Source organism: Streptomyces silvisoli, from assembly GCF_029269905.1.
Classification (GTDB): Bacteria; Actinomycetota; Actinomycetes; order Streptomycetales; family Streptomycetaceae; genus Streptantibioticus_A; species Streptantibioticus_A silvisoli_A.
In genome coordinates, this window is the sequence record NZ_JARJBC010000001.1 from 340,352 (window position 1) to 398,022 (window position 57,671).

General features: G+C 70.0%; 47 protein-coding genes and 1 pseudogene (2 of these 48 running past the window's edge). 21 read left to right on the forward strand and 27 right to left on the reverse strand.

All coding sequences use genetic code 11. The features are described from left to right. The 4 genes from P3G67_RS01555 to P3G67_RS01570 form a co-directional block, all read right to left on the reverse strand. A protein-coding gene (locus P3G67_RS01555) for a roadblock/LC7 domain-containing protein (RefSeq protein WP_269856765.1) crosses the window boundary here: on the reverse strand, nucleotides 1–211 show its 5' portion. 197 nt of this gene lie to the left of the window's left edge; 211 of the gene's 408 nt are visible here — the first part of the coding sequence; the start codon lies at nucleotides 209–211; its stop codon lies off the left edge, out of view. A gap of 2 nt (nucleotides 212–213) precedes the next feature. Next, a complete protein-coding gene (locus P3G67_RS01560) occupies nucleotides 214–1,749 on the reverse strand; it encodes an ATP-binding protein (RefSeq protein ID WP_276091805.1) in 1,536 nt (511 codons plus the stop codon). Between the two features lie 246 nt (nucleotides 1,750–1,995). Next, nucleotides 1,996–3,513 (reverse strand): glycerol kinase GlpK, encoded by a 1,518-nt coding sequence (glpK, locus tag P3G67_RS01565; RefSeq protein ID WP_276091806.1) that lies wholly within the window; start codon nucleotides 3,511–3,513, stop codon nucleotides 1,996–1,998. 28 nt (nucleotides 3,514–3,541) lie between these two features. Then, a complete protein-coding gene (locus P3G67_RS01570) occupies nucleotides 3,542–4,390 on the reverse strand; it encodes an MIP/aquaporin family protein (protein ID WP_276091807.1) in 849 nt (282 codons plus the stop codon). Between the two features lie 168 nt (nucleotides 4,391–4,558). Here P3G67_RS01570 and P3G67_RS01575 point away from each other — a divergent pair, with 168 nt between their 5' ends. The 5 genes from P3G67_RS01575 to P3G67_RS01595 all read left to right on the forward strand — a co-directional run bounded on the left by P3G67_RS01575 (nucleotide 4,559) and on the right by P3G67_RS01595 (nucleotide 12,751). Next, nucleotides 4,559–4,972 (forward strand): organic hydroperoxide resistance protein, encoded by a 414-nt coding sequence (locus P3G67_RS01575; RefSeq protein WP_269856761.1) that lies wholly within the window; start codon nucleotides 4,559–4,561, stop codon nucleotides 4,970–4,972. 147 nt (nucleotides 4,973–5,119) lie between these two features. Continuing rightward, a complete protein-coding gene (locus P3G67_RS01580; protein WP_276091808.1) occupies nucleotides 5,120–7,594 on the forward strand; it encodes a SpoIIE family protein phosphatase in 2,475 nt (824 codons plus the stop codon). Nucleotides 7,595–7,899: 305 nt separating this feature from the next. After that, nucleotides 7,900–9,054 (forward strand): GNAT family N-acetyltransferase, encoded by a 1,155-nt coding sequence (locus P3G67_RS01585; protein ID WP_276091809.1) that lies wholly within the window; start codon nucleotides 7,900–7,902, stop codon nucleotides 9,052–9,054. Further along, nucleotides 9,051–10,223, forward strand: coding sequence for a LuxE/PaaK family acyltransferase (locus P3G67_RS01590; RefSeq protein WP_276091810.1), 1,173 nt, complete (start codon nucleotides 9,051–9,053; stop codon nucleotides 10,221–10,223). Before P3G67_RS01585 ends, P3G67_RS01590 begins: the two co-directional genes overlap by 4 nt. After that, nucleotides 10,220–12,751 carry an acyl-CoA reductase gene (locus P3G67_RS01595; RefSeq protein ID WP_276091811.1) on the forward strand — a complete coding sequence of 844 codons (2,532 nt, stop codon included), beginning with the start codon at nucleotides 10,220–10,222 and terminating at the stop codon, nucleotides 12,749–12,751. The genes P3G67_RS01590 and P3G67_RS01595 overlap by 4 nt, the downstream gene beginning before the upstream one ends. 67 nt (nucleotides 12,752–12,818) lie before the next feature. On the opposite strand, the gene P3G67_RS01600 is transcribed toward P3G67_RS01595, so the two are convergent. Further along, a complete protein-coding gene (locus P3G67_RS01600; protein WP_276091812.1) occupies nucleotides 12,819–14,087 on the reverse strand; it encodes a phenylacetate--CoA ligase family protein in 1,269 nt (422 codons plus the stop codon). Between the two features lie 176 nt (nucleotides 14,088–14,263). Between P3G67_RS01600 and P3G67_RS01605 the strand changes: the two genes are divergently transcribed. The 5 genes from P3G67_RS01605 to P3G67_RS01625 all read left to right on the forward strand — a co-directional run bounded on the left by P3G67_RS01605 (nucleotide 14,264) and on the right by P3G67_RS01625 (nucleotide 21,697). Continuing rightward, nucleotides 14,264–15,700 (forward strand): serine hydrolase domain-containing protein, encoded by a 1,437-nt coding sequence (locus P3G67_RS01605; protein WP_276091813.1) that lies wholly within the window; start codon nucleotides 14,264–14,266, stop codon nucleotides 15,698–15,700. Between the two features lie 102 nt (nucleotides 15,701–15,802). Next, a complete protein-coding gene (locus P3G67_RS01610) occupies nucleotides 15,803–17,731 on the forward strand; it encodes an alkaline phosphatase family protein (protein ID WP_276091814.1) in 1,929 nt (642 codons plus the stop codon). Between the two features lie 217 nt (nucleotides 17,732–17,948). After that, the gene (locus P3G67_RS01615) at nucleotides 17,949–19,025 is read left to right on the forward strand and encodes a MerR family transcriptional regulator (RefSeq protein WP_276091815.1); all 1,077 of its coding nucleotides are present in this window, start codon (nucleotides 17,949–17,951) and stop codon (nucleotides 19,023–19,025) included. A gap of 84 nt (nucleotides 19,026–19,109) precedes the next feature. Beyond that, the gene (locus tag P3G67_RS01620) at nucleotides 19,110–20,714 is read left to right on the forward strand and encodes an adenosine deaminase family protein (RefSeq protein ID WP_276091816.1); all 1,605 of its coding nucleotides are present in this window, start codon (nucleotides 19,110–19,112) and stop codon (nucleotides 20,712–20,714) included. Between the two features lie 242 nt (nucleotides 20,715–20,956). Next, entirely contained in the window at nucleotides 20,957–21,697 is a 741-nt protein-coding gene (locus P3G67_RS01625; RefSeq protein ID WP_276091817.1) for a type 1 glutamine amidotransferase domain-containing protein, read from the forward strand. A 305-nt stretch (nucleotides 21,698–22,002) separates the two neighbouring features. On the opposite strand, the gene P3G67_RS01630 is transcribed toward P3G67_RS01625, so the two are convergent. The 3 genes from P3G67_RS01630 to P3G67_RS01640 all read right to left on the reverse strand — a co-directional run bounded on the left by P3G67_RS01630 (nucleotide 22,003) and on the right by P3G67_RS01640 (nucleotide 25,192). After that, nucleotides 22,003–22,509: a DinB family protein gene (locus P3G67_RS01630; protein ID WP_276091818.1), complete on the reverse strand. Its 507-nt coding sequence runs from the start codon at nucleotides 22,507–22,509 to the stop codon at nucleotides 22,003–22,005. Then, complete coding sequence (locus P3G67_RS01635; protein WP_276091819.1) at nucleotides 22,506–23,069, reverse strand: DUF5565 family protein; 564 nt, start codon at nucleotides 23,067–23,069, stop codon at nucleotides 22,506–22,508. Before P3G67_RS01635 ends, P3G67_RS01630 begins: the two co-directional genes overlap by 4 nt. 611 nt (nucleotides 23,070–23,680) lie before the next feature. Continuing rightward, nucleotides 23,681–25,192 carry a DHA2 family efflux MFS transporter permease subunit gene (locus P3G67_RS01640; protein ID WP_276091820.1) on the reverse strand — a complete coding sequence of 504 codons (1,512 nt, stop codon included), beginning with the start codon at nucleotides 25,190–25,192 and terminating at the stop codon, nucleotides 23,681–23,683. Nucleotides 25,193–25,617: 425 nt separating this feature from the next. On the opposite strand from P3G67_RS01640, the gene P3G67_RS01645 reads away from it, so the two are divergent. After that, complete coding sequence (locus tag P3G67_RS01645) at nucleotides 25,618–25,974, forward strand: hypothetical protein (protein ID WP_276091821.1); 357 nt, start codon at nucleotides 25,618–25,620, stop codon at nucleotides 25,972–25,974. A gap of 67 nt (nucleotides 25,975–26,041) precedes the next feature. On the opposite strand, the gene P3G67_RS01650 is transcribed toward P3G67_RS01645, so the two are convergent. The 4 genes from P3G67_RS01650 to P3G67_RS01665 form a co-directional block, all read right to left on the reverse strand. Further along, a complete protein-coding gene (locus P3G67_RS01650; protein ID WP_276091822.1) occupies nucleotides 26,042–27,367 on the reverse strand; it encodes a M1 family metallopeptidase in 1,326 nt (441 codons plus the stop codon). A gap of 124 nt (nucleotides 27,368–27,491) precedes the next feature. Beyond that, nucleotides 27,492–28,751 carry an aspartate kinase gene (locus P3G67_RS01655; RefSeq protein ID WP_276091823.1) on the reverse strand — a complete coding sequence of 420 codons (1,260 nt, stop codon included), beginning with the start codon at nucleotides 28,749–28,751 and terminating at the stop codon, nucleotides 27,492–27,494. Nucleotides 28,752–28,755: 4 nt separating this feature from the next. Continuing rightward, nucleotides 28,756–30,147, reverse strand: coding sequence for a diaminobutyrate--2-oxoglutarate transaminase family protein (locus P3G67_RS01660; protein WP_276091824.1), 1,392 nt, complete (start codon nucleotides 30,145–30,147; stop codon nucleotides 28,756–28,758). A gap of 114 nt (nucleotides 30,148–30,261) precedes the next feature. Beyond that, nucleotides 30,262–34,272: a Pls/PosA family non-ribosomal peptide synthetase gene (locus tag P3G67_RS01665; RefSeq protein ID WP_276091825.1), complete on the reverse strand. Its 4,011-nt coding sequence runs from the start codon at nucleotides 34,270–34,272 to the stop codon at nucleotides 30,262–30,264. Between the two features lie 788 nt (nucleotides 34,273–35,060). Here P3G67_RS01665 and P3G67_RS01670 point away from each other — a divergent pair. Then, the gene (locus P3G67_RS01670) at nucleotides 35,061–35,987 is read left to right on the forward strand and encodes an NAD(P)H-binding protein (RefSeq protein ID WP_276091826.1); all 927 of its coding nucleotides are present in this window, start codon (nucleotides 35,061–35,063) and stop codon (nucleotides 35,985–35,987) included. Nucleotides 35,988–36,131: 144 nt separating this feature from the next. Here P3G67_RS01670 and P3G67_RS01675 read toward each other — a convergent pair whose 3' ends face one another. After that, nucleotides 36,132–36,572 (reverse strand): hypothetical protein, encoded by a 441-nt coding sequence (locus tag P3G67_RS01675; RefSeq protein WP_276091827.1) that lies wholly within the window; start codon nucleotides 36,570–36,572, stop codon nucleotides 36,132–36,134. 329 nt (nucleotides 36,573–36,901) lie between these two features. Continuing rightward, complete coding sequence (locus P3G67_RS01680) at nucleotides 36,902–37,588, reverse strand: SDR family NAD(P)-dependent oxidoreductase (RefSeq protein WP_276091828.1); 687 nt, start codon at nucleotides 37,586–37,588, stop codon at nucleotides 36,902–36,904. 562 nt (nucleotides 37,589–38,150) lie between these two features. On the opposite strand from P3G67_RS01680, the gene P3G67_RS01685 reads away from it, so the two are divergent. Beyond that, nucleotides 38,151–38,393: a DUF5302 domain-containing protein gene (locus P3G67_RS01685; protein ID WP_269856734.1), complete on the forward strand. Its 243-nt coding sequence runs from the start codon at nucleotides 38,151–38,153 to the stop codon at nucleotides 38,391–38,393. Between the two features lie 161 nt (nucleotides 38,394–38,554). Here the strand turns inward: P3G67_RS01685 and P3G67_RS01690 are convergent, their stop codons facing one another. From P3G67_RS01690 to gnd, 8 genes are all read right to left on the reverse strand, one after another. Next, entirely contained in the window at nucleotides 38,555–38,776 is a 222-nt protein-coding gene (locus P3G67_RS01690) for a hypothetical protein (protein ID WP_276091829.1), read from the reverse strand. A gap of 11 nt (nucleotides 38,777–38,787) precedes the next feature. Next, nucleotides 38,788–39,255: a hypothetical protein gene (locus P3G67_RS01695; protein ID WP_276091830.1), complete on the reverse strand. Its 468-nt coding sequence runs from the start codon at nucleotides 39,253–39,255 to the stop codon at nucleotides 38,788–38,790. Between the two features lie 251 nt (nucleotides 39,256–39,506). Continuing rightward, the gene (locus P3G67_RS01700) at nucleotides 39,507–40,706 is read right to left on the reverse strand and encodes an MFS transporter (protein WP_391858157.1); all 1,200 of its coding nucleotides are present in this window, start codon (nucleotides 40,704–40,706) and stop codon (nucleotides 39,507–39,509) included. A 26-nt stretch (nucleotides 40,707–40,732) separates the two neighbouring features. Further along, nucleotides 40,733–41,665 (reverse strand): LLM class F420-dependent oxidoreductase, encoded by a 933-nt coding sequence (locus P3G67_RS01705; protein WP_276091831.1) that lies wholly within the window; start codon nucleotides 41,663–41,665, stop codon nucleotides 40,733–40,735. A gap of 198 nt (nucleotides 41,666–41,863) precedes the next feature. Beyond that, nucleotides 41,864–42,136: an NAD(P)-binding domain-containing protein gene (locus P3G67_RS01710; protein ID WP_276091832.1), complete on the reverse strand. Its 273-nt coding sequence runs from the start codon at nucleotides 42,134–42,136 to the stop codon at nucleotides 41,864–41,866. Nucleotides 42,137–42,243: 107 nt separating this feature from the next. Beyond that, entirely contained in the window at nucleotides 42,244–42,462 is a 219-nt protein-coding gene (locus P3G67_RS01715) for a hypothetical protein (protein ID WP_276091833.1), read from the reverse strand. A 659-nt stretch (nucleotides 42,463–43,121) separates the two neighbouring features. Further along, complete coding sequence (gene zwf, locus P3G67_RS01720; RefSeq protein WP_391858158.1) at nucleotides 43,122–44,561, reverse strand: glucose-6-phosphate dehydrogenase; 1,440 nt, start codon at nucleotides 44,559–44,561, stop codon at nucleotides 43,122–43,124. Between the two features lie 2 nt (nucleotides 44,562–44,563). Continuing rightward, entirely contained in the window at nucleotides 44,564–45,592 is a 1,029-nt protein-coding gene (gnd, locus tag P3G67_RS01725) for a phosphogluconate dehydrogenase (NAD(+)-dependent, decarboxylating) (protein ID WP_391858159.1), read from the reverse strand. Between the two features lie 376 nt (nucleotides 45,593–45,968). Between gnd and P3G67_RS01730 the strand changes: the two genes are divergently transcribed. Next, on the forward strand, nucleotides 45,969–47,168 hold the full coding sequence (locus P3G67_RS01730; RefSeq protein WP_276091835.1) for a cytochrome P450: 1,200 nt from the start codon (nucleotides 45,969–45,971) through the stop codon (nucleotides 47,166–47,168). A 78-nt stretch (nucleotides 47,169–47,246) separates the two neighbouring features. Here P3G67_RS01730 and P3G67_RS01735 read toward each other — a convergent pair whose 3' ends face one another. Together P3G67_RS01735 and P3G67_RS01740 are read right to left on the reverse strand one after the other, a co-directional pair. Continuing rightward, a complete protein-coding gene (locus tag P3G67_RS01735) occupies nucleotides 47,247–47,789 on the reverse strand; it encodes a universal stress protein (protein WP_276091836.1) in 543 nt (180 codons plus the stop codon). Nucleotides 47,790–48,237: 448 nt separating this feature from the next. Beyond that, a complete protein-coding gene (locus P3G67_RS01740; protein WP_276091837.1) occupies nucleotides 48,238–49,020 on the reverse strand; it encodes an SDR family oxidoreductase in 783 nt (260 codons plus the stop codon). Between the two features lie 158 nt (nucleotides 49,021–49,178). Between P3G67_RS01740 and P3G67_RS01745 the strand changes: the two genes are divergently transcribed. The 3 genes from P3G67_RS01745 to P3G67_RS01755 all read left to right on the forward strand — a co-directional run bounded on the left by P3G67_RS01745 (nucleotide 49,179) and on the right by P3G67_RS01755 (nucleotide 50,818). Beyond that, complete coding sequence (locus P3G67_RS01745; protein ID WP_276091838.1) at nucleotides 49,179–49,736, forward strand: hypothetical protein; 558 nt, start codon at nucleotides 49,179–49,181, stop codon at nucleotides 49,734–49,736. 15 nt (nucleotides 49,737–49,751) lie between these two features. Beyond that, complete coding sequence (locus P3G67_RS01750; RefSeq protein WP_276091839.1) at nucleotides 49,752–50,189, forward strand: hypothetical protein; 438 nt, start codon at nucleotides 49,752–49,754, stop codon at nucleotides 50,187–50,189. Nucleotides 50,190–50,266: 77 nt separating this feature from the next. Beyond that, on the forward strand, nucleotides 50,267–50,818 hold the full coding sequence (locus tag P3G67_RS01755; protein WP_313879549.1) for an HD domain-containing protein: 552 nt from the start codon (nucleotides 50,267–50,269) through the stop codon (nucleotides 50,816–50,818). Nucleotides 50,819–50,896: 78 nt separating this feature from the next. On the opposite strand, the gene P3G67_RS01760 is transcribed toward P3G67_RS01755, so the two are convergent. Next, nucleotides 50,897–52,204, reverse strand: a complete 1,308-nt coding sequence (locus P3G67_RS01760; protein ID WP_276091840.1) for a pyroglutamyl peptidase — start codon at nucleotides 52,202–52,204, stop codon at nucleotides 50,897–50,899. 99 nt (nucleotides 52,205–52,303) lie between these two features. Here P3G67_RS01760 and polX point away from each other — a divergent pair, with 99 nt between their 5' ends. The 3 genes from polX (at nucleotide 52,304) to P3G67_RS01775 (ending at nucleotide 55,598) form a co-directional block, all read left to right on the forward strand. Next, nucleotides 52,304–54,043, forward strand: a complete 1,740-nt coding sequence (polX, locus tag P3G67_RS01765) for a DNA polymerase/3'-5' exonuclease PolX (RefSeq protein ID WP_276091841.1) — start codon at nucleotides 52,304–52,306, stop codon at nucleotides 54,041–54,043. Between the two features lie 67 nt (nucleotides 54,044–54,110). Beyond that, complete coding sequence (locus P3G67_RS01770; protein WP_276091842.1) at nucleotides 54,111–55,199, forward strand: hypothetical protein; 1,089 nt, start codon at nucleotides 54,111–54,113, stop codon at nucleotides 55,197–55,199. 126 nt (nucleotides 55,200–55,325) lie between these two features. Continuing rightward, nucleotides 55,326–55,598 carry a hypothetical protein gene (locus P3G67_RS01775; protein ID WP_276091843.1) on the forward strand — a complete coding sequence of 91 codons (273 nt, stop codon included), beginning with the start codon at nucleotides 55,326–55,328 and terminating at the stop codon, nucleotides 55,596–55,598. Here P3G67_RS01775 and P3G67_RS01780 read toward each other — a convergent pair. Beyond that, nucleotides 55,593–56,359 (reverse strand): annotated as a pseudogene (locus P3G67_RS01780) (methyltransferase); the annotation flags it as partial. The gene P3G67_RS01775 and the pseudogene P3G67_RS01780 sit on opposite strands and share 6 nt — an antisense overlap. On the opposite strand from P3G67_RS01780, the gene P3G67_RS35945 reads away from it, so the two are divergent. Beyond that, nucleotides 56,355–56,600 carry a hypothetical protein gene (locus P3G67_RS35945; RefSeq protein WP_391858160.1) on the forward strand — a complete coding sequence of 82 codons (246 nt, stop codon included), beginning with the start codon at nucleotides 56,355–56,357 and terminating at the stop codon, nucleotides 56,598–56,600. The pseudogene P3G67_RS01780 and the gene P3G67_RS35945 sit on opposite strands and share 5 nt — an antisense overlap. A gap of 1 nt (nucleotide 56,601) precedes the next feature. Here P3G67_RS35945 and P3G67_RS01790 read toward each other — a convergent pair whose 3' ends face one another. Next, on the reverse strand, nucleotides 56,602–57,671 hold the 3' portion of the coding sequence (locus tag P3G67_RS01790; RefSeq protein WP_276091844.1) for an MGDG synthase family glycosyltransferase. Its footprint extends 172 nt past the window's final position; 1,070 of the gene's 1,242 nt are visible here — the last part of the coding sequence; its start codon lies off the right edge, out of view; it ends in the stop codon at nucleotides 56,602–56,604.

Sequence of the window (57,671 nt, forward strand, 5' to 3'; positions counted from 1 at the left end):
CGTTGCTGTGCGGGAACTCGGCGGCCACCGCAGCCGCCAGGCTCTGCAGCCCGGCGCAGGCGGCGGCGAGCCGGTCCGCGGCGTCGGTGTCCGAGCCGTACTGCGCCATCCGCAGGCCGTCCGAGGAGAGCACCACGACCTGACGGGTGCACGGAACGCTCGATGCCAGGTCCTTGAGCATCCAGTCCATGTTGGCGCGCAACTGCATCATGGCTACTCACCCTTATCCAATGACTCGTCACTGTTGTCGTGGACTGGAGCGCTGGCTGGCGGATCGCCTGACACCGCGCTCTGGAAGGCGGCCAACCACATGCCGGGGGGCTCCTTGCCCTGGTCCGAGGTGTCGGCGGCGGAGTTCGTGGCGGCGGGGGCCGACACGGAACGCGTTCGGGGCGGCGGGACGGGGGCGCGGCGGCGGCGCTGCGGCAGCCCGTTGGCGGTGCGCTCGGTCACCACCGGCACGTCGTCGTCCATGGTGCTGGGGGGCATGGCGCGGCGTGGGCTGAGGCCGGTGATCGGCCGCGGGATCGAGATCTTGGGCGCCGAGGCGTCCTGCCGGGTGACGGAGACCGCGCCGATGCCGTGTGCCCTGCCGTGCGCGGCGGCCGTGGTCAGGTGTTCCTGGGGGACGATCAGTACCGCCCGTACCCCGCCGTACGCCGAGGGGCGCAGCGAGACCTGGAAGCCGTAGGCCTGGGACAGCCGTCCCACCACCGCCAGACCGAGTCGGGGTGTCTCGCCAAGGTCGTTGAGGTCGATGCCGGCCTGTGCCTGCGCGAGCATCCGTTCGGCGCGGGCCCGGGCCTCCTCGCTGAGGCTCACCCCGCCGTCCTCGATCTCCACCGCGATGCCCGCCTGCACCTCGACCGCGGTCAGATGCACCTTGGTCTCCGGCGGCGAGTAGCGGGTCGCGTTGTCCAGCAGTTCGGACAGCGCGTGGATCAGCGGTTCGACCGTGGGGCCGACGATGGCGATCTCCGAGACCGAGTGGAGTTCCACCCGCTGGTAGTCCAGGATCCGCGACATCGCACCGCGCAGACAGCTGAACAGCGGTACCGCCTTGCTCCACTGCCTGCCCGGCCGGGCACCGCCGAGTACCGCGATGCTGTCGGCGAGGCGGCCGATCAGCGCTGTGCCGTGGTCCAGTCGCAGCAGGTCGCCGAAGACTTCCGGGTCGTTGCCGTGCCGGTCCTCCATCTCCCTCAGGCCGCGGGCCTGTTGGTGGACGATGGCCTGCACGCGTCGGGCGATGTTGACGAAGGCGCGCTGCGCGGAGTCACGCATGTCCTCCTCGGCGGAGACCGCCTCAAGGACGGTACGCACCACCTTCAGGTTGACGGCGTTGGACTCCGGGTCGCCGCGTCCCTGCTGGTTGGCGGCGACCGCCCTGATCACGTCCTCCGGGAACTCGCCCCGCTGGATGCGGCCCACCGCCTCGGGGAGCAGTACGTCCGCCAACCACAGTGTGTCGGCCCGCTGTTGGGCGAGCCGGGCGTTGAGGGTCGCTTCCTGCTCGGCGAGCCGGTCCCGTAGCACCGCGACCATGCGGCCCCGGCGCGCCGCCTCCGCGGCGACCAGGGCGACCGCCACCGTCGCTACGACACCGCACCAGGCGACGAGCCCGCGCGCCGACGCGGATGCGACCGCGGCGGCGACGGTCGCGCACAAAGCGGTCCCGGCGGCAGGCAGTAACCACGGTACAACCGAGGCAGGCCGGGGGACTCCGGATGACGATCCAGCAGGAACCATCAGCATCCTCAAACCGTCAGCAGACTTGGAAAACGAACAAGCGGATACGGCATCAGCGGCAACCCAGCACACAGGGCTGACTTGGCGTAACTGCTGCAACACGCTGAGCCGCAGAGCAGCATAGTCATGCTCCGCCTGTGCCTGACGCATAATCATTCTCTTTGCGGCAACTGCCAGTTGGCGCTTGAGTTTTCTGTATGCTGCTGCCTCTCGGGGCGGCACCGGGGCCACGCCACCGGTGTGCGCTCAGGAGACCTGGACCCAGTCGAGGGTGCGCTGTACGGCCTTCTGCCAGCCTTCGTACCCCTTGGTGCGTCGCTGCTCGCTCCACTGCGGGCGCCAGCGCTTGGACTCGTGCCAGTGTGCGCGCAGTTCGTCGGTGTCACGCCAGAAGCCGGTGGCCAGGCCGGCGGCGTAGGCGGCGCCGAGCGCGGTGGTCTCGGCGACCACCGGGCGGCTGACCGGTACGCCGAGGATGTCGGCCTGGGTCTGCATGCACAGGTCGTTGGCGGTGACGCCGCCGTCCACCTTGAGCACGTCCAGGTGGACCCCGGAGTCCTGGAACATCGCCTCGACCACATCGCGGCTCTGGTAGCAGATGGCTTCCAGGGTGGCCCGGGCCAGATGCCCGTTGGTGTGGTAGCGGGCCAGTCCGACGATCGCGCCGCGTGCGTCGGAACGCCAGTACGGTGCGAACAGCCCGGAGAACGCGGGTACGAAGTAGATGCCGCCGCTGTCCTCGACGGTACGGGCGAGCGTCTCGCTCTCGGCGGCGTCCCGGATGACGCGCATCTGGTCGCGCAACCACTGCACCGCCGATCCGGTCACCGCGATCGAGCCTTCCAGCGCGTAGACCGCCGGGGAGTCGCCGAACCGGTAGCAGACGGTGGTGATCAGGCCGTGCTCCGAACGCACCGGCTCGGTACCGGTGTTGAGCAGCAGGAAGTTCCCGGTGCCATAGGTGTTCTTCGCCTCGCCGGGCGCGAAGCACACCTGCCCCACGGTGGCGGCCTGTTGGTCGCCCAGCACCCCGGTGATCGGCACCGCGGTGCGCAGCGGCCTGGTGGTGCGCGCCTGGCCGTACGCCTCGGGATCGGACGAGGGGTTGATCTTCGGCAGCATGGCGCGAGGTATGCCGAACAGGCTGAGCAACTCCTCGTCCCAGTCAAGGGTTTCCAGGTCCATCAGCATGGTGCGGCTGGCGTTGGTGACGTCGGTCGCGTGGATGCCGCCGTTGGGTCCGCCGGTGAGGTTCCACAGCACCCAGCAGTCGGTGGTGCCGAACAGCGCGTGGCCTTGCTCGGCGGCCTCGCGCACCCCCGGTACGTTCTCCAGGATCCACTGCACCTTGCCGCCGGAGAAGTAGGTGGCGGGCGGTAGTCCGGCCCGGCGGCGGATCAGGTCGCCGCGGCCGTCCCGCTCCAGCGCCGAGGCGATGGTGTCGGTGCGGGTGTCCTGCCAGACGATGGCGTTGCAGTACGGCTGGCCGGTGCGCGGGTCCCACACCACGGTGGTCTCGCGCTGGTTGGTGATGCCGATGGCGGCCAGGTCGGTGGGGGAGATACCGGCGGTGCGGGTGGCGGTCTGGATGGCGACGTTGGTGCGCTCCCAGATCTCCACCGGGTCGTGCTCGACCCAGCCAGGGCGCGGCAGGATCTGGGTGTGCTCCAACTGGTGCTTGGCCACCTCGTTGCCGTCGTGGTCGAAGATCATGAAACGGCTGCTGGTGGTCCCCTGGTCGATCGCGCCGACGAAGTCCGCCATGGCTCGCCGCCTCTCGTGCGGTGGATGGTCAGCGGCCCGGAGGCGTTGGGATCTCGCCCGGCTCCTGGGGCTGGGGGACCGGCAGGTAGCGGCTGATGGAGGCCTTGTAGAAGGCCGCGCCGACCAGTCCGCCGACCAGCGGCGCGACGATCGGCACCCAGAAGTAGAAGTTCCCCCACTGGTCGCGCCAGGCGCCCCGGTAGCCGGTGAGGAAGCTGGCGAGACGGGGTCCGAAGTCACGCGCCGGGTTGATGGCGTAGCCCGCGTCGCCGCCGAACGCCATGCCGATCGCCACCACGATCAGGCCGATGACGAACGGTGCCAGGTTCGCGCCGGGGGGCGTGTTGAGCAGGTCGGTGACCGCGAGGATCAGCATCACCAGCAGGGCGGTGCCGATGACCTGGTCGCGGAACGCGCCCCACTCGTGGACGCCCGCGATGAGTGAGCCGTTTCCGGGCAGGGTGGAGAAGACGATCTGGGTCGCGGTGGTGTGTTTGGGGTCGGCCCTCGCCAGCACCTCGGTGTAGTTCCAGCGCACCAGGAGCGCCGCCACGAAGGCCCCGGCCGTCTGGGCGACCGTGTACGGCAGCACCTTGGACCAGGGGAAGCCCTTGAACGCCGCCAGCGCGAGGGTGACCGCCGGGTTGAGATGGGCGCCGCTGATGCGTGCCGCCATGTAGACGCCGAACGTCACACCCAGGCCCCACGCCCAGGAGATGCTGTCGTGGTTGCCGAGACCGCCCTTGGGGCTGGTCAGGGCGCCGCCCGCCACCACCTGCGCCACCACGCCGCAACCGAAGAGGATCAGCACCATCGTTCCGGCGAACTCCGCGGAGAGTTCGCCGACCAGCCGCGGTTTGGGTGTTGGTCCACTCATGGGTGCCCGCCTCCTTACGGCTGCGGCTTCGTCACGCGGGGAACCGTGCACCATCTTCCGGCACCGGGCGGGTGTCGGCCACTCGGACTTGACGGGGGCCGGCCCATGCGCTTTAGTTGTGTACAACTTAGTTGTACGCAATGTATCGACCGTAAGGACGGCTTTCCCATGGACGCGCTGTACACCGCCGCCGCCACCGCCAACGGCCGTGAGGGCCGCGCCGTCAGCTCCGACGGCAGGCTCGACCTCCCGCTGGCCTTCCCGCCCGCGCTGGGCGGCAACGGCAACGGCACCAACCCCGAGCAACTGTTCGCCGCCGGATACGCGGCCTGCTTCGCCAGCGCCCTGGGGGCGGTCGGCCGCGAGGCGAAGATCGACACCAGCGACGCCTCGGTCACCGCCGAGGTGGGCATCGGCAAGGACACCGACGGCGGTTTCGGGCTGGCGGTCACGCTCCGCGTCGAACTGCCCGAGTCGCTCCAGGGCCCGGCGGGCCGCGAGCTGGTGGAGAAGGCGCACGCCTTCTGCCCGTACTCCAAGGCCACCCGGGGCAACATCCCGGTCGAGCTGGTCGTGGAGTGACAACTCACCTCGCCCGGTGACGGGTTGGGCTCGCGCTCCTCGCCGGACGGGGGAGTGGGGCGCGCCCGCCCGCGGCCGCACCCCGTGCGGCGTCCGCGGCCCGGCCCGTGCCATGCAGTTGATCGCCGAAAGGGCGATAATTGACGGGTGCGGCCAGGGGCGATCACCACTCCCGAGGCGTCCGGCAGCGACACTCGGCGCTGCCCGTTCGACGTCACCGATGCCGCCGTCTTGGTGGTGGATCCGCAGGGCCTGATCCAGGGGTGGAGCCGGGGCGCACAGGAACTGCTCGGCTACGCGGAGCAGGACGTCATCGGCCACCCGGCCAAGGAACTGCTGGCCGTCCCGGGCGAAGGGCTGAAGCTGCGGCACCGCACCGGCAGCGGCTGGCAGGCGGCGCTGACGGTACGGCACCGCGACGGCAGCAGCCTGGAGGTCGGTGCGCAGGCCTGCCCGCTGGGCGCCGACCGGAAGGGCGCGAGCTGGCTGGTGGTCGCCGCCGACCTGGCCACCATGCGGACCTGGGAGCGCGAGCAGGCGGTGCTGCGCGGGCTGTTCACCCAGTCCCCGTTCGGCCTGGCCGTGGTCGACCCGCAACTGCGGTTCCTGATGATCAACCCCGCGCTGGAGCGGATGGACGGCGTCCCCGCGCGGCTGCGGCTGGGCCGTCGGCTGCGCGACGCGATGCCCGGGGCCGCGGGGCCGCTGGCGGAGGCGCGGGCCCGGGAGGTACTGGAGACCGGCGAGCCGCTGGTCGCCGTCGAACAGGTGGACTCCGCGGTCGATCCGCACCGGCAGCACGTGCGATCCGGCTCCTCCTTCCGGCTGCAGGACTCGGCCGGGCACACCGTGGGCGTCGGGCATGCGGTGCTCGACGTCACCAGCCACCACCGCGCCCGACAGCGGCTGGCCCTGGTGAACGAGGCCAGCGTCCTGATCGGCAGCACCCTGGATCTGGACCGCACCGTCCAGGAGCTGGCCGAGGTGCTGGTTCCGCCGGTCGCCGACTTCGTCGCCGTCGACCTGCTGGCCTCCGTGGTCGGCGAGCAGGATCCGGAACCGCTGCTCATGTCGGACACCGCCGACCTGCGCCGCAGCGCTCACCGGTCGATCCGGCCGGGCCCGCCGAACGTCCTGGTGGCGCTCGGTGAACCCGCCAACTACCCACCGGTGTCGCCGCAGGCCCGCTGCGTGGCCACCGGCCGGCCGGTGCTTGACGCCGTGGTGGACCTGACCACGCCCTGGCTACGCCATGACCCGCCGCGCGCCGCGAAGCTGCACGAGGTGGGCGTCCACTCCCACATGGTGGTCCCGCTGCGCGCCCGCGGTATCACCGTGGGCGTGGCCACCCTGATGCGCTGGAGGAACGCCGAGTCCTTCGACGCCGACGACCTGCTGCTGGTGGAGGAGCTCGCCGCCCGCGCCGCCGTGTGCGTCGACAACGCCCGGCGCTTCACCCGCGAACACCGCGCCGCACTGACCCTGCAGCGCAGTCTGCTCCCACAGGACCTGCCCGCGGACACCGCGGTGGAGGCCGCCTACCGCTACCTGCCCGCCGACACCCAGGCCGGGGTCGGCGGCGACTGGTTCGACGTGCTGTCACTGTCCGGCAGCCGGGTGGGACTGGTCGTCGGCGACGTGGTGGGCCACGGCATGCATGCGGCGGCCACCATGGGTCGGCTGCGCACCGCCGTACACACGCTGGCCGATCTCGACCTGCCGCCCGACGAACTCCTCTCCCATCTCGACGACCTGGTGCTGCGGCTGGCCGCCGACGAGGAAACGGCGGACCGGCCCGGCACCGGAGTGCTCGGCGCCACCTGCCTGTACGGCGTGTACGACCCCATCGCCCGCTCCGCCACCTTCGCCCGCGCGGGCCATCCGCCCCCGGCCATCGCCCACCTCGACAGGGCGGTCGAGTTCCCCGACATACCGGCCGGACCGCCGCTCGGTCTTGGTGGCCTGCCCTTCGAGGCCGCGGAGGTCCCCATTCCCGACGGCTGTGTGCTCGCCTTCTACACCGACGGTCTGGTGACCGCCTCCCCGGACCGTGATGTGGAGACCGGTCTGGAGCGGCTGTGCTTCGCCCTGGCCCATCCGGACCGCCCGCTGGAGGAGATATGCGACGACATGGTGCGCACCCTGCTGCCGGACCGCCCGCACGACGACGTCGCCTTCCTGGTCGCCCGCCCGCACGCGCTGAGCGCCGACAGCTTCGCCACCTGGGACCTCACCAGCGAACCCACCGCCGTGGCGCACGCCCGGACCATCACCGGGCAGCAACTGGAGAGGTGGGGCCTGGACGAGCTGGCGTTCACCACCGAACTGATCGTCAGCGAGCTGGTCACCAACGCGATCCGCTACGCCTCGGAGCCGATCGCCCTGCGGCTGATCCGTGACGTACACCTGATCTGTGAGGTGTCCGACGGCAGCAACACCTCTCCTCACCTGCGCCGTGCCCGCTCCAACGACGAGGGTGGCCGCGGCCTGTTCCTGGTGGCGCAGTTCGCCCAACGCTGGGGCACCCGCTACACACCAGAAGGCAAGACCATCTGGGCCGAACAGCCGTTGCCGATCGGCTTCCGGACCAACCCGGCGGGCCAGACCCCAAGTTGCCCCTAGAACAAGTCAAAGTCCCCCTTGTCGCGGTCAGTTCCAGGATGTGACCATTCTGTGAGCTTGGTCGCACACCGCCTTCATAATGCCTGGTCAGTGGTGCCCCATGCGATCTTCCTCGGGCATCACCCGCTAGTGTGTGATGCGTCGGCAGATCCTGCCAACAGCTGACTTCTCCCTACGCTTCCGCCACTTTCGGGACGTTGTGGCGCGGGTGCCCCGACCGGGCACCCCGTGACCGTCCGCGGAACCGCTTCACCCGTGCACACCCGCGCTGATCCGCCGGTGTGCCATGTCTGTGTGGAGGTACCTTGGCCCTCGATTTCCGCGTCGCGACTCTGGAAGACATCGACGGGTTGCTCCGGCTCTACCAGCAGGTCTACGGACGCGACTACGCGCTGCCGCTCGGCACCGACCCGGAGGTGATGGCCCGGGAGATCTGCGAACCGCTGACCACCTGGCTCGTCGCCGACGAGCCGGGCACCGGCCGGTTGGTGGGGTCGATCGTGGGCAACCACGACCCGTCGGACGGCCTGGGAAAGCTCCAGGGCCTGGTGGTCCACCCGGACGCCCGCGGATCGGGCGCCGCCCGGCAGGCGGTCCAGCAGCTCAGCGACACCCTGCTCAGCGGTGACCAGCCCGCCGACTCCGTGTACGCCACCGCGCGCACCAACTCCACGGCGCCACAACGCATCTGCCTGCGCAGCGGCTTCCACGCCCTGGGTATCTTCCCCAACCTCCGCAAGGCCGCCCGCCACGAGACCATGGTGCTGCTGGCCCGGCACCGCGAAGGCGTACTGGAACGACGCCTCCCGGTGCCCCGGGTGCCCGCCCAACTCGCCGGTCTGGTCCATGCGTTGCGCTCCGCCGGGTTCGCGCTCGACACCGAGATCACCGACGAGGTCCCGCCCCGCGTCCCAGGCGGCCGTACGGCGGACCACGACGTCGAACTCGTGGACGCGCCCGAGTTCGTGCTGCGCCGCTTCGCCGAGGTCGTGCCCGACCCGGCGCGGCGCTTCTACCCCTTCCACGCGCCCAACATCATGCTGACCGCCACCGACGGGGCGTACGAGCTGTACGCCCAACTCAGCCGTTCCGACGGCTACTGCGCACTCATCGGCACCGCGCCCGGATTCGCGGCCGTCGGCGACGACCTCCAACCGCTCATCGAGCGGCTGGGCGGCTACGGCGCCTCCTACATCGAAACCCTGGTGCCGCTGGACCGCTACGAGGAGCTGTGCCGGTTGCTCGCCCACGGCTTCCTGCCCGCAGCCGCCTATCCGGCGATGCGCCGGGAGTCGCACGGAGAGAGTGAATGGTTCCGCGACCACGTCGTGATGGCCCGCACCCTCCAGCCGCTGGACTTCCACGACCTGGCCATCGACATGGCGTTCCAGCCCTTCACCGAGCAGTACATCGAGCTGTGGAAGCAGCAATACCTCAACACCTGCGGGGTTTTCCAGTGAACCAGTACCTGGGGCCGGTCTCGGTACCCGATCCCGACGCCCTCGCCGCCGTACAGCGGCTGTGCGACATCGCCGAGCCGTACGTCGTCGGCCCGGACAACGACCGGCTGTTCGCCCAGGCGATGAACGAGTCCAACGCCTGGCACGCCGCCCGCTCCCCGTTCTTCGCCCGGATGCTGGCCGACAGCGCCGCCGCGGACCGTCCGCTGGAGGACGTGGCCGACCTGCACCGACTGCCGTTCGTGCACGCCAACTTCTTCAAGGCGCACGAAGTGGTGTCCATACCCACCGGCGACGTGAAACTGCACGTCACCTCCTCCGGCACCACCGGCCAGAAGTCGCAGATGTTCTTCGACAACTGGACACTGCGCAACGGCCAGCGCATCGTCGCCCGGGTCTTCGACCACTACGGCTGGATCGGGGAGAGCGAACCGGTCAACTATCTGCTCTCCAACTACCAGCCGCGTCCCGGGCTCAACCTGGGCAGCTCGTTCACCGACGAGTACCTGTGCCACTTCGCGCCCGTACGGTCCGTCGAGTACGCCCTCAAGCACACCGGCAACGGCCATGAGTTCGACCCGTTCGGCTGTGTCCGCGCCCTCATCCGCTACGCCGAGGAGGGCGCGCCGGTACGCATCCTGGGGTTCCCGTCCTTCCTCTCCTTCACCCTCGACCGGATGCGCGAGCTGGGCATCCCGCCGCTGGAGCTGTCCCCGCGGTCGCTGGTCGTCTTCGGTGGCGGCTGGAAGGGCCACGCCGACAAGCAGGTGGCCAAGCCCGAGCTCTACCAGCGCATCCACGACCAGCTGGGCATCCCCGACGAACGCATCCGCGACGGATTCGGCGCCGCCGAGCACTCCGTGCTGTACATGGAGTGCCCGCGGCACCGCCTCCATGTGCCCACCTGGTCAAGGATGTTGGTCCGCTCGGTGCGCACACTGGAGCCGCTGCCCTACGGGGAGCCCGGATACGCCCAGTTCGTCTCCCCGTACATCACCTCGGTCCCGGCGCAGTCCGTTCTGATGGGCGACCTGGTCACGCAGCACGGCCCCGAGGAGTGCGGCTGCGGGCTGCCCACGCCCTGGTTCACCGTGCACGGCCGGGCCGGGCTGAGCCGCAACCGCAGCTGTGCCATCGCCGCCGCCGAACTGATCAAGGGGAAGTCATGACCGCCGATTGGGTACCCAACGGACACTACTGGCAGGGCGAGTGGGTCGACGACGCCGAGGCGCAGCGCCGACTGGACGCGCTGGACGACTACGTTCCCGGCGCACTGGCCCAGCCCTTCAGCCCGCTGGTCGTGGTGGCGGCCTGCGACCGCCTGGCCGCCGCGCTGACCGACCCGGACGACCCCCACACCCAGCGGCTTGCCGCGCTGCTGCGCGAGGCCGAGGTGCCCGAGGACGAGTCGGCGCGCACCCTGCGCGACATCGCCGCGGCCCTCGGCCGGGAGGCCCTGGAGACCAAGCTGACCCGTGAGCTGGGCGGCATCGACCCCGGTCGGCTGGCCCGCTTCGACCTGCGCCGTGAGGTGTTCGAGGCATGGCTGCCGGTCGGCCTGCTGGTGCACATCACCCCGGGCAACGCGCCGGCCGCCGGAGCGCTCAGCGTGGTCGAGGGACTGCTCGCCGGAAACGTCAACGTGGCCAAGACCAGCGGTGATTCGCGCTTCACCCATGGACTGCTGGCCACTCTCGCCGAACTCGACCCCACCGGGCAGATAGCCGGCCGGGTGGTCGTGCTCGGCTTCCCCTCCAGCCGCACCAGCTGGCTGGAACGCCTGTGCGCCGCCGCGGACGCGGTCGCCGCCTGGGGCGGGGAGGAGGCCATCGCGGGCGTCGCCGCCCTGGTACGGCCCGGCTGCCGACTGGTCGACTGGGGGCCGAAGCTCTCCTTCGCCTACCTCACCGCGGACACCTGGTCCGCCCCCGACACGCTGCGCGCGGTGGCCGCGGACATCTGCCGCCTCAACCAGCAGGCGTGTTCCAGCCCGCAGGTCATCTACCTGGACACCGACGACACCGAAGAGGTCTTCGCCTTCGCCGAGCGGTTCAGTACCGCACTCGCCGACGCCGTCAGCACCCTGAGCCCAGCCGAGCCGGAGCTGCTGGAGAGCGCGGAGATCACCAACACCGTCCTGGTGGCCGAGTTGGAGCAGCACCTGGACCTCACCCGGGTACACGCCGCACCGGACGGCAGTTGGCACGTCCTGGCGGACACCCGTAGCGCGCTGCGGGCCTCCCCGCTGCACCGCACGGTGTGGGTCAAGCCCCTGCCGCGCAAGCGGATCCAGGAGGTGCTGCGCCCGATGCGCCGCTACCTGCAGACCGTTGGCCTGGGCGCCGACCGGTGCGACACCGCCGAACTGGCCGCCGCCGTGCTGGCCGCCGGCGCCCAACGGGTAACCGTGCCCGGCGAAATGCTCGGCAGCTACAACGGCGAACCGCACGACGGCGTCTACGCGCTCCAACGCTACAGCCGCCGGGTGGACGTCCAACTCGACGCCAGGTTCGCCACCGACGCCTGCCTGGACGACCTGGTCGGCGCACGCGAACTGCCCGCACCCGCCGTGCCGATCACCGCCAAGGCCGACTTCGAGCAACTGCAGACCGACCTGAGCCGGGCCGAGGTGTTCTTCCGCAGCGGCGGCAGCTCCGGCGCGCCCAAGCTGTCCGCCTTCACCTGGGACGACTACCACGAGCACATGCGCCACGGGGCGGAGGGCCTGCTGGCCGCCGGATTCGAGCCGCGCACCGACCGGGCCATGAACCTCTTCTTCGGCGGCCTGCTCTACGGCGGCTTCCCCAGCTTCTTCTCGGTGCTGGAGACCCTCAACGCCGTGCAGTTCCCGATGGCCGCGCAGCAGGACCATGTCGAGGTGGCCCGCTCCATCGTCGAACACCGGGTGGACACCATCCTCGGCATGCCCAACTACCTGCTGCGGGTGTTCACCGAGGGTGCGGAGGAACTGCGCGAGTACCGCGGAGTGCGCAAGATCTTCTACGGCGGTGAGCACTTCCCCGAAAGCCAACAGGCCTGGCTTCGCGAGGAGTTCGGCGTCGAGCTGATCCGCTCGGCCGCCTACGGCAGCGTCGACGCCGGGCCGCTGGGCTACCAGTGCGGTGCCTCATCGGCACGGGTGCACCATCTGTTCAGCGGTCTGCAGACCCTGGAGATCCTGGAGCTGGACGAGGACCGGCCCGCGCCGGTCGGTGAGACCGGACGACTGGTGTTCACCGCGCACACCCGGCGCGGCCAGCGACTTGACCGCTACGAGATCGGTGACCTGGGCCGCTGGGTCGCGGGCGACTGCGAATGCGGCCGCCGTACACCGCGCTTCGAGTTGCTGGGCCGGTTCGGCGACATCTTCCGCAGCGGCAGCCACTTCCTCAACTACCGCAGGTTCACCGCCGTCGCCGAGGACGCGCTGGGCCACACCGGGGCCGTGCAGCTCCTGCTGGACGAGGACGCGAACGCCCACGAGCGGCTGACGGTACGACTGGAGGGCGAGGCCACCCGGTCCGAGGAGGACGCGGTGCGGGTCTTCCTCGACGAGTACCACGCGCTGGACATCGCGGTGCGCCGGGACCGGATGGTCGAGCTGCGCGTGGAGTGGTCGCCCGCCGACCGCTTCGAGCAGACCGCCGCCAGCGGCAAGCTCCTGGCCGTCGTGGACCGCCGGGCCCGCAACAGCTGACCCGCGGCGAGGACAGTCCCGCCGCCGGACTTGGCCCGGCGGCGGGACTCTTCGTGTGCCCGGCAGCTCAGTCCATCCGCTCGTCGATGAGCCGAACCAGCTTGCCGGTACGGGCGTTGAGGATCAGACCGTCCAGGCCCACCCACTCGAACGCCAGCGGATGGATCTTGCCTTCCCGTACGTGCTCGTCGAACATCGGCCGTACGGAAGCCAACCGCTCCGTCAACGCACGCTCCAGTAGCCGGCGGTCCGCGGCGTCGCCCGAGGAGTGCGCCGCCAGCCGCAGCACCAGCTCGTCCCTGGTCTCCCGGTGCCGCAGCACCACCTGCACCCCGGCGACCAGGCCCTGCTTGTCCACGGTCTCGACCAGCTGCCGCAGATCCTCCAGGTACACGGTGACCACCCCGACCCGGGCCCCCTCCTCGGAGCGGCCGAGCAGCCGGAAGCGGCGCTGCGGGAAGTCCACCCACTCGGCCATGTCGCCGACGGGGTAACGGATCACCGGCATCAGCCGCCGCACCAGGTCCGTGGCAACGACCCGGCCGGGGCGCCCCGGTTCCTCGACGGGCTCACCGGTCTCCGGGTCCAGCAGCTCCACGACCTTGTCCGGGGCGAACACCTCGTGCACCCGGGGGTCGGGTTCCCCGGCGACCGGTCCGGCCAGCACGCCCGCGTCCACGCTGGCGTAGCCGATCGAGCGGACCTCGATGCCGGGGAACGCCTTGTCCAGCAGCGAGAGTTGATCGCCGTAGAGCGCCTCACCGCTGAACAGGGCGAGCCGGACGCCGGGCAGTGTGCCGACCGTGTTGACCACCTCGATCGCCAGACGGCACAGCGAGGTCGGCGGCGCGGCGATGACGGTGGCGTTGAAGTCACGCAGTGCGCCGACCGTGAAGTCAAGCGGGCTGCCGCCGCCGATCGGCAGCTGGACGGTGGGAACCGGCGCGTCCTGAAGGCAGTTGAGGGTGAAGACGAAGCTGGAGTACAGCTCCCCGGCGTAGAACAGGTTGGCCACCCGGTCCCCGGCGCGCAGCCCGGCCGCGGGCAGCCCGTCGCCGAACCGGCGGCTCATCGCCCGCCACTCGTCCCGGGTGTACTGGGACACCCGGGGAGTGCCCGTGGTGCCGCCGGTCTTGAAGACGATGCCCTCGGTGTGCGGCCCGGTCAGCACCTGGCTGACCGGCTCACCGTGCGCCTTCCAGTACGCCGTGTGATCGACCAGTGGCAGTGCGGTGAGGTCCGTCGTCTCGGCCGGTAGGCCTGAGTAGAGGTCGCGGTAGTACGGCGAGTGCTGCCGCGCGAAGGATATGAGCTCGGCTACTCGTTGAGCGTTCACGTAATCCAACTTCCCTGTGGGGCAAGGATTCCAGGGTACTGAAGCCCCGTTGGCGTGGAATCACAGGGCTATCGGTGGATCCGTCACGGGGACACCGAAATTCGTTGGGCTGCCCGGTTGGTGCGCCGGTACGGTCGACCGGTTCGGACGCCAGGGGTCGAGGGATGAGGTGCCAGATGGACGTCGTACCGCAGGCGTTGTTGCCGACCACACGCCGGGCCCTGCTGCACCGCCTGGCCGTCGGCCAGGCGGAGGGGCGTACACCGTCCCTGGTGGGCGCGGTGGTACGGGACGGGCGCACGGTGTGGACCGGGGCGCGCAGCATGTTCGACGACCACCAGCCGACCGATGACGTGCAGTACCGGATCGGCTCGCTCACCAAGTCCTTCGTCGCCGTACTCGTGCTGCGGCTGCGCGACGAGGGGCTGCTGGACCTCGCCGACCCGCTGGAACGGCACCTGCCCGGCACACCCGCCGGTGCTCTGGCGGTCCATCAGCTGCTCGCGCACACCTCGGGCCTGGCCGCCGAGACACCGGGACCGTGGTGGGAGCGTACGCCCGGTGAACTGCGGCCCGACCTGGTGGATGTGCTGGGGGAGCAGCCGGTGCGCCATCCCGCCGGTCGCCGGTTCCACTACTCCAACCCCGGCTACGCCCTGCTGGGCGCGCTGGTGGCCCGGCTGCGCGGTGCGCCCTGGGGCGAGGTGCTGCGCCGGGAGGTGCTGGAACCACTCGGCATGACGCGTACCACGCTGCTGCCGCAGGCCCCGCACGCGGGCGGCTTCGCCGTGCATCCGTGGGCGGACGTCATGCTGCCCGAACCCCTGGAGGACACCGGGGTGATGGCGCCCGCGGGCCAATTGTGGTCCACCGCCGCCGACCTGTGCCGCTGGGCGGCGTTCCTCGCCACCGGCGACGACAAGGTGCTCGCCCCGGCGACGGCCGCCGAGATGCGCCGACCCGCCACGGAGCCCAGCGACCGGGAGTGGACGGCCGGTTACGGCCTGGGCCTCCAGCTCATCCGGCGAGACGGACGGCTGTTGTACGGCCATGGCGGCTCGATGCCCGGGTTCCTGGCGAGCGTGTGGGTGAGCGAGGCGGACGACGTGGCGGCCGTCACGCTGGCCAACGTGACCTCGGGGATGAACACCACGGCGATAGCGGCCGACCTGATCCGGATCGTCGCCGAGCACGAGCCGCGCATCCCGGAACCCTGGCGCCCACTGGGCGACGTCGACCAGGAACTGCTGGCGCTCACCGGTCCCTGGTACTGGGGCGCGGCCCCCTTCACCCTACGGCTGCGGGCGGACCGCGCCCTGGAGCTGACCGCGCTGGGCGCGGTGGGCCGCAGCTCGCGCTTCAGCGCGGAGCCGGACGGCACCTGGACCGGCCTGGACGGCTACTACACCGGTGAGCGGCTACGGGTGGTCAGGAACGCCGACGGCGCCGCCAGCCACCTGGACATCGGCAGCTTCGTCCTCACCCGCCAGCCCTACGAGCCCCCCACCGCCGTCCCGGGCGGAGTGGACCCCCGGGGCTGGCACGCCGGTCACGGGTATCCAGAGCGCTTTCGGCAGGTCGGTTGGGCGCCGGGTTCACATCACCGGGAATAACACCATATGGCTCCCGCCTGCCCCAAGAGTTCCCCGCATGGTCATCTGCCCACCCATTGAGAGCTGTTGTGGCTGCCGGGGTGCTTCGCCAAAGTCCCCAACATGTCTAAACAACTTTCCCGGCGCCGTGACGGCCGTCGGCTCTCCACCATCACCGCGGTAGCGCTCTGCCTGGCGGTCACCGGCGCGTCCGAAGCCTTTTCAGCCCCCGTACCGGCCGCTTCGGCCGCGCCGTCGACGGCCGGTGGCCCGACGCTGTCCGAGGCCGGTTCTGGGCCGCTCTACCAGGGCCAGTCGGTCACGTTCGACTACTCGACGCCCGCGGCGAACCTCAGTGCCAAGAACTGGGTCGGCATCTACCCGGCCGGGGTCAAGCCGGGCTCGCAGGGCTCCACCCTGTGGCAGTACACCCCGAACGCCAACGGCACGGTCTCCTTCGACACCACCGCGCTGACCCCGGGCGCCTATGACGTCTACTACCTGTACAACGACGGCTACACGAGCCTGGCCGGCCCCGTCCCGCTCACCGTCCAGGCGGACCCGGCACCGCAGCCGCCGACCACGCCGCCGACCGCCCCCAACACCGGCTCGGGTCCGAACCTGATCGTCAACGGCGACGCTGAGCAGGGCGAGGGCAGTCAGGTCGGCGTGGACACCAACACCGTCCCCGGATGGAAGGTCACCGGCCTGCTCAACTCCGTCGCCTACGGCGCCCAGGGCGGTGAGGGCATCGCCAACTTCCCCACGCCCACCACCACCGGTCCCAAGGACCGCGGCAGGAACTTCTTCTCCGGCGGCGGAGGCGGCACCAGCACGGCGACCCAGACCGCGGACGTCAGGGCCGCGGCCAAGCGCATCGATCGCGGCACCGTCACCTACAACCTGACGGGCTGGCTCGGCGGCAGCGGGGTCTCCACCGACAACGCCAGCGTGACCAGCACCTTCCTCAACGCCAAGGGCAGGGCACTGGGCACCGCGACGCTGGGCCCCGTCACCCCGCAGATGCGCAAGTACACCACCGAACTGCTTCCCGAGCAGGCGGTGGGCAAGATCCCGGCCGGCACCCGCTCGATCCGTACCGTACTCACCATCACCGGCCCGCAGCCGCACGACCGCCGCGGCCACGCCCAGGGTTACGCGGACAACCTGTCGCTCAAGATCTCCGCACCGGTGCCGGCCCCGCGCAAGGCCACCGCACCGAAGGCCGACGTGCCCGGGTACGACCACGTCTTCGTCGTGATGCTGGAGAACCAGGACTACAACGGCATCATCGGCAACAAGACTGCGGCGCCTTACATCAACAGCCTCGTGCCCAAGGGCGCCAACCTCACCAACGCCGTCGCCGAAACCCACCCGAGCGACCCCAACTACGTCGCGCTGGCGGGCGGCAGCCTGTTCAACGTCAACGACAACACCCCTTTCAGCAGCACCGTCAACGCCCCGCACATAGGCGACCTGGTCACCAAGGCCGGCGGTACCTGGCGCGGATACATGGAGAACGCCAACGGTTCCTGCGACACCACCGGGCACGGCGCCTACACCATTGACGATCTGCCCTTCTACTTCTTCAAGGACGTCAAGGACAACCCGGCCAACTGCCAGGCGCACCTGAAGCCGCTCACCCAGCTGAGCACGGACCTGCGGAAGACGTCGACCACCCCGACCTTCTCCTGGCTCAGCGCGGACGACTGCGACGACATGGAAGGCTGCGGCGTCACCGCCGGAGACACCTGGCTCTCCCGGACCCTGCCGACCATCTTCGACTCCCCGGCGTGGAAGAAGCAGCGCTCTTTGCTCGTCCTCACCTGGGACGAGGACGCGGCCGACGGCCAGCAGCAGTTGCAGCGCATCCCCACCATCGTGCTCGGCTCCCAGGGAGTCCGGGCCGGCGCCACGTCCAACGTCCGCTACACGCACTACAGCGTGCTGCGCACCATCGAGGCCGCACTCCACCTGCCCAGCCTGACGAAGAACGACCTGTACGCCGAGCCCGTCAACGACATCTGGACCCGCCCCGGCCGTCGCCGCTGAGCCCCGGCATGAGCGCCGCGGACCCCCGCCACCCGGCCGGGGTCCGCCCCGCTCCTCCAGAGGGCTCGCTCACCTCCTGGTGACCGGCCACGGCGCCCCGCTAGGAGCGCAACGGGCCGGTTACCGTCCTCACACGGACCCGAAGTTGACCTTCCCCCTGGGGCAGGCCACAGCATCGAGGGCGTCGGGCGAGGGCCCGGCATGAGGAGGAGCGGGCATGGGGTTGCTGACCATCGGAGCCTTCGCCAAGGCGTCCCGTCTGTCACCGAAGGCACTGCGCCTTTACGACGAGTTGGGACTGCTGACCCCGGCGAGGGTCGACCCGGCGACCGGCTACCGCCTGTACGACCCCGAGCAACTGGAGCAGGCCCGGCTGGTGGCCTGGCTGCGCCGGCTCGGGGTGCCGCTGGCCCGGATCCGGCAGATCCGCACGATGGATCCGCCCGAGGCGGCGCGTGAGGTGCGGGCGTTCTGGGCGCGGTTCGAGGCCGACATCGCCGCCCGGCGGGACCTGGCCGCCTTCCTCATAGACCATCTGTCCCGGAAGGACGCCGAGATGACCCTGACCGCCAATCCGCTGGAGATCCACTACGCCGCGCTGACCGACACCGGACTGGTCCGCGAGACCAACCAGGACACCGCCTACGCCGGATCCCGCCTGCTCGCCGTCGCCGACGGCTTCGGCGGCGGCGGCGAGCAGGCCAGTGCCGCCGCGATCGACGCGGTCAAGCGCCTGGAAACCAACGGGATAACGACGGGCAACCTGCTCAACGCCCTTGAGGACGCGGTGCGCCAGGCTCAGCAAGCGGTGCACGGCGTCGCCGCCGTCGATCCCGTACCGGAAGAAGTGGGCACCACCTTGACCGCGATGCTCTGGACCGGAACCCAACTGGCGCTGGTGCACATCGGCGACACCCGGGCCTATCTGCTGCGCGACGGACAGCTGTTGCAGATCACCCATGACCACACGGCGGTGCAGACGATGCTGGACGAAGGCCGCCTCACCAAGGAGGAGGCCGCCTCGCACCCGCAACGCGCGCTACTCGCGAAGGCGTTGACCGGTGCCACCGAAGTCACCCCGGACGTCCGCCTGCACGACGCGCGTCCGGGCGACCGCTATCTGCTGTGCTCCGACGGCCTTTTCGAAGTGGTGCCGGTCGAGACCCTGCGCGAGGTCCTCGCGGCCGACTTCGCCCCGGAACAGGCGGCACGCGAACTCGTCGACCAGGCCAACCGCCGCGGCGGCCCCGACAACGTCAGCTGCGTGGTAGCCCACGTGGACGAGGCCCGGTGAGGCGGGAAGTCGCGTTCGTTCCTTCTGAGTGAACCTTGTCGGAAAAGCGTCGGCAGCCTCGGCCGCGCGGCGATCATGTCCTTCATGAACGGTGAACGTGATCACGTGGTGGGCCGTCGCCGGGTTCTCGGAGTCGGCCTGACCACCCTCAGTGTGGTGGCGGTGTTGTCCGCACTTCCTGCCGCCGCGGAGCCGACGGGTACACAGTCCCCGTCAGCGCCTGTCTCGCGGCAGCAGACGCCAGCCGAGGCGCGTACCAGCGCCTTTCTGGAGTCGATCCGCCAGGACCCGGTGCGGTCGCGGGCCTTCTTCTCGCATCTGCCCAAGGGAGGCGACCTGCACAACCACCTCTCCGGTGCGGTCCCTACCGAGTACCTGATCGAGCTGGCCGCCGAGGACGGGCTGTGCGTTGACGGCAAGACGATGACAGCCGTCGAACCGCCATGCGGGTCCGGGACGCGACCGGCTGCGGACGCCCGCAACGACCGTGTCTTTCACGACGAGTTGGTGCGTGCCTGGTCCATGCAGGACTTCCCGCCGGACCAGTCCGGGCACGACCACTTCTTCGACGCGTTCGGCAAGTTCGGTGAAGTGACGTGGCGGCATCGCGGAAAGCTATTGGCCAAAGTCGCCGATGGCGTCGTCGCGCAGAACCAGTTCTACCTGGAGACGATGGTCAGCCCCGCTTCGGACGACGCCAAGAGGCTCGCCGACCAGGTTGGCTGGGACGACGACCTCAACCGGCTCCACGGCAAGCTGGTCGCCGACGGCAAACTGGACCGCCTCGTGGACGAGGCACGCAAGGAAGCCGACGACGCCGACGCCGAGTTCCGCGCGGCCTCACACTGCGGAACCTCCCGGCCCGCGCCGGGCTGCCGACTGACCGTACGCTGGATCTCGCAGGTGTCTCGGGGCAGCACCCCCGCGCGGGTCTTCACTCAGATGGAACTGGGCATGCGGCTGGCCGAGCGGGATCCGCGCTTCGTCGCCGTCAACCTCGTCCAGCCCGAGGACGGCGACAGCGCTCTGCGTAACTACCGCACGCAGATGCGCATGCTCGACTACCTACATGGCACGTATCCGCGCGCCCACATCACCTTGCACGCCGGTGAGCTGTGGCCGGGCCTGGCCAAGCCGGAGGATCTGACCTTTCACATCAACCAGGCCGTCAACGTGGCCCATGCCGAACGCATCGGCCACGGCGTGGACCTGGTTCACGAGAACAACTGGCAGCAGCTGGCGCGGACCATGGCGGCCCGCCAGGTGGCCGTCGAAGTCCCCTTCAGCAGCAACGCCCAGATCCTCGGTGTCAAGGGCGCCGATCACCCCTTCACCACCTACCGTGCGTACGGGGTCCCGGTCGTGCTGGCCACCGACGACCCAGGGGTCTCCCGCATCGACATCACCCACGAGTACCAGTACGCCGCCACCACGTATCACCTCGGCTACGTCGACCTGAAGGACCTGGCGCGCGCCTCGCTCCAGTACGCCTTCCTGCCCGGCCGCAGCCTGTGGCAGGACAACCCGACACGCGACGGCTACCACCCCGTCACCGAATGCCGCGGACAGCACCCTGGCAGCGCACCACCGAGGGGCGCTTGCCTACGGCTACTCGAAGCGAGCCCGAAGGCAGCCGTTGAGTGGCGGCAGGAAGCCGCCTTCGCCGCCTTCGAACGATCCTTCCACTGACCGGAGTTCTCACGCCCGGCCCCGGGTGCGTCGAACCACGCCCCGACACCGCCCAATTCACCTCCCGTCAAGGCCTGTTGGGCGGTGTCCTTCGGATTCAAGCGCCCGGGGCATCCAGTGGAAGTCTTCCGCAGCAGTGCGGCCGCACAGGCCGACCGCACTCAGCGGCTATGACCGGCTAGCCACCCGCAACGGGCACCCCTTGCCGACGCGCGCGTCGAGGCCCGTGGTAGCCAGGACCCATGCGAATCCTCTTCCCACTGCCTGACCGTGACTTCGACGTCACCGAGGTGGCCGTGCCCCACCGGCTGCTGAGCGACGCGGGTCACGAGGTGGTCTTCGCCACGGAACGCGGCGACCACCCGCCCGAGGCAGACCCACTGCTGCTCACCGGAGTCCTCTTCGGGCAACTCGGCGCGGACGCCGAGCCGAAGGAGTTCTACCGTCGGATGGTCGGCGAGGCCGCTTACCGCAGCCCGCTGCGCTGGGCCGACCTGGAGCCCGAAGACTACGACGGCCTCCTCCTGCCCGGCGGACACGCGCCCGGCATGCGCCAGTACCTCGGCTCCGCAGTGCTTCGCGAGAAAGTCTCCCGCTTCTGGGCGACCGGCCGCCCCGTCGGAGCCATCTGCCACGGCGTCCTCGTGCTCGCCCGAACGCCCGATCCGGCCACGGGCCGCAGCATCCTGGCCGACCGGCGTACGACCTGCCTGCCCAAGTACATGGAGCGCAGCGCCTACTACCTCACGGCCTGGCGACGCGGGCGCTACTACCGCACCTACCCCGCCTACGTCCAAGACGAGGTGACCGCCTGTCTGGACGACCCAGCGCAGTTCCAACGCGGACCCGTCCAGCTGACGCGGCGCGGCACCGCCACGGATGACCGGCCCGCGTTCGTCGTCCAGGACGGCAGTTACCTGTCCGCCCGCTGGCCTGGCGACGCCTACCTGTTCGCGCGCCGCTTCAACGACATGCTCAGGTAGTCGGCGCGGACGGCACCTGTGCCGTCCCTTCTCCGCTGTGCGGAGCGCGTCAACCACTTTGCACCATCGGGGCGTGGCGGGCGGCACGGCAGTCGCACAGTCATGAGCCAGGCTCCCGCGCCACCCGAGCACAACCACCAGCCCCCGGCACAACAGGGGTTGGCTGGGTTTCGGGCATGCACAGCCTCGATCGTGTCCGGGTCCGCACCCGCCGCAGCGAAAGGGTGCGTTCAGCGACCCCGAGCACGGGTCACACGCGGCTCAGGCTCGCCGGGGGCCTTGACGCCTGGCCCTGCGAAAGGCCGTCAGGCCCCCACGGTCCCGTCGATGCCCTCGCGCAGGAAGTCGGCATGGCCGTTGTGGCGGGCGTAGTCGTGGATCAGGTGCATCATCACCAGCCGCAGCGACACGTCCTTGCCCCAACGGGCCTGGTGGCCGATCACATCAAGGGACTCCGCCTCGCGCTCGATCCGCCGTGAGTGCTCGACCTCGGCCTGCCAGGCCGCGAACGCCCCTGACCGGGTGGACGCGCTCGTGTCGAACGCCACCTGGTAGTCGTCCTCGTCCGACCACACCAGCGGAATGTCCTCGCCGTTGATCACCCGCCGGAACCAGGTGCGTTCCACCTCGGCCATGTGCCGCACCAGGCCGAGCAGCGAAAGCGTCGAGGGCGGCATCGACTGGCGGCGCAGCTCCTCGTCGGTCAGCCCGTCGCACTTCATGGCGAGCGTCGCACGGTGGAAGTCGAGGAACGCGCGCAGCATCTCGCGCTCACCCGCGATCAACGGCGGCCCGATCCGTTCGGTCGTCATGCCCTGAAGTCCCTTCGCTTGATCTTCGCCATGCGCATGCCGTCCGGATGGTGCCATACGATCCCCTCGTACCGCGGACGGGCCAGCAGCCAGTCCCGCAGACCCGCGAAGTCCCGTGGGGCAGCCTCCACATCGGCGCACACCTGCGCCGGGGCCCAACCGTGGCGCACCAGCGCGTGGGTGTCGAAGCCGTCCGGATTGCCGTTGATCTTCGGGCCGACGAGTTCGTAGGTGCCTGGCGTCCACCCGTCGCCCGATCGCACCGCCTCGGCGTGGAAAGTGGCGAACGATGACCGGGCCATCGGCTCCCAGCCCACCGTCTTGCCGGTGGTCCCATCGGTCTCCACGGGGAGGTAGTTCTCGGGCGCAGCTCTGCCCGCCCGCACCTCGCGCCGTGCCCACCACATGCCGGACTCGTCGAGCATCACGCACGTCCCGTCCCACTTGCGCGTCGCTGTCCCTGCGCCGGCCAGCACCCACCCACAGCCAGGCGTCACCTCGGGCAGCACGACCCGCCGGTCCCGAGGGTCGCGCACGAACAGGGTCGGGACCTTACGCATGATTCCCCCGGTGTGGATGTTCTCCGATTGGTCGGGGGTAGTGAACCACCACAGGGTGGGCGCGCGTCACCCAATTACGCTGGGGCGCTTGTGCCTTGGCCCTCAGGCTTGCTCCGCCCGCCGTCCGCCCGGGCCTCCGCGATGCCCGCCCGGGACACGACCCAGGTCCGGGTGGCGCGGGTGATCGGAACCTCCGGCTCGGTCCCCACCGTCTCGACGTCCTCCCGCTGGTCAGGGGCGTCGGCCGGGTAATCCGCGTAATCCGATTCGTTCACGACCACATCAACGGACGAGACGTCGGCAGGTGACGGTGGGCCATCCGCCTGGACGACGGGATGCCGGAGCGGGCACCGCGGCGCACAACCGAAGTCGATAACCAGCCATGCTGGGGACGACAGTCATGCGTTCTTGGACCTGCGGCCGGACTGCCGACACTCTTGGGGCCCTGGGGAACACAGCGAAGCGCAGGGCGACAGCACAAGTCAGGGCCGAAATCGCGGCCGAGCGGCGGGAGTTGGCCGACCTTCTGGACGGGCTGTCGGAGAAGCAGTGGGATGCGCCGACCTGGACCACGGCGTCGCCCACGGCGCGGGCGGGCGCCCCCGGTGCGGTCATCGCGGTGAGGCGGCGGTGGCCTCCTGGCCGATTCGGCGCTGCGCGGCGACCAGCGCGGCGGCGGGCAGCAGGCTGCATCCGCTCACCGCGATCAGTGCCCAGTAGGCGATGTCCACCGCGTGCGCTCGGGAGATCGGGGCATGGCTGTAGGTGTACGGCATCCGGGACAGCAGCAGGATCAGTGTCGCGGAGCCCAGTGAACCGCCCACGTGTTCAAGGGTGTTGAACTGGGTGCTGGCCTGCCCGATGTGCGCCGGGGCGAGTGACTGGTACGCGGCGGTCATCGCCTGGGTGTGCGCCAACCCGACGCCGACGCCCCGCAGCACCGTGGCGGTGATCAGCCACCAGTAGGGCGTACTGGCCGTCAAGAACGCGAACGGCAGCGTGGCGAGGAGTACCGCACCGCTACCGACCAGCACCGTCGCACTGCCCAGCCGCTCGAACAACCGGCCGGACAGCCACATCGCGGCCGCCGTGCCCAGCCCCTGCGGCGCGATCAGCAGACCGGTCCGCCAGGGATCGTCACCGCGTACGGTCTGGAGGTACAACGGCAGCAGGATCGTTCCGCCGAACACTACGGCACCGGTGACCAACATCGACTGCGCGGCCGCCCGGAACACCCCGTTGCGGTACAGCCGTAGGTCCAGCAGCGGACTGCTGCCCTGGAGCGACCACACCACGAACGCCACGATCAGTACCGCTCCGGCGCACAGCGGCACCACCACCGCCGGGCAGCCGAGCCGCCCGGAGCGACCGGCCTGGGTCAGCGCGTACGTCAGTGCGGCCAGCCCGGGGGAGACCAGCAGCAGCCCGACCACGTCCAGTGACGAACTGGGCCGCGGCGGCTTCGGCCCCAGAAGGCGGCGCGCCAGCAGGAGCGCGAGGATGCCGATCGGCGCGTTGAGGAAGAAGATCGCGCGCCATCCCACGTACGCCAGCAGCCCGCCGCCCAGCAGTGGTCCCATGACCGCCACCAGCATCACCGGGATGCCCAGGGTGCCCATGACCCTGGGCAGCCGCTTGGGGCCGGCGGCGGTGACGAGCATGATCCTGCAGACCGAACTGATCAGCCCGCCGCCCGCGCCCTGTACGGCACGGGCGACGATCAACTGCCAGGGGACGTGCGCCAGTCCGCACATCACGGACGCCACGGTGAACACGCTCATCGCGGCCAGGTACACCCGCTCCGGGCCAAAGCGCTGTGCCGCCCAGGTACTTGTCGGGATCGCCGCGGCGAAGGCCAGCATGTAGGCCGAGACGATCCACTGCGCGGCGCTCAACGACATGTGCAGGCCGGTGGACAGCGACCGCAGGGCGACGTGGACGACGGACGAGTCGAGGAAGAGCATGACCGCCGCCACCAGGACGACCGTCATCGTCAGCCGCAGACTTCCCGCCCAACTCCCGCTCTCTGCAAGGGGAGTGGGCTCCTGGAGGATCGCGCCGTGCTGGTGCGCCACGGGGCGGCGGGCATGCCGCCCATGTGCGGCGGCTTTACGTTTCTTCATCGCGGCGGACGCCGCACTCGTCGGCGCTCCGCGTCGTGACCGACGAGCCCGGACCGGGTTCCTTGTGATGCGACGGACATGGCAGCGATCCCCCTCTCTTGCACGTGAGGCCCATGCGGGCCAATGGGGTGATTTGTCGCATACGTAGAGTTGCCGAAGCGCGTCGGACTCATCCAGACACGCCGTAGGGAATCCCCTGAAGGGAGGAAAGTGCCCGCTGATTGTTGACCGTTGACGCTTTCGTTCCACGCGTCCGGGTGTGTCCGGCTGCCTGTGTGGCAACTGTGGGCCGGTCAAATCACTGGGCTAACCAATCACTCCAACGTGTGGCATACGGTGCATCAAGTGATGGGCAGTATCTTCACGCCAATACCGGCAAAACAGCAAATCCCATTGTATGTGCCAGTATTGGAGAGAGGAGCGTCATGATGAAACGTCACTCCATCCGGAGGTCCATCACCGCGGCCCTGCTCACCGCAGGCGTCGCGCTGGGCACCGCCACCGGAGCGCAGGCCCTCGCCCCCGCCCACCACGGCTTCTGGCACCACCGTGTCGAGGGACGGGTGGTCTCCCCGGAGCCGGTGACCGTCCACTACGGCCCCGGTGTGAACCGCTGGGCGACCGGGACGATCAACAACGGCATGCACGTGTGGATCGTGTGCAAGGCCAGGGGTGGCCAGGTCGGCAGCAACGACCGCTGGTACAAGCTCGCGGGCGGCCAGGGCTGGATTCCCGCCTACTACGTCAACAACTACCGGTACGTCCGCTGGTGCACGAGGTGACACACGGCTGACGTAAGGTTTCGCCCCGCCCGGCTCCGCGCCGGGCGGGGCGCGCCTGCGAGCTGGATCAGGCTCCGTCCAACGGCAGTTGGGGAATCGCGGCGGTGTACAGCCAGTCGTGGAAGAAGCCGTCGAGCGCGACATCCGACACCCGCTGGGCGAGGGCGATGAAGCGGGCGGTGTCGGCGCTGGCCCCCCGGTACCGCCCGGCCCACGCCTGGAGGAGGGCGAAGAACCTCTCGTCCCCCACGGTCAGCCGCAGGGCGTGCAGGGTCAACGCGCCCCGGGTGTAGAGGCGGTCGTCGTAGAGCCTGGCCGTCCCCGGGTCGCCGATGGCGAAATCCTGTCCCTTGGCGCGAAGACTGTTCAGATGGGACACCGCCATCGTGTGCGCGCTGGGACCGCCGGACGCCTGCGACCACAGCCACTCGGCGTAGTTGGCGAAGCCCTCCTTGAGCCAGATGTCCCGCCAGTCGCGGATGCCGACGCTGTTTCCGAACCACTGGTGGGCCAACTCATGGGCCACCTCGTCCTCGTAGCCCCGTCGGCCGGTGACCCGGTCGGTGCCGAAGACCGAGAACGTCTGGCTCTCCAGCGGGTCACCGACCACGGCGTCCACCACCACGGACCCGTACACGTCGAACGGATAGGGGCCGAACAGTTCGCTGAAGACCCGCAGCATCCGCGGTTGGCGGCCGAAGTCGAACTCGGCGCGGTCCAGCAGCCGTTCGGGGAACGCGTTGCGCAGCAGCACTCCCGGCGGGCCACCGGTCTGCTCGACGAACACGAACCGGCCGATGGCCACGGTCGCCAGGTAGGGCGCCATCGGCCCCGGATGCTCGTAGACCCATTCCACGCGCTGCGCGCCGACCGTGCGCCGCTGCGTCAACCGCCCGTTGGCGCAGACCTGGTGGTCCTGCGGCACGGTGATCTCGAACCGGTAGGCGGCCTTGTCGTCCGGTCGGTCGTTGCACGGGAACCACGAGGGGGCGCCCAGCGGTTCGCTCATCACCCGGACTCCGTCCCGGGTGCGGAACCAGCCCGCCTCGTCGTCCAGTTCGGGAACGCCGATCGGCCGTGGGACACCGTGATAGCCGATCTCGAACTCCACCGGCTGCCCCAGCGGCAACGGTCGACCTGGCCTGATGTTCAGCTTCTTCTTGCGCTGGTGGAACTCAACGGGTTCGCCCCCGGCGGCGACCCTGGTCACCTCAAGGTGGGACAGGTCGAGACTGATCACCTCCACCGCGCGCTCGGGGAGGACGGTGAGCCCCGCGCTGGCCAGGATCCGCCCGGAGCCCGGCTTCCAGTCCAGCCGCAGCCGGTACCGCAGCACCCGGTAGTCGTCGCTGCCGTGCCGTGGAAAGTACCGCGCGGCCCTCCCGAACTCCACCGTGTACTCCTCCGCCCGGGCACTGGCTCGGTTCGGCCGAACAGGAGAGGGGAGCGGGCCAGTGCCGAGCCCGCCCCCCACGTACTACTACCCGAAACCGCACGCCACGTGGGCGAGCGGAACCTCATGTCCGCGCGGCGACGGCCACCCCCTCGGGCGCGCCCAGCCCGAAGGCGCCGTGCAACGCCCTTACCGCGTCACCCAGCTGGGCCGCCCGGCACACGGCCGAGATGCGGATCTCCGAGGTGGAGATGATCTCGATGTTGACACCCGCCGCCGCCAGCGTCTCGCAGAACGCGGCGATCACGCCGGGCTGTGAGCGCATCCCGGTGCCGACCAGCGAGACCTTGCCGATGCGCTCGTCCTGGGAGATGTCAGCGAAGCCGATCTCCTCCTGGTGCTCACGCAACGCCGCCACCACGGGCAGCCGGCTGTCCGCCGGGACGAGGAAGGACAACTCGGTGCGGCCGTCCGCGCCGTGTGACGTGTCGCGCACGGCCATGTCGAGTTCGCTCTCCGCACCGGTGACGACCCGGAAGACCTGTGCCGCGGGGCCGGGGCCGTCCGGTAGACCGGTCACGGTGATCTTGGCGCCGGACTGGTCGTGGGCGACACCGGTGATCGACGGCCGCTCGGCTGTCGGCACCTCACGGGCCGCCGAAACCATCGTCCCCGGCCGGGTGTTGTACGAGGAGCGCACGTGCACCGGTACTCCGTGCCGACGGGCGTACTCCACGCTGCGCAGCGCCAGCACCTTCGCACCGCAGGCGGCCAGTTCCTGCATGGTCTCGTAGCTGATGTGCTCCAGCAGCCTGGCGTTCGGCACGATCCTGGGGTCGGCGGTGTAGACCCCGTCCACATCGGTGTAGATCTCACAGGTGTCCGCCTTCAGGGCGGCGGCCAGCGCGATCGCCGTGGTGTCGGAGCCGCCGCGGCCCAGGGTGGTGATGTCACCGCTCTCCCGGTTGACCCCCTGGAAACCGGCGATCAGCACGATCGCGCCGCGGTCGAGTTGCTGCCGCACACGGGTGGTGTCCATGTCGACGATCCGCGCCCGACCGTGCGCCGCGGTGGTGAACACCCCCGCCTGCGAACCGGAGAACGAACACGCCGGAGCACCCAGTGCCTGGATGGCCATCGCCACCAGGGCGTTGGAGACCCGCTCGCCCGAGGTGAGCAGCATGTCGAGCTCGCGTGGCGTGGGCGCGCCCGTCACCTCGCCTGCCAGGCCGAGGAGTTCGTCGGTGGTGTCGCCCATCGCGGAGACCACCACGACCACGTCATGGCCCGCCCTGCGGGTCGCGACGATGTGCTCGGCGACCTTCTTGATCCGCTCGGTGTCGCGTACCGAGGAGCCGCCGTACTTCTGGACGATGAGTGCCACGTGGTCAAGCCTCCTGCCGTCCCCGGTCCGCGGACAGTGTGGCGTCGGCGATGGCGTCGACGAGGATTGCGCAGGCGGTGTCGACCACCGCCGCGGTGACGTTCAGCGGCGGCATGAGCCGGACCACGCAGTCGGCACGGCCGCCGACCTCCACGATCAGGCCGCGCCGTAGCGCACCGGCCTGCACCTGGCCGGCGACGGCGCCCGCCGGGCTGCCGTCGCCGGGATCGGCGAACTCGATGCCCCACATCAGGCCGCGTCCGCGCACCTCGCGCACCCAGGGGTCGGCGTGCAGCTCGGCGAGCGACTTGAGGATCTGCTCGCCGCGCCGGTGGACGTTGCCCAGGATGTCCTCGCGTTCGAAGACCCGTACCGCCTCCGCCCCCGCCGCGAACGCCAGTTGGTTGCCGCGGAAGGTCCCGGTGTGCGCGCCGGGCGCCCAGACGTCCAGCCGCTCGTCGTAGAGGATGACGGCGACCGGGGTGCCGATGCCGCTCAACGCCTTGGAGGCGACGATGACGTCGGGTTCGATGCCGTACTGCTCGAAGGCGAACCAGGTGCCGGTGCGCCCGCAGCCGCTCTGCACCTCGTCCACCACCAGCGGGATGTCCAGCTCCCGCGTCAACTCCCGTACCCGCCTTACGAAGTCGCCGGTCGCCGGGATGATCCCGCCCTCGCCCTGCACCATCTCCAGGATCACCGCGGCGGGCAGCGGCACCCCGCCGTTGCCGTCCCGCAGTGAACGTTCCAGGAAGCTCACGCAGTTGGTGGCGCAGGCGTCCGGCGTCAGGTCGAGCGGGCACCTGGCGCAGTAGGAGTACGGGAAGAAGTGGATACCGGGCACACCGTTGGGCACGGGCTGCTTCTGCGACACCAGGCCGGTGATCGCCATGGCGGCGTGGCTGCTGCCGTGGAAGCCGCCCTGGAAGGAGATCACATCGCCGCGGCCGGTCGCCGTCTTGCACAGCTTGAGCGCGGCGTCCACCGCGTTGGCGCCGGTCGGCCCGCAGAAGTGGATCTTCATCCGGTCCCGTAGGCCCGGCGGCAGCATGGCCAGTTGGGCCTGGATGAACTCCTCCTTCGCCGGGGTGGGGAAGTCCAGGCCGTGGGTGAGCCGACCGAGCTGATCGGTGATGACACGTACCAGGTCGGGGTGGTTGTGCCCCAGGGAGAGCACACCGGCCCCGGCGAGGAAGTCGATGAAGACGTTGCCGTCCACGTCCCGTACGAAGCTTCCGGAAGCCTCCTCGATGGCGATGGGCAACCGGCGGGGGTAGGTACGGGCGTTGGACTCGTGGCGCTGCTGGAGTGCCAGGAACTCGGCAGAGCGGGGGCCTGGCAGTTCGTGGTCGACGTGCGGGCCGGTCCAGGTACCGAGGTGGTCGAGCGATGTCATGGTTTCTCCGCGAGAGAGCAGAAGACTGCGGGATGTTGGTCGATGCGGCACTCGGCCGCCTCCGGTGTGCCGGGAGCGCCGGGACTTGGCGCGACGAGGACGGGCGCCCTCGGCTCAACAGGGACGGGCCGGGATGCCGCGCCACCTCGTGCGGTCTGGCAGCCGCTCGCCCTTCATCAGCAGGGACAGCGCGTCCAGTGAGGTACCGGCGCCGACCTCGGCGTCGTAGAGCACGACCGTCCGGGGGCCGACCGAACTCGCCTTGCCGACCCTGACGTTGGACATCTTCATCACGCGGTCCTCGAACAGGTGGGTCTGCAACGAGGTGACCTCGCCGACCGCCGCGTCGTCGCCGACCTCCACCAGGTCGAACTCCGTCATGTAGGTGGTGGACAGCCACACCCGGCGGCCGATCCGGGCGCCGAACAGCCGCATGACCGTACCCATCAAAGGCGTTCCGGTGAGGAAGTTCACCAGCGACGGCACGACGAGGTTCTCGAACAACCCGGTGATCAGTTCAGTGCGCCGCACCCAGATGCCCCACAGCGGTTCGACCCGTGGCCGGTAGCGGCCGATCACCAGCCATTTCAGGACCACGGTGAGCAGGGTGGCCAGTACGCCGACGCCGAGCAGCAGCGCCGGTCCGAGCAGGAACAGGGCCGTCGGGGAAGCCGACTTGGCGAGGCCGATCGCGGCGTACAGGCTCAGCAGCACGCCGAGGGCCGCGAAGGTGCCCGGCAGGGTGACCCGGAAGTACTCGATGACCAGCCGGGCGGCGATCAGCCCGGGGCTCGGGTCGTAGGTGTACTTCGCCGGGAAGTTCTGGCTCTCCTCCCGGCGCGGCAGGAAGATCGCCGGTGACCCCAGCCAGGTCGTCTCCGGGTCCACCGGCCGGGTCGGCGCCACGGAGTGCACGCCCAGCAGGCTGTTGTCGCCCATTCGGCAGGAGCCGGGCACCAGTGCGCCGTTGCCGACGAAGCTGCGCTTCCCCACTTCCGCCGGTGCCAGTGCGATCCGGCCCCGGTGGAAGACCGCGGGCCCCACCACGCTGACGTCCGCGACGAAGCTGCGTTCGCCGATGACCAGCATGTCCGGATCGACGAAGCTGACCGTGGCCACCTCCGACCAGCGGCCGGTGCGCGCACCCAGCCAGCGCAGGAACGGCACCAGGTACAGGGTGGAGTACAGGGCGTGGGTCAGGACCAGGCTGGTGTTCATCAGGCCGTCGCCGATCCACTTGCGCACCCCGAAGCCGCTGCGCTCCGGATGGACGCCCGCCCGTACCCGCGGCAGCAACGCGCGCTTGAGGACGAGCACCAGCAGGCAGGTGAGCACCACCACCAGCGGCCCGACCGCCAACGTGGACAGGCAGCCCCAGAAAAGGCCGTCCCTGACGGTCACATAGCCGACCAGGGTTCCGGTGGTGTCGGCGATGACCAGCGGCACGAGTATCAGCAGCAGTGATCCCAGGGCGTATCCGGCCAGCAGCCGTAGCGGCCAGCGCCGGTCGTCGGCGTCCGCGGCCATGGCGTCCAGCAGCGCGGGGCGCGCGTCCTGACGGCGTGCGGGAGAGCCGGACCAGTGCTCGTCGGCCGGTACGGTCCGGTCGGCGGGGACCAGCGACTGGTCGCCCACGGACGCGCCGCTGCCCAGGGTGGCGCCCGGCATCACGACGCTGTTGGTGCCGACGTAGCTGCGATCGCCCAGCGCCACCGGCGCAAGCCGCAGCCAGCCGTCCTCGACCAGGAAGGGCAGCAACCGCGCGCCGTAGCCGACGCTCACATCGTCGCCGAGCCGCAGGAAGCACGGCAGCGCGACGACGGACGACAGATGACAGCCGCGGCCGATCCTCGCCCCCAGCAGCCGCAACATCGGCGGCAGCAGCGGTGAACCGGTCAGCAGCGCGATCGGGGAGAGCGCCAGCACCTTTCCGTACAGCCAGAACCGCAGATACGTCACGCCCCACAGCGGATACCACCCGGGCCGGACCCCCGCCATCAGCAGTCGGCCGACGAGCAGCGGGAGCACCAGCAGGCTCACCAGCAGCCAGCCGATCTCCAGCGGTATGAACGCGCCGAACCCCAGATGGCTGAGCCAGTTGAGGGCGGAGTGCGGGGCCACCGCGCGCACCGGCTCGTGCCACACCGCCAGCAGCCGGTAGACCAGTACACCGAGTGGCAGACCGGCCAGCAGCAACCACGCGTACAGGGAGCCGATCTGGGCGATGCCGCACAACGCGACCCGGGCACTGGAGTGGTGCCGGACCGGGGGCGCCGGTTCCGCCGACGGCTGCTCGTCGGGGGCCTGATCGCCGGTGTCGAGGTGCGTGGCGAGATCGCGGATGGTGGGGTGGGCGTACAGGTCGGCCATGGCCACGGTGGCCAACTCCGGTTGCCGACGCAGCCGGGAGACGAGCCGGGCCGCCGCCATGGAGTGGCCGCCCAGGTCGCAGAAGAAGTCGTCCTCCACCGAGACCTTCTCGGCGCCCAGCACCTCCCGCCACACCGCGGCCAGTTGGCTCTCCAGCGCAGTGGCCGCCGCGACGTGCGGGCGGGAGCCGCGCGCCAGCGGGGGAGAGGCGGGGGCGGGCAGCGCCGCCCGGTCCACCTTGTCGGCCGCCAACAGCGGGAACTGCGGAAGCACTTCGACGAACGACGGGATCATGTACTCGGGGAGTCTTCGGCGTAGCGCGGTGTGCAGGCGTTCCCGCAACCGGTCGTGGCTCTCGCCACCGGTACGGCCGGTCAGCGTGACGTAGCCGACCAGGTCCTGCACCACGCCGTCCCGCTCCAGCGGGGTGACGACCGCGTTCTCGACCGCCTCGTCCTCCCGCAGCACCTCCTCGATCTCGGCCAACTCGATGCGGTAGCCGCGGATCTTGACCTGGGTGTCGATCCGGCCCAGGTACTCGATCTCCCCGGTGGAGGTGAACCGGCCCAGGTCCCCGGTGCGGTAGATGCGCGGGTGTTCGGCCCGCTCGTGCTCGACCGGGTTGGTCACGAACCGCTCCGCGGTCAGCTCCGGCCGGTTGAGGTAGCCGATCGCCACTCCGGGGCCGCCGACGCAGATCTCACCGCTCTCGCCCTCGGCGACCGGGCGCATCCGGTCGTTGAGGATGTAGACCCGGTAGGTGGGCAGCGGCGTTCCGATGGTGACCGGGCGATGCGGGTGCAGTTCTCCGCAGGTCGCGGTCACCGTCGACTCGGTGGGTCCGTACGCGTTGAGGATGCGGCGGCCGGGGCGGTGCCAGCGGCGCACCAGGTCGGGCGGGCAGGCCTCGCCGCTCACCAACAGGCTGCGCAGCGAGGGCACTTCGCCCTCGATGGTGGTCAGCAGCGTCGGGACGCAGCACAGCACCGTGATCGCGTTCTCGACCAGGAAGTCGGCCAGCCCCTGCCCGACGCGACGGTCGTCGGTCGGCCCGGCCACCAGCGTCGCCCCCGCCGACCACGCGGGCCAGATCTCCTCCACCGAGAAGTCGAACGCGATGGACAGCCCTTGGTAGACCCTGTCATCGCCGTTCACCCGATAGATGGGCGTGACCACCCGCAGGAAGTTGACGATGTTGGCGTGCGAGACGGCAACGCCCTTGGGGCGACCGGTGGTTCCCGAGGTGTAGATGACGTAGCACAGCGACGACGGGCTGACGCCGCCTGCGGGGCGCTCGGCCGATTGACCGTCCAACTCCTCTGCGCACTTGTCCAGTTCGAGGACCGGGCAGGGAAGCCCTTGCGTGCGGTGTGACATGGTGGATGACGTCACCAGATCGCACAACTCGGCGTCCTGGGCGATGAACGCCACCCGGGCGGCAGGGAACGAAGGGTCAAGTGGAACGTAGGCGGCACCGGCCTTCATCACGCCGAGCAGGGCGACGTAGGTGTCCACGGAACGGTCGAGCAGGATCCCGACGGCCCGGCCCTCCCCGGCGCCGCGCTGTCTGAGCAGCCGCGCCAACCGATTCGCCCGGCGGTCGAGTTCGGCGTAGCTGAGCTGTGTGTCACCGCAGACCAGTGCGGTGTTCTCGGGTGTTCGGTCGCATGCCCGCTCGAAGAACTGGATCAGTCCCCGAGTGGGTGGTAACGCCCGGGGGCGCGTCGCGGTAACCGCGCCCGGATCATCACCCACCTTGGCGGAAGGTGCGATTGGTTGTGCCTCTGGCATAGCCACTCCTTGTGACCCCGTAATGCAGGAGGGTTTTTTAATTGTCTTTGCATTTCGCTGTGCGCCACTTGATGTTTCCCGCAGGTGACGGGAAGCAGCGGAGCGCACGGCGGGCTCGTGTGCAAACCGGTCCGGAGACCGGCCGGTTGGCTTGAGTGCCGCATGGGGTGTGCGAATCGGTCTGCTTGTGGTACCTGCACGTCAGGCGGCTCCTCTCGCGACAAGGGCCGTCGACCTGCCAAGTAGTAGCGCGTTGAACCGAAACGAAAACTAGGTATGCGTGGTCTCGTGGAATAGCGGTATATGGGCCAACGTCGGATGGCCGGTTACTCCCGAAGAACGTATACCAAAGGTGACTGTCCCATCTTCCGGGTTGACAGTTAATTCACAGGTATGCCATAGATTCAGAATCGAACGGCACTCCGCTTGCTGTTCGCCGCCGCTCCGGGGTCCCATTCGCGATTCCATGCCGGTCATGTCCATGAAAGGTGTCCAGTGACTTTGCGTCGCGGCCCGGCAGAAGCTTTGCCCCGAGAACCGGCCAGCGGATTGTCGCCGGGGCGGCCCCGATCCCGCCAAACGGCGCTCGGATCGCGTAAAGACTCGCCCTTGGTTGTTGCAAGAAACAGGCTTGCCTTGGCCGGGACAGCGCTAGTCCTGCCGGGTGGCCGCCGCGGCCGGTGCCTGCCGGGGGCGGTCGACGTGCCGTAGAAAGGGAACCGGAACGAGTCGTCGACCGCGGGAAGGCCACCATGCCGAGTGCTCATCCGATCCTGGTCACCGGAGCCGCTGCCGGCATAGGGGGTGTGGGCGGGAAGGTAGTGGCGGGACTGCGCGAGCACGGGGTGCCGGTACGCGCCCTGGTACACCACGACGACGACCGGGCCGCGGTTCTTCGGGCGCTGGACGGCGTGGAAGTGGTGGTCGGCGACCTCACCCGCGGCGCGGACGTGGTGGCGGCCCTGGAGGGTTGCCGCAGGGCCTACTTCGGGATGAGCGTGTCGCCCGGCTACCTGGAGGCCACGGCTACCGTGGCCGCGGCGGCACTTGAGGGCGAGCGGCTTGAACTGTTGGTGAACATCTCCCAGATGACCGTATCGCAGATGAGCCTCACCAGCAGCGCGGAGTCGAACCAGCAGCGACTGCACTGGCTCGCCGAACACGTCCTCAACTGGTCGGGGCTGCCGGTCATCCACATCCGGCCGACTGTGTTCATGGAGAACCCGCTGTTCGGCATGCTCGCTGTCGCCTCGATCCAACGCGACGACACGATCCGCCTCCCGTTCGGCGACGCCCGCACCTCACCCGTGGCCTCCGGCGATGTGGCGGCGGTGGCCACCCGGCTGCTGCTCGATCCGGCACCCCCGGTCGGCGGGGTCTACGAGTTGACCGGCGCCGCCTCCCGTGACATGACCGCCATCGCCGCCGAGCTCTCCAGCGCCCTGGGCCGCACCGTGAGCTATGTCGACGTGCCGTACGACGAGTGGCTTGAGCGCGACCTCAAGCCACTCGGTCTGTCACCGCACGTCTTCGACCACATCGCCACGATGGCCGAACTGCACCGGGAGAACCGTTACGACCGGGTCACCAACGATGTGGCGGAACTACTGGGCCGCCCGCCGTCGGGCTTCGAGAGCCTGGTCCGGGCCACGCCGGGCCTTCGAAGCGGTCGGGGATAGGGCCGAACCGGCGGCGCCCTGCCGGGCGCAGTTGCCGCCCGGCTTCGCACGGTTGGCGCCGGCCGACCAGCGCCCTGGTACGTCGGCCACCGTGGCGGGCGCCCGGAGACGTGCAGCCGAGGACCAGGGCACGGCACCCGGAGGCTAGTTCGCGCCCGCCCGGAGTTGCTGCCCGCGTGCTCCGCCGCCCGCCGTGCGCAGGACGGCCAGTGAGATGGCGATCAGAGCCGCCTCGACCACCAGGCTGACCAGGCCGAGCGGCTCCGCCCAGTTGCCCTTGTCGTCCGAGTAGTCCGGCAGCCCCGGACCTCGCGACAGTACATAACCGACCAGCGGTCCGATGCCGACGCAGGCCGCCAACAGCCATACCGGGAGGGCCCTCGCGCCCCGGCGGGCCGCCAGTAACAGCAGTCCGGCGGCGATCACTCCGGCGGCCTCCAGCAGGTAGTACCCGGCGGCGACATATCCGGGCGTTTTGTTGCCGGGGAAGCCGCCCTGGTCCTGCACGTGGATCCACGACACCGCGAGGCAGAGCGCCGCGGCGGGAACGGACGCCCACATTCGGGCAGCGGAGAGCTTGGGCACGGGTCCTCCAGGAGAGAGTGGGGGGAGCCTCATCGTGGTACGCGCCATGGGCGGAACCAGCATGCCGACCATTCGGTTGACTTCACATGGCCAACTACCTCTGAAAGCCCTCTGAGTTCGTCGGCTGACGGCCCCGACGCCTCCTGCCTCGCTGACACGACTGACGTGCACCGCCGGACGGCGTCGAAACCAGAGCCGTCACACCACTACTCGCGCCGCCTGGACAGCGATCTTGTCAGCGTTTGGCGGACCGTATTCGGGACGGCGCGGCGTGCGGTCAGCGCACCTGGGTGGTCGGCCTGGTGGCGGGACCACATACGTCACTCGTGTCAGGTGATGCGTACTCCGCCGTCGACGAACAGCTCTTGGGCGTTGACACCGGTGTTGCGAAGGAGGAAGTCGGCAGCGTCGGCGACCTCCGCCATCGTCACGAGGCGCCCGATGGGGGTACGGGACACGTGGGGATGGTCGGGGGTGTCGCGCCACCTCGGATGGTCGCCCACCACGCCCGGGTGGATGGCGTTGACGCGGTGGGGCGCAATCTCCACCGCGAGGGTCTTCATCAGGCCGGTGATACCCGCGTTGCTGGCGCTCACCATGGTGGATCCGGGGTAGGGGCGTTCTTTGGCCAGCCCGCCGAACAGTACGACCGACGCCCCGGGGGTGAACCGGTCACGCAGAACTCGCACGGTCTCCGTGTACCCCACCAGTTTGATGGTCACGAGGTCGACGGCCTTGGTGATGTCGAAGTCCGCGACAGTGGTGAAAAGCTCCGCGACGGCGCTGATCACCAGGTTGTCGACTTCGCGTACGTCGGCGAGTGCTCCATCGATGGTCTGCGGCCTCGACAGGTCAAGTGCCAGGCCCCGCACCGTGCCGGCGATCTCGGCGGCCACGCTCTCGGCGCGTGCGCTGGTGCGGCTGGTGATGATGACGGTGTCTCCGCGGTCGGCGAATCGCTGCGCCAGAACGCGTCCCAGGCCGCCGCTTCCTCCGACGACGATCGATGTGGTCACGATCCGGTGTCCCCTCCGGTGGACGTGCGGCCGTCAAGGATCTTATGCAGTCATACGCGGACGGTACGGGCGTTGGCGGACTGATTCACCCGGACGGCTCGGGGGCTGTTCCGGCCGGTCGCCGATCAGGCCACAGAACGCCCTGCTGTCGACCGGTCGACTCGGTCCCGCTTCGGCTGGGATCCGAGCAGCCGACCAGAAGTCCATCCCGGAAGGTGATCCCCTTGAACGCGTCCGCCGAGGAGAGTTTGGCACCGGCTCACATACGTTCGACGTGCTGCCCGAACTCGTGCGGTGCGGCGGCGGGGACGGAGTGGCCCGCAAGGCGCGGCGCGAGGGGAACTCCCGGAACTCGCCCACCGACGCGGCGAGTTAATGCGGCGACGCCGGGATCTACCGGCGTGGATGGACTCTCGGGACCCACAAGGTAGGTGCCGCTCATTGATGACGAGCAGGCGGTCGGTGCACTCGCGGGCGGGCGATGATGTGGGCGCGGACCACCCGCCGAGACGCGCGGCATGACAAGCTGTGCCTCCAAAGGCCCGAACCCCAGGAGGTCCCCATGGCTGCTGAGACTCAACCGCACGAAGTTCCCGAGCCAGCTGATTCAGAGAGTCCTTCACTGGCGCCTGGCGATGACGGCCAGTACGACCTGAAGCGCAAGTTCCAGGAAGCCCTGGCGCGTAAGCGCGGTCAGCAGGCGGGCGCTGGTACAGGATCCGCGGGCCCGGACTCGTCGAAGGTCCACGGTGCTCAGGGCCCGGCTGCGAGGCAGCGATCGTTCCGACGCAAGAGCGGCGGATGAGCCGAGGTTGAGCGCCCGACCAGATACCGCTCGGTGTCTTCCTTTTGGTGCGTGCTGACCCTCGACAAGAGGGACTGCAACCGCCCAGGCCGAGCGGCTGGAGACCGGCGACGGATCGAAGAGAACAGGCACGAGCGACGCGCGCTGCAGGTGAGGCCCAATCAGGCGCTGTAACCTGGTTGGGCCTCACGGCCCCCTTGGCAGTAGGCGGCCGCCCCCTTGGCGGAATGGCGGCCCCGCTGGGAAGGGTCGGTGCCCGGGGGGCCCACGGCGACGGTCGCCGTGACGCGGTGGGTACGGGTGTCGAGCACCGAGACGCTGTTGGAGCCGCCGTTGGCGACGTAGAGGGACGCGCCGTCCGGGCTGAGGTGGGGTCGAGCCACTGGGCGAGTGGTCAGGCGGGGTCCTCAAGGTCCATGATGCGCAGGTCCGGCAGCCGGACCTGGAACACGAGCTCCCGGGCGGCCCCGGACCCCCAGCGCTCCGTCAGGACGACCGTGGAGTAGCCGGCGGCGGTGCCTTCATACCGCACCGACCACTGCCCGGGCACCTTGCGCGCGTGGAAGACCGGGTCGGCGCCGTGCCGCTCGGCCCAGTGGTCCAGCCTCTTGTTCAGCCGGGCGGTGAGGTACTTGACGCGTACGGCACGAGGTCTGCCGCCCCGGCGGAGGACGGCTTGACGATAGTCACGGAAGAAGGCGTCCACCCGGGCTTCGGTACGCGCCTGCGCGAGTACGGCATCGGGCTGCCCCGCCGCCGTCACCAGCATGCTGGTGGCCGGAGGACCCGCGTGTGCGGGTGCGGCGGACACAGCGGTGGCGGAACCGATCAGGGCGGCGATCAGGACGGTACGCAGTTGCACTGTGAGGTCCCTAGAAAGTGGAAGACGGTCTGTTCCTGGGAACAATCAACAGCACATGCGGACACCTCTGATGACACAACACCTGCAAAGTCACCGAGATGTTTCAGCTGTTCCGCGTAACAAACCGGGTTTGGGCCACTGAGCTGCTGCGTTCCACTACAGGACCGGCTGCCTCGCGGCAGCTGTGAATCCGTGCTTCCAACCGTCCGGCCGCCGGGCCGGGACCTTTCCCCGCGGCCGTGTCCACGACCTCAGTCCGTCCGCAGGGGCCGACGCAGAAGGAACACTCCCACCCCAGCAGAGAGCAGAACGACGCAACCCGCGAATACCAGACCCGCGCCGCGCAGCCCCAGAGCCAGGGTGAGGGCCCCGACTCCGACCACGGGCAAGGAGATCCCGACGTAGGCCACGACGAAGAACGCTGAGATCGTCGCTCCACGGTGCTCGTCCGGAGCCACCGCACTCACGCTGGTCAAGGCCGCGCGGAACGCCAGACCTTGGCCGAGGCCCCCAACCACCGCGCCCACGACCAGCACCGGCAGGGACACCATCAGCAGGGAGGACGCGACCAGGGCCATGCCGATGGTCAGTACCAGGCACCCGATGGGCAGCGCGCGCCGTACGCCCACCCGGCCCATCAGGAACTGACCGGCTGTGGAGGAGCAGAACACCGAGAAGACAACCACGCCGGAAACGGCCAGGTTGTGCACACCCAGGGTCCGGGCGACGAAGCTCGGCGCCACCGCGGTGAACAGTCCGAGCAACGAGAAACCGGCGAGTGCCGCCAGCCCGGCCGGCACGAACGCTCCACGCGTCTGCTCGGGCACGACCATGCCCTGAGGGCGCAGCGGCGGTCGAGGAGTGCGACGCGCCACCGTCTCCGGCAGCGCGCTCGTGACGGCGAAGGCCGCCGCGAGCAACGCGATGTGCACGAGGAAGGGCAGCCGCAGCGGCCACGGCGCGTACTGCGCCAGGACTCCGGACAACACCGGACCACAGCCCAGACCGCCCATGTTGGCGGCCGTGGCGGCGAATCCCGCCCTTCCGCTCAGCTGCGGGGGCGCCAGCTCCAGTACGGCAGCTGTCGCGGCCCCACTGAACAGGCCCGCGGCGAATCCCGAAAGCAGCCGTCCCACGAACAGCAGCGGCAGCCCGTCCTCAGCCAGGAAGCACACCGCACTCAGGACCGACAACCCCAAAGCGACCATCAGCACCGGGCGTCGGCCCAGTACGTCGGAGAAGTCACCGGCGATCAGCAGTGCGGCGATCACGCCCAGCGCGTAGACCGCGAAGACCACCGTCACCATCAGTTCGGAGAAGCCGATCTGCTGCCGGTAGAGACCGTACAAGGGAGTCGGCAGCGTGGTCCCCGCCATGCCGACCGCGAACACCGCCGCGGCCGCGAGGTACCGGACCCGGGCATGACGGCCGCCCGCGTCCTCAACGCTCACGTCTCCGTCCCGTCCGGACGGCACACCTAGATCCCCGCGTCGCGTACGTCCGCGTACACCCGGGCCGCCAGATCGGTGAGCTCCTTGGCGTCACGTACGTTGCCCTGCAGGTCCAGCAACACCTCGTGAACGCCCACCGCGGCGTGGGCGGCCACGTCCTGCACGATCTGCTCGACCGTGCCCATGAACGGCTGGCGCTGGTCGTCGTCGACCGGCGCCCGGGTGAGCTGCACGTTCGCCCTTACGCACATCTCCAGCGCGTGCTCGTCACGGCCGTAGGACGCGGCCAGATCAGTCAGTTGCCGCCATTGGGCCGCCAGTGGTTGCGGTGGGATCCCCGTGGGCAACCAGCCGTCGGCGCGGCGGGCCACACGGTCCAGTGCCTTCCGGTTGGTGGCCGCCAGATAGACCGGGATCGGGTTCGCGGGCTTCGGCCCGACCTCAGCCTCCTTGATCACGGTCCAAGTGCCCTCATAGGAGACCGGATCCGGGCCCCAGACCGCCGCACAGACGTCGAGGAGTTCGTCCAGCACTCGCCCGCGCTCCTGGAACGGGGCGATGGACGCCGCCGCGTACTCGTCCAGCGACCAGCCCGTGCCGAACCCTGCCAGCACTCGGCCGTCGCTCGCCGCGTCCAACGTGGCGAGAGTACGGGCGAGTTGGAGCGGCACATGCAAGGGCGCGATCAGCACGCTGCTGCCGAGTCGGGCCCGCTCAGTTGCCGCGGCGGCGAGCGACAGCACCACCAACGGATCGGCCACCGACCGGTAGGAGTCCGGCCACGCCAGTCCGGGGATCGAGTACAGCCCCTGTTGCGGCCGTTCCGGGAACAGAACCCGTTCGAAAACCCATAGGCTCTCGTAACCGATCTGCTCTGCCGTGCGCGCCACCTCGGCGACATCACGTGACACGTCGTACCGCTTCATCTGCGGTAGTCCGATTCCCAGCCTCATCGTCATGGGCTGATCCTCCCCCGGCAGCCCACAATGCGCAGCCCGCTGTACCCGTCTGGGGCCCGCCGTCCGGACGAAGCCGCCTCCCGGCGCGGACGTCGGCATCCTTGTTACGGGCCGTGCGCGAGACCGGTCGTGTGCCGCACGACCCGTGCGGCCGGCACCGGAGCCACGGCCCGCGGACGGGTTACGACGGCGGCTGCCTCAGGAAGTCGACGGCGGCGAGGTCGTCACTGTCATGACCTCCGCGACCGCTTCGCCGTCACGCAGCACCGTGATGACGACGGCCGCGCCGGGGACCGCGTCGCCGAGCCCCCCGACCGCCGTGACCCCGGGCGCGTGCTCCGCCGCCGCGCGGGCCCTCTCCTCCGTGCGGTTCCACAACCGCACCTGATGGCCCGTACCTCCGAGCCGCGTCGCCATCGCGGTGCCAAGTGCGCCCGCTCCGAGAACAGCGACGGTGGAAGCATCAGACATGGCAAGCCCCTTGTCCGTTCGCCCTCATGGTGTTCCCCAGCAGCCCGAGTCCCTCCTGGGAACGGAGCGCACTACCACAGGCCCCGACGAGGCACGCGACGCGCCGATCAGCCGTAGTGGTAGCGGCTGGGCGGGAAGTAGAACCATCGAGGGGGACTGTCGAAGTGCTTCACCAGCAGCGCCGGATGGCGCCTGAAGAACCCGACGATCCGCAGCTCAAGGCCGTCGGTGGTGTCCGTTGGGTAATTGACGTCCAGGAACGCGTCCACCTTGCCGTCCGCAGTCGTCAAGATGATCGCGACCGGCCCACGGCGGCAGTTGCTCATGATCGCTGTCCGGTCACTGGAGATAGCCACTTTGATGTAGGGACAGCCATTGAAACCGCCGCCCCGGAGCCGGTTACGGCGCGAAGGAGGGGGCGCGGCGGTCCGGTGAACCGCGGTGGCGGTCGACGGGTGCCGCGCGGGGACGGCCGCGGTGCCAGCGTGGGCCGCCGTAGGGGCGGCGAGGGCGACGACTGCTCCTGCCAGCGGAGCGGCGACCCAGGTGCGAGCGCTCATGGCGATGACCTCCTCGGGCGGACGTAGGCGAGTACCTGCTGAACGCGGGAAGCTCCGTGCCTCAGCCACGAGCTAAACGGACTCCGGGGCCCATCGCAGCTTGAGGCCGCCCTCCGACCGGCCGCCGAGCCACCCGATCAGAGCAATCCCGGGCCGTCCACGCGGGCTACCGGGACGGCCAACCGGAACAATTCACCCGGTCGGTGGGACGCCAATGGAGTGTCCCGACGGCTCGCCAGTTCTGGATGCGGACACCGCCGTCCAGCGTTCGGCGATCGCGTTCGTCCCGCGGACGTCTGGCAGCGTGGGAACGATTCGCGCGCCTACTGCTTGGAGGAGGGTGTCGAACCTGTCGGCGAAGTACGGTTCCGTTGCCACGGATGAGGTATCCCCGGGCGCCGTGGATCCTGGTCGGCCGGACGGCCCTAGTTGCCGTCCGGAAGGTACCAACGGTGCGGTGCGATCAGGTCGTTGATGGCATCCGGGCCCCATGAGCCGGGGGCGTACGTTTCCACGTCCGGGGGGGAGTTCAGCAGCGGTTCGGAGATCTGCCAGAGGCGTTCGATGCCGTCGGAGCGTGTGAACAGGGACTGGTCGCCCAACATCGCTTCCAGGATGAGTCGTTCGTACCCTTCGAGGCCGTGTGCCCTCTGGAAGGAGTCGGCGTAGCGGAAGGTCATCTGCGCCGGGGCGAGCCGCATGGCGGGCCCGGGCTCCTTCGCCAGGAAGCGGGAGGCGATCCAGCCGGGATCGTCGAAGTCCACCACCAGCACGTTGCCGCAGGCATCGGCGCTCGGCCGGGCGTCGACAGGGAACATCCGCAGGGGCGGTTCCTTGAAGTGCAGCGTCACCACCTCGCGGCTCTGTGCCAGGCGCTTGCCGGAGCGGAGGAAGAACGGGACCCCGGCCCAACGCCAGTTGTCCACCTCGGCGCGCAGCGCGACGAATGTCTCGGTCTGTGAGCGTGGATCGACACCGGGCTCGTCACGGTAGCCCAGGTACTGTCCGCGCACCACATGCGCGACGTCGATCGACCGCATCGCCTCGAAGACCTTGCTCCGCTCGTCTCGCAGTGGTTTGGCGGCGAGTGCGGTCGGCGGCTCCATCGCCACGAAGCCGAGCACCTGGAACAGATGCGTCACGACCATGTCCCGGAAGGTGCCGGTGCCTTCGAAGAACCCGGCACGGCCCTCGATCCCGATGGTCTCCGGTACGTCGATCTGCACATGGCTGATGTGGTCGCGGTTCCAGACGGGTTCCAGCAGTCCGTTGGCGAAGCGCAGCGCGAGGATGTTCTCCACCGACTCCTTGCCGAGAAAGTGGTCGATGCGGAACACCCTGGACTCGTCGAAGACCGCGTGGACCGTCTCGTTGAGCGCGCGGGCCGAGGCCAGGTCGGTGCCGAACGGCTTCTCGATGATGACCCGCCCGCCTTCCGCCAGCCCGCTGGAGCCGAGCATGCCGATCACGGAGCCGAACGCGGTCGGCGGCACCGCCAGGTGGAACAGTCGGCGCGGGCTTCCCCCGATGGCCTGCTCGGCCGCGGCCACCGCGGCGACCAGTGGACCGGGGTCCTCGGCGTCCGCGGCGCCGAAGCTCAGTGTGCCCTCGAACGCCCGCCATGCCTCGCCCTCCGGCTTGACCAGCCCGAACTCGGCGACGGCAGCCTTGGCGTGCTGGCGGAACTCCTCGTCGCTGAGCGCGGAGGAGGCGCGCGTCGAGCCGACGATGCGCCAACGCCGCGGAAGCAGCCCGGCGTTGGCCAGATGGAAGAGTCCGGGAAGCAGCTTGCGCCTGGCGAGGTCCCCGGTCGCGCCGAACAGCACGATGACGTGGTCGTCAGGCACCTGGGAGCGTGGCGACATCGTCAGCCCTTCCGTTCCGCGTGGCCGCCGAACTCGCTGCGCATAGCGGAGAGCGCCTTGTTGGCGAAGTCACCGCGTCCCTGTGACTGGAACCGCTCGACCAGTGCCGCGGTGATCACCGGGGCCGGAACCCCCTCGTCCACCGATGCCAGCACCGTCCACCGGCCCTCACCGGAGTCCGACACCCGTCCGGTGAAGTCATCCAGCTGGGGAGAGCGGGCGAGGGCGTCGGCGAGCAGGTCGACCAGCCACGATCCGACGACGGAGCCGCGGCGCCACACCTCGGCGACCTCGGCGACGTCGATGTCGTACCGGTAGGCCTCCGGATCGCGCAGCGGCGCGGTCTCCGCGTCAAAGGTCTGGGGCTTCTCGCCGACGTTGGCGTGCTTGATGATGCTAAGGCCCTCGGCGATGGCGGCCATCATGCCGTACTCCACGCCGTTGTGGACCATCTTCACGAAGTGGCCCGCGCCGCTGGGGCCGCAGTGCAGGTAGCCCTCCGGAGCGGTGCCGGTGCGGGTCCGACTGGGGGTGGGCTCCGCGTTGCCCAAGCCGGGAGCGATGCTGCGGAAGATCGGGTCGAGCCGGCGTACGGGCTCCTCGGGGCCGCCGATCATCAGGCAGTAGCCGCGCTCCAGGCCCCACACACCGCCCGAGGTCCCGCAGTCCAGGTAGTGGATGTTCCGCGTACCGAGCTGCTTGGCGCGGGCGATGTCGTCGCGGTAGTAGGAGTTTCCACCGTCGACCACCACGTCATCCGGATCGAGCAGCCCGATGAGTTCGTGCAGCGTGGACTGCACCACACCGGCGGGCAGCATCAGCCAGACGGCCCTGGGCTTCTCCAGCTTCGCCACGAAGTCCGCCATGGACACCGCGCCCAGGGCGCCTTCGCCCTCCAGCTGCCGCACCGCGCTGTCGTTGACGTCATAGGCGACGCACCGGTGCCCGTCCCGCATCAGCCTGCGCACCAGGTTCGCGCCCATCCGGCCGAGCCCGATCATGCCGAGCTGCATGGGACGGTCGGTTGCCATTGCGTACTCCTCGCCTTCCTGATCGCGGATGCGCGACGATCACGAGGAGTTCCTACCCTTGGAGCATCGGTAGGAAATAGTCCATACAGGGTGATTCCAACGCAGGGCCTGTGCAGCCGAACGGGGAGGCCGCGAGGCGCGACATCCGGTCAAGCGCGCTGAGGGTACGTCAGTAAGCCTCGCCAGGCGCGAGAACTCCCCTCACGTCACGCACGCCGCGCGATCGGTGAGGCTCGGCTTCGCGGTCGTCCATGAGCCCGTCGGAGGGAAACGTGGGGCGAAACCCGTCTTGATGGGCGACGGCGAGCCGGCAGGCGGGCTAACCATGGAAGTGGTGTTCGGCTTGTTGTGATGGCTACCGTTACGGGGTGCTCGCGTGGACGACGTCGCTGCTGTGAGTTGTCCGTTTGACTTCAGGGTGGGGCTGGAGTTCGATCCACTGCTCCGGCAACTCATGTCCGCCGGTCCGGTCACCCGGATCCGCATGCCCTACGGCGACGCCGCCTGGCTGGTCACGGACTTCGAGGGGGTCCGGCAGGTGACCACCGACCACAGGTTCAGCCGCGCCGCGATCGTCGGTCGCGACTACCCCCGGCTGACCCCGAAACCCATCGTCTCCCCGGAATCCATCAACGTGATGGACCCGCCGCACAGCAGCAGACTGCGCAGACTCGCCTCGCAGGCGTTCACCAAACCGCACGTCGACCGGATGCGCCCCGCCGTGGAACGCATCGTGGACACGCTCCTCGACGAGATGGTCGAACACGGCCCCCCGGCCGACCTGGTGCATCACCTGTCGGAACCGTTGCCGCAACGCACCATCTGCGAACTGCTGGTCATCCCACCGGACGACTGGCCCATGCTGCAAAGCCACGTACACGAGATGCTGTCCACCGGCCATGACACGGCTGACGCCGCCGCCGAGGCCAAGGCACATCTGCGCTCGTACTTCGAGGAACTCACCGCAAGGCGGCGACGCAGCCCTGGTGACGACCTGATCAGCAACCTGGCCGCCGCTCGCGACGGCGACGACGCCTTCGACGACCAGGAACTGGCCGTCATGGCCCTGACGTTGATGATGAGCGGCCATGACACCGCCACCTGCCAGATCAGCAACATCGCGTACATGCTGCTCACCAACCCCGAACGGTGGGCGCTGCTGCACCGTCGCCGCGAACTGCTGCCGGGCGCCTTGGAGGAGCTGCTGCGCTTCATCCCGTTCCGTACCGGAGTGGGAATTCCGCGCGTCGCCACACAGGACGTCGAGGTCTGCGGTGTCACCATCCGGGCCGGTGACTTCGTACACGTCTCCTACCTGACGGCGAACCGTGACCCGTCCCGGTACCGTGACCCCGACAGCCTCGACCTGGAGCGGCCGCCGAGCCCCAACATGGCCTTCGGCTGGGGCGGCCATCACTGCATCGCCGTCCCCCTCGCCATGGCCGAACTACAGGCCGCCGTCGGCGCGTTGCTCACCCGCTTCCCCCGGCTGCGCCTGGCTGTCGCCCCCCAGGAACTCCAGTGGAACGCCGGGACCATCCGCCGCTTCCCCTGCCAACTACCGGTCAGTTGGTAGACCGCGCGGTCGCCGCGCTGCGCGGGAGTCACCGCGCGGCGCGCGGCGGTGACCTGTACGACGAGTCGTACGCCACCCTCATCCCCGATGTGCGTGTACCGCCGCCGTCCAGTCCGGGGCCTCCAGTGCCGGAAGTTTGCGCAACGTCCGTGCCGTGAAGCTCAGTTCGCGCAGCAGCTCGGGCGGTGGCACGGCGATGACGGGGCACTTGGCGTGGGCCAGGCAGTAGCGGCTGACCGAGGTGTGGAGCATGCGGCGCAGTCGGCCGCGGCGGCCGGTGCCGACGACGAGGAGGTCGTCGGGGTCGTCCGCGAGCTGGACCAGCGCGGGCCCGGGAGCGAACCGCACCGGCATCGGGAGGATTTCCAGGTCGGAGGGGTAGCCGCCGTAGGACTCCTCGAAGGCGGTGTCCAGGCGCTTGCGGGCGGCCTCCTGCCACTCCCGCATCAGCGCCGGAACGGGGTGCTTGCGGTACGCGGTCTCGCCGCCCGGCGGTGTCCAGGCGAGCACCGGCACCAGAAGGGCGTTGGTGCGCCGCGCCTCGACCACCGCGCGGCGCAGTGCCGCCGAGCTGGCCGTTGATCCGCTCACGCCGACGAAGACTCGCTTGCCCCCGGCCATGACCGCCTGCCCCTTTCCCTCAACGCTTAAGATTCGTTAGAAGAATAGCAGCTACAGGTGGAGATTCTTAGGCGTTCAGGGGTGAGTTTCCATACATTCTATGGCCTGTTCACCTGCTGGGGTGGCGCCTGACCGGTACGGGGCGATGTGGGGTGAACCCTCGGCCGCGCAGTCGGCATCATGGTGGCCATGGACGATCAGCGTGAGCTCTTCGGCGACGACGACAACGACCCGCGCAGCGACGACGACCGGGACACGGGATGGGGAGAGGACGACGACGGCGACTGGGGCCGGTGACCCGACACCCGGGGCGGATCGGACTGGGAGCCCGTGGACACGGGCAGGTCGTTACTGCGGGAAGCTCTCGTGCTGACCGGACGTCTCGCGGGCCCGGTACGGTCCGGCCCTGGCGGATCCGCGATGCGCAGGGCGGTCTTCCTTGCTGCGGTCAGTGCTCCTGGGCCGTCGGCCGCACCATGATCTCGCTGACCGCGGCGTGCGGCGGCTGGGTGACCACGAAGGCGATGGCCCGGGCGATGTCCTCCGCCTCCAGCCAGCGGCTCTCCGGCAGGCCGCGGGCGACGGACGCGGCGGCGCCCTCGGCGGTCATCTCCGTGCGGGTCAGCCCAGGTTCGACCAGGCCGACCCGCACGCCGCGACCGGCGAGTTCCTGCCGCAGCGACTCGCTGAGCGCGACCACCGCGTGCTTCGTCGCCGAGTAGACACTGTTGCCCGGCCGTGCCAACCGGCCGGCCACCGAGCTGACGCTCACCAGGTCGGCCACGCCGCGCGGGCCGTCCTGTGCCGCGCGCGACAGATGCGGCAGCGCCGCACGCGAGGTGTGCAGTACGGCCCGGAAGTTGAGGTCGATCATCCGGTCCCAGTCCTCGGGCTCGCCCTCTTCGAGTGTGCCCATCGCCGCGTAACCGGCGTTGTTCACCAGCACGTCCAACCGGCCCAGACGCTCCACGGTCGCCTCGACGGCTTGCCGCGCCTGCGCCGGATCCCGCAGGTCGGCGATGACCGGGACAGATGCCCCGCCCTGGTCCGTGATGGCTGCGGCCAGCTCCGCGAGCCGCTCGGCGCGGCGGGCGGCCAGTGCGACCGCGGCGCCCTGCCGGGCCAGTGCCATGGCGGTGGCCGCTCCGATGCCGCTGGAGGCGCCGGTGATCAGCGCCGAACATCCGGACAGGGGGCGTGCGTCGGTATCCGACTGCCTGTGTTCGGTCATGGGTTCCATCGTCGCGCGACCTTGCTGGTCCCGCCTCTGGTGCGCGCCGCGGCACACATCTCGCTCACATGCCGTTCAGCGTGAATACACCGTTCCCCGCCGCTGGATCTCTAGGATTAACCGGCTCCAAACAGTCAAAAGGTTAAAGGGGGTATAGAGTGCGCAAAATCCTCCACCTGGCCATTGCTTTCGCCGCGTTCCTCGCCGCGAGCATCGGCCTGGTCTCGCCAGCGGTCGCCGCGGGCGACTACGGCGAGAAGATCTTCGAGATCGGCGACCAGTTCTTCCAAGCCACCGACTCCAACGGGCACTTCACCGCGCAGGTCACCTATGTGTCCGGCGGTCGGCCGTTCCGGGAGAACCCCGTGGCGTTCTCCTTCGTCATCAGCCCGTACCTGCGGTCGATCGCCACCGGCACCATGCAGTGCAGAGCCTGGCAGTCCAAGAACGGCGCGCTGACCGGCGCCAGCGACTACCACTCGATCCCGCCGGGCTACATCTGGCACTGGACGTTCCCGGAGAACCCGATCGGACCGCACATGGAGGCCAGCGGAAGCTGTGTCTTCCCGGTCAACGCGGGTGGCCGCACCGGGACCGCCAACGTGCGGTTCCTCTTCCGCTACGTCGTGGACGGCGGGGGCGGTGACGCGGCGTCGCACCGGCAGGCCGCGCTCTCCGGCACGTCCGCCCTGGTCAGCAGTGCCTCGATCGGTTAGGGGCCACGAAAGGTGATGTCAGCGCTACGGAAGCTGGCCTCATGGGAACTGGTCGGCACGCCCGCGCAGGGTGTGCCGACCGGCCTGGCGAGCGCCTGCGCACGGGTCGGACACGACCTGCGGCACGATGCCAGAGCGCGGGCCCGGCTGCCCGAACCGCGGTGGTGGGCGGGACGGGAGGCGGGCGCCCCGGAGGGCTTCCTGGTCGTGGGAATGGAGTCAGCGCAGGGCGCGCTGTTCGGGTCGGGCGTCAACTGCGCTGTGGGACAGGCCGAGTTGACCGCCCGCGTCGCCGAGATCACCCAGGACCACCTCGTCGGCTACGAGGCGCTGCCCTGGCCACTCTGCCCGGGCCACGACCACCCGATGGCGCCGTGCGCCATCGGCGAGCAGGCGTGGTGGTGCTGCGGTGACACCCAGCAGCCGCTGTTCACCATCGGCCAACTCCCCTGAAACCGCGCCCACCCAGGCCGTTCACCCGGGCCTGTTGTGTTGGGGCACCGCACCAACGCAGAGGGAGCGCCGTTTCCGTGGACATACCGCAGGTGAGCAGTGTCGAGGAGCTGATGACGCTGCTGCGTTCCTGTCGGGGGGCGTGGGACACTCCCGACCGCTCCGGCGATCCGGTGGACCTGCACGATCACGGACTGCAGACCGCTCGGCTGCTACGGGAGACGCATCCCGAGGACACCGAACTCCAGGTGGCCGGTCTGGTGCACGACATCGGCCATCTGCTGCGGCCGGGCGACGACGCGGGCCACGCCCGGCACGCGGCGGACGCGGTACGGCCGTTGCTCGGTGAGCGGGTGGCCCGACTCGTCGAACTGCACGTCCCCGCCAAGCGCTATCTGGCGGCCACCGTCGCCGAGCGCACCCTGTCCCCGCGCAGCGCCCTGACCCTGCGGACACAGGGCGGAGCGATGACGGCCGCCGAGATGGAGCACTTCCGCGGCGACCCCCTGGCCCAGTCCGCGATAGCCCTGCGGGAGGCCGACGACGCGGGCAAGGTCGTCGGCCTGGACCCCGGCACCATGGAGGACTGGCGGCCGGTCATCGCGGCGGTCGCACGAACCGCCGTGTAGTGGGCGGCAGTTGCGGCGCGCCAGGCCGACGTGGCGCCGTACGGCCCCTCGTCAACGGCCGGTGATCCACCCGCACGTTCAGAGCAGTGCGTCCGCAGCGGTGGTGATGATCGCGCGGAGTTGGGCGAGGATGACCGCCCGGTTGTGTTCGAAGACCGGGTCGGTGATCGCGCTGGTGCTGCCCGGGGCGAACTCCAGCACGGGAGTGTGGACATGGCCACCCCGCACATCGAGACCCACCGCGTCCCTGAGCCGCGTCGCCCGGTAGGCGATCTCGTTCGACAGGTAGTCACCCCCGCCGCCCGCTCGCGCCATGGAACCAGGCGTCGGCCCGTCCGGCCTGGTCACCGGGGTGCTCTGCCCGGCGGGCAGCTCAGTGACCTCGGTGTGGTCGTAGACCGGGAACGGCCCGGTGCGCGCCCGCACGATCCGCTCGTAGGGCAGCGTGGTGACCGTCCACTGCGGCTGCGGGCGCCGGCCCGGCACCCAGGCGGGCAGCGGTACCGTCCCCGTGCGGGACAGGTTGTCGTTGTCGGGGAAGCCGCCGCGCCAGGCGCCGTTCCACCGTTCCACGTCGAAGCGTCCCACCCGGCCCTGGCTGACGGTGACGAACATGTCCACCCGCTGCGGGCCGGGCCTGAAGTAGGGCAGCAGGGTCCGCTCGACCGTGCCGTCGGCGAAGTCGTCCCAGCGGACCGGGAAGATCACGGTCTCGATCCTGACCGGACCGGCGGCGGTCCGCAGCGTCACGCCGTCCAGCGCCAGCGCGTTGGCGCCCGACGGGTTGCCGATGCGGATGTCGGTGTCCAGCGTGAACGGATCGAAGCCGGTGACGACAACACGCTTGATCCGGTCGCCCGTTGGCAGGTCGACGGAGTCCTCGCCGCGAGACGTGCGTTCCAACCGCAGTAGCAGCGCGGCCCGTTCACGCTCGCTGAGGGGGAAGCGCGGCCGCCATTGGCGCAGGTACCGGGTCATGCCGAGCCGCGCCCAGTACAGCGGACGGTCATCGCTCCTGTTCAGTCCCGCCGCTCGCCCGCCCCCAGCGGACGGGCCGCCTTCCGTCAGGCCGCGCCCCTGAGCCCGGTCCACCGCTGCCCGCCACAGCCGTCTGCCGCTGTCCGTGACGACGCGCCGGGCCTGCGCCGGTGTGCTGGCCGCGCACAGCCGGCGCAGGAAGTCGGGCGCCTTGCTGTCGAATCCGCTGCGGCGCAGTATCTCCTGCGGGATCGGCCTGACCAGGCGCTGCTCCTCGACGGTCAGTGGGGCCGAGGCGTTCACACAGCCCTGGGCCGCGTGTGCCGCCGGGGCGCCGAGCACGGCGGCCGGGACGACGAGGGCGGCGGTGGCGAGCAGGGTGCTCGCGCTGGTTCGTAACCGGGTCATACGCGTTTCCCTTCGGCTTGGCGGTTTCATGCCAACCCTGTCAGGGCGCCGCCCACAGTGGCCAGGCAGCACAAGGGCAAGCTCAGTAAAATGGGCACCATGGTGCGGCCCAACGAGGAGGTCGCGGCGCTGCTCCAGGAGTACGCCGACCTCCTGTCCGTCACCGGTGGCGACGCCTTCAAGGCCCGCGCCTACGAGAAGGCGGCCCGCGCGGTGGGTGGGTACCACGCTGATGTCTCCCGGCTGGACGTCAAGCATCTGCGCGAGATACCCAACGTCGGGGCGTCCATCGCCGAAAAGGTGGCCGAGTACTTCCACACCGGCCACATCCCGGCGCTGGAGGAGCGCAGGTCCCGCATTCCCGCGAGCGTCCGCGAACTGATCCGGATCCCCACCCTCGGGCCGAAGAAGGCCATGGCACTATACGAGGACCTGCACATCGCCTCCGTCGACGAGCTGGCCGAGGCCATCCGCTCGGAGAAACTGCGCGGTCTGAAGGGTTTCGGCCCCAAGACCGAGGAGAACCTGCTGCACGGCATCGGCCTGCTACGGCAGGCGGGTGACCGCATCCTGCTCAACACGGCAATGCAGACCGCGGAGGACGTGCTGGCCAGGCTCACCGAGATCACCGGCTGCGTCCGCTGCACCTGCGCGGGCTCGCTGCGCCGGATGCGGGAGACCGTCGGCGACATCGACATCCTCGTAGCCGCGGACGACTCGGCGCCCTTCATGGACGCGTTCGTCAACCTGCCCTACACCGTCGACGTCATCGCGCACGGCGGCACCAAGAGCTCGATCCGCACCTCCGAGGGCGTTCAGGTGGACCTGCGGGTTGTACCACCCGACTCCTGGGGCGCGGGCCTGATGTACTTCACCGGCTCCAAGGCGCACAACATCCGGCTGCGCACCATCGCGGTGCGCCAGGGCCTCAAGCTCTCCGAGTACGGCCTGTTCGAGGCCGACAGCGGCAAGCTGATCGTCTCGTGCACCGAGGAGGAGGTGTACGCACGACTCGGGCTGCCGTGGATCCCACCGACGCTGCGCGAGGACCGCGGCGAGATCGCCGCCGCGCTGGACGGCACGCTGCCCGATCCGGTGACGGAGACGCAGCTGCGCGGCGATCTGCACACCCACACCGACCTGACCGACGGACTCGCCCCGCTGGAGGAGATGGTGGCCGCCGCGGCCGAACGCGGTTACGCCTACTACGCGGTCACCGACCACGCCCCCGACCTCTACATGCAGCGCATGACCGACGACAAGGCGCTCGCCCAGCGCGAACTGGTGCGTCAACTCGACGGCAAACACCACAGGTTGCGACTACTGCACGGCACCGAGCTGAACATCGGCCGGGACGGCGACGTCGACTGGCCCGAGGACTTCCTGGCGGACTTCGACCTGTGCGTGGCCTCTGTCCACTCGTACTTCCAGCTCGGCCGCGAGGCCCAGACCCGGCGGCTGATCAGGGCCTGCGAGAACCCGTACGTCAACATCATCGGCCATCCCACGGCCCGCCACATCGGCAGGCGGCCCCCCATCGACGTGGACCTGGACGCGGTGTTCGAAGCCTGCGGTCGCACCGGCACCGCCATGGAGGTCAACGGCCAGCCGGAGCGGCTCGACCTGAGCGACGAGGACATCCTGCTGGCCAAGCGCTACGGCGTGAAGTTCGCACTGGACAGCGACGCCCACAGCCCGATCCACCTGCCCTATCTGCGCTACGCGACCGGCACCGCGCAGCGCGGCTGGCTGACCGCGGACGACGTGATCAACACCTGGCCGTTGCGGCGGTTGAAAAGCTTCCTGCGCAAGGGGCACGGACGAGCGGCGGCGGCATGAAAGGGCGCCTGCCCCTCACGCCTCGTACGCTTCCCTCGTCTTGATCGGTGCGGGAAGGAACGTAACTGTGCTGCGTGTACTGCTGGGCATCGCCGGTGCGGTGATCGTGCTCGGGATCTTCTTCTCGGTGCTGGGCACACTGGTGATCCCACGGCTGACCCGCTCCAGCTTCACCCGGGTCGTGCAGCGCACGGTGCACCGGCCGTTCCAGTGGATGGCCGACCTGACGCACAGTGCCGAAGTCAAGGACCGGCTGCTCGCCCCCGTGGCGCCGCTGGCCATCCTCATCACACTGATCAGCTGGCTGGCGTTCTTCCTGCTCGGCTATGCGCTGCTGGAGGCGGCGGTGAGCCGACTCGGCGTCAGGGCCGCGCTCACCGAGGCCGGTTCGTCGCTGTTCACCCTCGGCTTCGCCAGCGGAAACCGGGCGTCGCTGAACGCCATCGACTTCTGCGCCGCCGCCACCGGCCCGATCGTGATCGGCCTGCAGGTCGGCTATCTGCCCGCCCTCTACGCCGCCTACCAGCGCCGCGAGACCGAGGTCACCCTGCTGGAGTCGCGCGCCGGGAGCCCGCCCTGGGGACCGGAGATCCTCGCCCGGTACGCGCAGGTCCAGCTGCTGGACGACCTCACCGAGCTGTTCCGCGGCTGGGAACGGTGGAGCGCCGGACTGAGCGAGAGCCACACGACCTACCCGATCCTGATCCAGTTCCGCTCCACCAAGGCGGTCCGCAACTGGCTGATCGCCCTGCTGTCGGTGATGGACGCCGCGGCGCTGCGGCTGGCGTTCAACCCCTCCCAGCCGAAGGCCGAGGTACGGATGGCACTGCGCGCGGGCTTCGTCTGCCTGCGTGACATCGCCGACAGCCGCGGCATCGCCTACGACCACGACCCCCACCCCGACGACCCGCTCCAGCTGACCTACCAGGAGTTCCTCCAGGGTGTGGCGCGGATGACCGAGCAGGGCTATCCGATGGAACGCACACCGCAGGAGGCATGGCCGCACTTCCGCGGCTGGCGGGTGAACTACGAGGGGCTCGTATACCGGCTGGCATGGGACATCGACGCGGTCCCGGCGCCGTGGTCGGGGCCCCGCCGCACCCCGGTGGTGATCCGCACACCGCTCACCCCGATCGACCGCCGGCCCGTAACCTGATCCACTTCCCGGTGTTCACTCTGACGGCCTAGCTCCGATGGTCCATTCGGGGGCCGGGCGTTTCGATGGATCCGCGGGCGAACCGGGGCTGCCCCGCCCGCTGGGACATGAGCCAGGGAGAGGCCGATGTACGAAATGCGCGCCGAATTCGACCCGGATGCGACCGGAGGCCTGGAGAACACTTCTAGCAGCTTGGCGCTGTTGTGGCATGTCATCTCCAAGGAAGACAACCAGATGGCCCTGTGCGGTCAGCGACTCGCCCAAACAGTGCACGAGAGCCTGGTGGCAGGGGGCCACGCCGCGACGGAGCGCTGCTGCTCACCCTGCCTGGCCGTGGTCCGCGCCTCGATGCAGGCCGCGGAGGTCCAGGTGGGCGCCGCGCAGCCGGTGAGGTCATGACCGCGCGCTCGCCAGGCGCCACAGTGAAGGTGGTCTCCGCCGCGCGGGCCGCGTGCAGCGGATCCGCGGGGTCGGTCGAGCGTGGATGCCGTGGTGTGGTGTCGATCCTGTCCAGCACCCGCAGATGTGCGGCCCCGATGGCGGCGAGCAGTTGGCGCCGTGTTCTGAGCCCCAGGTGTTCGGCCAGCCGTTCTCACGAGCGCAGACAAGCGCGCGGGGGTTGATGTCGGTGGCCACCACCCGCTCGATGCCCCGCTGGGCCAGGACGGCGGCGAGCACACCGGTCCCCGTGCCGAGGTCGAACGCGGTGCGGGGAGCGGCGCCGTCCACCACCGCGGCGGGGAGCGGCGCCCGTGCCACCAGGTCCACGTACTCGCGCCTGACCGGGGAGAACACTCCGTAGTGCGGATGACCGCGAGCCCCGAGGGCGGGTACAGCAACGCCCTTGCCGCGCCACTGGTGTGCTCCGATGACACCGAGCAGCTCCGTCAGCGACACCACCATCGGTCGGCACGGCGGACCGTACGGCTGCGCGCAGGCCCGACGGACGTCGGGTGCCCTGCGCAGTGCCACGGTGTGGTCGTCTTCCAACAGCACGAGCAACCTGCCCAGCACACGCGCACGGTGAGCACGGGCCCGACGGCGCGGCCGGAACGACCCTGCCGGGCCGGACCGGTTCCAGGCGGTTCGCGGTCGATACGGCGGCCCATCGCCCGCAGCAGTTGACGGGCGTTGTGGAAGTCACCCGCGACAGCGGTGCCCACCGAGGGCGCGCGGCGGGACCGGCTGTTCGACCAGGTGCTGCGTGTCGCACCGGGGTACGGGGACTACCAGAGCCGTACCGACATCGCAACCGCCGACCCCCGCCGCTTCACCGCCGAACTCGACCGGATGGCAAGGGAGCTGACCGCGCACCTCGACTACGAGGAGGCGTGGCTGCTGCCCGTCCTGGCCAGGATCCCGTTCCCTCCCGCGGCGCCCGCCCAGGCCACCGGGTCATAGGTCACGAGGCCGAGTTCGCCCCCGGCGCGGCCGCCCCCAACTGCCGCCGCCACAGCGGCGGTTGGCGCCTTCGGCGCGCGGCGGGTGCCGTACCGCAGCGTCGCCCCTCGGCACGCCAGCGGCGCGCCAGCTCCGCGACGACGTGCACCGCCTGCTGCTCCTCGGGCAGCGCCGGCAGCCGCACCCGGCCCCGCGCCGCCTGCTGGTCCAGCGCCTCCGCCAGTCCGGCGGGGGTGCGGGGCCAGGGGGCGAGCCCGGCGCGGGCCAGGGTGGCCGCGTTGGCCCGGCCGTGTCCGGACAGCACCTCGTAGCTCACCGCGGGCAGCCCCGCCACCAGCGCCTCGGTGAGCGACAGCCCGCCCGCGTTGTGCACCAGCACATCGGCGGCGGACATGAACCGCGGCATGTCATCGCGCCACCCCAGCGCGACCGCCCCCGGCAGCTCCGCCACCCGCTGCCGCAGCCGTTCGTTCCTGCCGCACAGCACCACCGGCACCGTCCCCGGCACGCCGCACACCGCGCGTACGCTGGCCGTCACATCGCCGAGTCCCATCGAGCCGGTCACCAGCAGCACCATCCGCCCGTCCGCCGGTACGCCCAGCTCGGCGCGGAGCGCCTGGCGGTCCGCCGGGTCGACCGGCGCGTCGAAGGCGGCCGGGGCCAGGGGGCCGGCGGGAGCCATCGGCAGGCCGTACCTCGCGCTGCCCTCGGCGGCCGTGGCGTGGGTGACGGTGAGGTGTGCGTCGATGCGGGGGTGCAGCCACAGCCGGTGCGGCGCGGGGTCGGTGAGGTAGCACACCGTGGGCGCGGTCAGTGTGCCGTCCTCCTTGAGCATGCCCAGGCTCTGCGCGGCGAACGGGAACGTGGTCACCACCACGTCGTAGCCCTGGCCGACCCAGTCCGCCAGGTCCCGGCAGGCCAGTCGGCACAGCCGCATGGTGAGCGCGCGCACCGTCGAGTCCCGTTCCTCGCTGCGGAACAGCCATTCGAAGACCCGTGGCGCGCGAGTGGCGCTGAACGCGTAGCCGTCCCGCAGCAGATGGCGGTAGCGGCGCGGTAGGGCGTCGAGGT

Excerpts from the sequence above, each read along its gene's own strand:
- P3G67_RS01560 (WP_276091805.1), bottom strand. The coding sequence starts at position 1,749 with ATGGTTCCTGCTGGATCGTCATCCGGAGTCCCCCGGCCTGCCTCGGTT.
- P3G67_RS01740 (WP_276091837.1), bottom strand. The coding sequence starts at position 49,020 with ATGACCGAACACAGGCAGTCGGATACCGACGCACGCCCCCTGTCCGGA.
- P3G67_RS01670 (WP_276091826.1), top strand. The coding sequence starts at position 35,061 with ATGCCGAGTGCTCATCCGATCCTGGTCACCGGAGCCGCTGCCGGCATA.
- P3G67_RS01640 (WP_276091820.1), bottom strand. The coding sequence starts at position 25,192 with ATGAAGAAACGTAAAGCCGCCGCACATGGGCGGCATGCCCGCCGCCCC.
- P3G67_RS01635 (WP_276091819.1), bottom strand. The coding sequence starts at position 23,069 with ATGCGTAAGGTCCCGACCCTGTTCGTGCGCGACCCTCGGGACCGGCGG.
- P3G67_RS01760 (WP_276091840.1), bottom strand. The coding sequence starts at position 52,204 with ATGACCCGGTTACGAACCAGCGCGAGCACCCTGCTCGCCACCGCCGCC.
- P3G67_RS01705 (WP_276091831.1), bottom strand. The coding sequence starts at position 41,665 with ATGACGATGAGGCTGGGAATCGGACTACCGCAGATGAAGCGGTACGAC.
- P3G67_RS01685 (WP_269856734.1), top strand. The coding sequence starts at position 38,151 with ATGGCTGCTGAGACTCAACCGCACGAAGTTCCCGAGCCAGCTGATTCA.
- P3G67_RS01605 (WP_276091813.1), top strand. The coding sequence starts at position 14,264 with ATGGACGTCGTACCGCAGGCGTTGTTGCCGACCACACGCCGGGCCCTG.
- P3G67_RS01570 (WP_276091807.1), bottom strand. The coding sequence starts at position 4,390 with ATGAGTGGACCAACACCCAAACCGCGGCTGGTCGGCGAACTCTCCGCG.
- P3G67_RS01575 (WP_269856761.1), top strand. The coding sequence starts at position 4,559 with ATGGACGCGCTGTACACCGCCGCCGCCACCGCCAACGGCCGTGAGGGC.
- P3G67_RS01750 (WP_276091839.1), top strand. The coding sequence starts at position 49,752 with ATGTCAGCGCTACGGAAGCTGGCCTCATGGGAACTGGTCGGCACGCCC.
- P3G67_RS01710 (WP_276091832.1), bottom strand. The coding sequence starts at position 42,136 with ATGTCTGATGCTTCCACCGTCGCTGTTCTCGGAGCGGGCGCACTTGGC.
- P3G67_RS01735 (WP_276091836.1), bottom strand. The coding sequence starts at position 47,789 with ATGGCCGGGGGCAAGCGAGTCTTCGTCGGCGTGAGCGGATCAACGGCC.
- polX (WP_276091841.1), top strand. The coding sequence starts at position 52,304 with ATGGTGCGGCCCAACGAGGAGGTCGCGGCGCTGCTCCAGGAGTACGCC.
- P3G67_RS01595 (WP_276091811.1), top strand. The coding sequence starts at position 10,220 with ATGACCGCCGATTGGGTACCCAACGGACACTACTGGCAGGGCGAGTGG.
- P3G67_RS01625 (WP_276091817.1), top strand. The coding sequence starts at position 20,957 with ATGCGAATCCTCTTCCCACTGCCTGACCGTGACTTCGACGTCACCGAG.
- P3G67_RS01610 (WP_276091814.1), top strand. The coding sequence starts at position 15,803 with ATGTCTAAACAACTTTCCCGGCGCCGTGACGGCCGTCGGCTCTCCACC.
- P3G67_RS01620 (WP_276091816.1), top strand. The coding sequence starts at position 19,110 with ATGAACGGTGAACGTGATCACGTGGTGGGCCGTCGCCGGGTTCTCGGA.
- P3G67_RS01645 (WP_276091821.1), top strand. The coding sequence starts at position 25,618 with ATGATGAAACGTCACTCCATCCGGAGGTCCATCACCGCGGCCCTGCTC.
- glpK (WP_276091806.1), bottom strand. The coding sequence starts at position 3,513 with ATGGCGGACTTCGTCGGCGCGATCGACCAGGGGACCACCAGCAGCCGT.
- P3G67_RS01660 (WP_276091824.1), bottom strand. The coding sequence starts at position 30,147 with ATGACATCGCTCGACCACCTCGGTACCTGGACCGGCCCGCACGTCGAC.
- zwf (WP_391858158.1), bottom strand. The coding sequence starts at position 44,561 with ATGTCGCCACGCTCCCAGGTGCCTGACGACCACGTCATCGTGCTGTTC.
- P3G67_RS01615 (WP_276091815.1), top strand. The coding sequence starts at position 17,949 with ATGGGGTTGCTGACCATCGGAGCCTTCGCCAAGGCGTCCCGTCTGTCA.
- P3G67_RS01775 (WP_276091843.1), top strand. The coding sequence starts at position 55,326 with ATGTACGAAATGCGCGCCGAATTCGACCCGGATGCGACCGGAGGCCTG.
- P3G67_RS01715 (WP_276091833.1), bottom strand. The coding sequence starts at position 42,462 with ATGAGCAACTGCCGCCGTGGGCCGGTCGCGATCATCTTGACGACTGCG.
- gnd (WP_391858159.1), bottom strand. The coding sequence starts at position 45,592 with ATGGCAACCGACCGTCCCATGCAGCTCGGCATGATCGGGCTCGGCCGG.
- P3G67_RS01630 (WP_276091818.1), bottom strand. The coding sequence starts at position 22,509 with ATGACGACCGAACGGATCGGGCCGCCGTTGATCGCGGGTGAGCGCGAG.